General features: G+C 72.2%; 65 protein-coding genes (2 of these 65 only partly in view). 8 read left to right on the top strand and 57 right to left on the bottom strand.

Annotated elements, in window-relative coordinates:
- The 3 genes in view from moeA to ACI8AK_RS00900 are tightly spaced (each overlapping or abutting the next) and all read left to right on the top strand, a layout consistent with a single transcriptional unit that may run on beyond the window.
- Positions 1-911 carry the 3' portion of a molybdopterin molybdotransferase MoeA gene (gene moeA / locus ACI8AK_RS00910; RefSeq protein WP_456954863.1) on the top strand. The gene continues 283 nt to the left of window position 1, outside the view, so only the last 911 of its 1,194 coding nucleotides appear in the window; the start codon falls outside the window, past its left edge; it ends in the stop codon at positions 909-911.
- The gene (gene moaC / locus ACI8AK_RS00905; protein WP_387987701.1) at positions 908-1,375 is read left to right on the top strand and encodes a cyclic pyranopterin monophosphate synthase MoaC; all 468 of its coding nucleotides are present in this window, start codon (positions 908-910) and stop codon (positions 1,373-1,375) included. The genes moeA and moaC overlap by 4 nt, the downstream gene beginning before the upstream one ends.
- Complete coding sequence (locus tag ACI8AK_RS00900; RefSeq protein WP_456954862.1) at positions 1,372-1,875, top strand: MogA/MoaB family molybdenum cofactor biosynthesis protein; 504 nt, start codon at positions 1,372-1,374, stop codon at positions 1,873-1,875. Before moaC ends, ACI8AK_RS00900 begins: the two co-directional genes overlap by 4 nt.
- A 100-nt stretch (positions 1,876-1,975) precedes the next feature.
- On the opposite strand, the gene fdhD is transcribed toward ACI8AK_RS00900, so the two are convergent.
- The gene (fdhD, locus tag ACI8AK_RS00895; protein WP_456954861.1) at positions 1,976-2,806 is read right to left on the bottom strand and encodes a formate dehydrogenase accessory sulfurtransferase FdhD; all 831 of its coding nucleotides are present in this window, start codon (positions 2,804-2,806) and stop codon (positions 1,976-1,978) included.
- Between the two features lie 41 nt (positions 2,807-2,847).
- On the opposite strand from fdhD, the gene mobA reads away from it, so the two are divergent.
- Together mobA and ACI8AK_RS00885 are read left to right on the top strand one after the other, a co-directional pair.
- Complete coding sequence (gene mobA, locus ACI8AK_RS00890) at positions 2,848-3,438, top strand: molybdenum cofactor guanylyltransferase (RefSeq protein ID WP_387987707.1); 591 nt, start codon at positions 2,848-2,850, stop codon at positions 3,436-3,438.
- Positions 3,435-4,130 carry an NAD(P)H-binding protein gene (locus ACI8AK_RS00885; protein WP_456954860.1) on the top strand — a complete coding sequence of 232 codons (696 nt, stop codon included), beginning with the start codon at positions 3,435-3,437 and terminating at the stop codon, positions 4,128-4,130. Before mobA ends, ACI8AK_RS00885 begins: the two co-directional genes overlap by 4 nt.
- Here the strand turns inward: ACI8AK_RS00885 and truA are convergent.
- The 37 genes from truA to rpsL all read right to left on the bottom strand — a co-directional run bounded on the left by truA (position 4,127) and on the right by rpsL (position 27,293).
- Positions 4,127-4,909, bottom strand: a complete 783-nt coding sequence (truA, locus tag ACI8AK_RS00880) for a tRNA pseudouridine(38-40) synthase TruA (protein ID WP_456954951.1) — start codon at positions 4,907-4,909, stop codon at positions 4,127-4,129. The genes ACI8AK_RS00885 and truA overlap by 4 nt on opposite strands.
- Positions 4,910-4,982: 73 nt before the next feature.
- Positions 4,983-5,360 (bottom strand): hypothetical protein, encoded by a 378-nt coding sequence (locus ACI8AK_RS00875; protein ID WP_387987711.1) that lies wholly within the window; start codon positions 5,358-5,360, stop codon positions 4,983-4,985.
- Positions 5,357-5,980 (bottom strand): bL17 family ribosomal protein, encoded by a 624-nt coding sequence (gene rplQ, locus ACI8AK_RS00870; RefSeq protein ID WP_456954859.1) that lies wholly within the window; start codon positions 5,978-5,980, stop codon positions 5,357-5,359. The genes ACI8AK_RS00875 and rplQ overlap by 4 nt, the downstream gene beginning before the upstream one ends.
- Before the next feature lie 147 nt (positions 5,981-6,127).
- Positions 6,128-7,204 carry a DNA-directed RNA polymerase subunit alpha gene (locus ACI8AK_RS00865; RefSeq protein ID WP_387987713.1) on the bottom strand — a complete coding sequence of 359 codons (1,077 nt, stop codon included), beginning with the start codon at positions 7,202-7,204 and terminating at the stop codon, positions 6,128-6,130.
- 162 nt (positions 7,205-7,366) lie between these two features.
- Positions 7,367-7,993, bottom strand: a complete 627-nt coding sequence (gene rpsD, locus ACI8AK_RS00860) for a 30S ribosomal protein S4 (protein ID WP_089402122.1) — start codon at positions 7,991-7,993, stop codon at positions 7,367-7,369.
- A gap of 35 nt (positions 7,994-8,028) precedes the next feature.
- Positions 8,029-8,436, bottom strand: a complete 408-nt coding sequence (gene rpsK, locus ACI8AK_RS00855; protein WP_012950456.1) for a 30S ribosomal protein S11 — start codon at positions 8,434-8,436, stop codon at positions 8,029-8,031.
- Positions 8,437-8,531: 95 nt separating this feature from the next.
- Entirely contained in the window at positions 8,532-8,912 is a 381-nt protein-coding gene (gene rpsM / locus ACI8AK_RS00850; RefSeq protein WP_089402121.1) for a 30S ribosomal protein S13, read from the bottom strand.
- Between the two features lie 15 nt (positions 8,913-8,927).
- Positions 8,928-9,041, bottom strand: coding sequence for a 50S ribosomal protein L36 (gene rpmJ / locus ACI8AK_RS00845; RefSeq protein WP_012950458.1), 114 nt, complete (start codon positions 9,039-9,041; stop codon positions 8,928-8,930).
- A 73-nt stretch (positions 9,042-9,114) separates the two neighbouring features.
- Positions 9,115-9,336, bottom strand: a complete 222-nt coding sequence (infA, locus tag ACI8AK_RS00840) for a translation initiation factor IF-1 (RefSeq protein WP_012950459.1) — start codon at positions 9,334-9,336, stop codon at positions 9,115-9,117.
- 313 nt (positions 9,337-9,649) lie between these two features.
- Positions 9,650-10,453, bottom strand: a complete 804-nt coding sequence (gene map, locus ACI8AK_RS00835; protein ID WP_387987718.1) for a type I methionyl aminopeptidase — start codon at positions 10,451-10,453, stop codon at positions 9,650-9,652.
- Positions 10,454-10,523: 70 nt separating this feature from the next.
- On the bottom strand, positions 10,524-11,132 hold the full coding sequence (locus ACI8AK_RS00830) for an adenylate kinase (RefSeq protein WP_387987719.1): 609 nt from the start codon (positions 11,130-11,132) through the stop codon (positions 10,524-10,526).
- Positions 11,132-12,442 (bottom strand): preprotein translocase subunit SecY, encoded by a 1,311-nt coding sequence (secY, locus tag ACI8AK_RS00825; RefSeq protein ID WP_387987721.1) that lies wholly within the window; start codon positions 12,440-12,442, stop codon positions 11,132-11,134. The genes ACI8AK_RS00830 and secY overlap by 1 nt, the downstream gene beginning before the upstream one ends.
- 183 nt (positions 12,443-12,625) lie before the next feature.
- Positions 12,626-13,069 (bottom strand): 50S ribosomal protein L15, encoded by a 444-nt coding sequence (gene rplO, locus ACI8AK_RS00820; protein WP_387987723.1) that lies wholly within the window; start codon positions 13,067-13,069, stop codon positions 12,626-12,628.
- A gap of 13 nt (positions 13,070-13,082) precedes the next feature.
- Positions 13,083-13,262, bottom strand: coding sequence for a 50S ribosomal protein L30 (rpmD, locus tag ACI8AK_RS00815; protein ID WP_387987725.1), 180 nt, complete (start codon positions 13,260-13,262; stop codon positions 13,083-13,085).
- A 1-nt stretch (position 13,263) separates the two neighbouring features.
- On the bottom strand, positions 13,264-13,878 hold the full coding sequence (gene rpsE / locus ACI8AK_RS00810) for a 30S ribosomal protein S5 (RefSeq protein WP_387987727.1): 615 nt from the start codon (positions 13,876-13,878) through the stop codon (positions 13,264-13,266).
- 40 nt (positions 13,879-13,918) lie between these two features.
- A complete protein-coding gene (gene rplR / locus ACI8AK_RS00805) occupies positions 13,919-14,326 on the bottom strand; it encodes a 50S ribosomal protein L18 (RefSeq protein WP_387987729.1) in 408 nt (135 codons plus the stop codon).
- Complete coding sequence (gene rplF / locus ACI8AK_RS00800; protein ID WP_387987731.1) at positions 14,326-14,865, bottom strand: 50S ribosomal protein L6; 540 nt, start codon at positions 14,863-14,865, stop codon at positions 14,326-14,328. Before rplF ends, rplR begins: the two co-directional genes overlap by 1 nt.
- A gap of 14 nt (positions 14,866-14,879) precedes the next feature.
- The gene (gene rpsH, locus ACI8AK_RS00795) at positions 14,880-15,284 is read right to left on the bottom strand and encodes a 30S ribosomal protein S8 (RefSeq protein ID WP_456901390.1); all 405 of its coding nucleotides are present in this window, start codon (positions 15,282-15,284) and stop codon (positions 14,880-14,882) included.
- A 122-nt stretch (positions 15,285-15,406) separates the two neighbouring features.
- Complete coding sequence (locus ACI8AK_RS00790; protein WP_012950469.1) at positions 15,407-15,592, bottom strand: type Z 30S ribosomal protein S14; 186 nt, start codon at positions 15,590-15,592, stop codon at positions 15,407-15,409.
- Positions 15,593-15,614: 22 nt separating this feature from the next.
- Positions 15,615-16,199: a 50S ribosomal protein L5 gene (gene rplE / locus ACI8AK_RS00785; RefSeq protein WP_387987736.1), complete on the bottom strand. Its 585-nt coding sequence runs from the start codon at positions 16,197-16,199 to the stop codon at positions 15,615-15,617.
- A gap of 2 nt (positions 16,200-16,201) precedes the next feature.
- Positions 16,202-16,555, bottom strand: coding sequence for a 50S ribosomal protein L24 (gene rplX / locus ACI8AK_RS00780; protein WP_456901391.1), 354 nt, complete (start codon positions 16,553-16,555; stop codon positions 16,202-16,204).
- A 2-nt stretch (positions 16,556-16,557) separates the two neighbouring features.
- Positions 16,558-16,926, bottom strand: coding sequence for a 50S ribosomal protein L14 (gene rplN / locus ACI8AK_RS00775; RefSeq protein WP_387987738.1), 369 nt, complete (start codon positions 16,924-16,926; stop codon positions 16,558-16,560).
- 221 nt (positions 16,927-17,147) lie between these two features.
- Positions 17,148-17,447, bottom strand: a complete 300-nt coding sequence (gene rpsQ / locus ACI8AK_RS00770) for a 30S ribosomal protein S17 (RefSeq protein WP_387987740.1) — start codon at positions 17,445-17,447, stop codon at positions 17,148-17,150.
- Entirely contained in the window at positions 17,444-17,677 is a 234-nt protein-coding gene (rpmC, locus tag ACI8AK_RS00765) for a 50S ribosomal protein L29 (RefSeq protein WP_387987741.1), read from the bottom strand. Before rpmC ends, rpsQ begins: the two co-directional genes overlap by 4 nt.
- Entirely contained in the window at positions 17,677-18,093 is a 417-nt protein-coding gene (gene rplP / locus ACI8AK_RS00760; RefSeq protein WP_387987743.1) for a 50S ribosomal protein L16, read from the bottom strand. The genes rpmC and rplP overlap by 1 nt, the downstream gene beginning before the upstream one ends.
- 3 nt (positions 18,094-18,096) lie before the next feature.
- The gene (gene rpsC, locus ACI8AK_RS00755) at positions 18,097-19,002 is read right to left on the bottom strand and encodes a 30S ribosomal protein S3 (protein ID WP_387987745.1); all 906 of its coding nucleotides are present in this window, start codon (positions 19,000-19,002) and stop codon (positions 18,097-18,099) included.
- Entirely contained in the window at positions 19,002-19,481 is a 480-nt protein-coding gene (gene rplV / locus ACI8AK_RS00750; RefSeq protein WP_456901392.1) for a large ribosomal subunit protein uL22, read from the bottom strand. Before rplV ends, rpsC begins: the two co-directional genes overlap by 1 nt.
- 26 nt (positions 19,482-19,507) lie before the next feature.
- A complete protein-coding gene (gene rpsS / locus ACI8AK_RS00745) occupies positions 19,508-19,789 on the bottom strand; it encodes a 30S ribosomal protein S19 (protein ID WP_089402109.1) in 282 nt (93 codons plus the stop codon).
- Between the two features lie 24 nt (positions 19,790-19,813).
- The gene (rplB, locus tag ACI8AK_RS00740) at positions 19,814-20,647 is read right to left on the bottom strand and encodes a 50S ribosomal protein L2 (RefSeq protein WP_387987748.1); all 834 of its coding nucleotides are present in this window, start codon (positions 20,645-20,647) and stop codon (positions 19,814-19,816) included.
- A gap of 41 nt (positions 20,648-20,688) precedes the next feature.
- A complete protein-coding gene (gene rplW / locus ACI8AK_RS00735) occupies positions 20,689-20,991 on the bottom strand; it encodes a 50S ribosomal protein L23 (protein ID WP_100497379.1) in 303 nt (100 codons plus the stop codon).
- Positions 20,988-21,806, bottom strand: coding sequence for a 50S ribosomal protein L4 (gene rplD, locus ACI8AK_RS00730; protein WP_456901393.1), 819 nt, complete (start codon positions 21,804-21,806; stop codon positions 20,988-20,990). Before rplD ends, rplW begins: the two co-directional genes overlap by 4 nt.
- The gene (gene rplC / locus ACI8AK_RS00725; protein WP_387987752.1) at positions 21,803-22,468 is read right to left on the bottom strand and encodes a 50S ribosomal protein L3; all 666 of its coding nucleotides are present in this window, start codon (positions 22,466-22,468) and stop codon (positions 21,803-21,805) included. The genes rplD and rplC overlap by 4 nt, the downstream gene beginning before the upstream one ends.
- Before the next feature lie 16 nt (positions 22,469-22,484).
- The gene (rpsJ, locus tag ACI8AK_RS00720; protein ID WP_014742859.1) at positions 22,485-22,790 is read right to left on the bottom strand and encodes a 30S ribosomal protein S10; all 306 of its coding nucleotides are present in this window, start codon (positions 22,788-22,790) and stop codon (positions 22,485-22,487) included.
- Between the two features lie 166 nt (positions 22,791-22,956).
- Complete coding sequence (gene tuf / locus ACI8AK_RS00715; RefSeq protein WP_387987755.1) at positions 22,957-24,150, bottom strand: elongation factor Tu; 1,194 nt, start codon at positions 24,148-24,150, stop codon at positions 22,957-22,959.
- A gap of 93 nt (positions 24,151-24,243) precedes the next feature.
- The gene (gene fusA, locus ACI8AK_RS00710; protein ID WP_387987757.1) at positions 24,244-26,343 is read right to left on the bottom strand and encodes an elongation factor G; all 2,100 of its coding nucleotides are present in this window, start codon (positions 26,341-26,343) and stop codon (positions 24,244-24,246) included.
- Positions 26,344-26,446: 103 nt separating this feature from the next.
- Positions 26,447-26,917, bottom strand: coding sequence for a 30S ribosomal protein S7 (gene rpsG / locus ACI8AK_RS00705; protein WP_075013303.1), 471 nt, complete (start codon positions 26,915-26,917; stop codon positions 26,447-26,449).
- A gap of 1 nt (position 26,918) precedes the next feature.
- A complete protein-coding gene (gene rpsL / locus ACI8AK_RS00700) occupies positions 26,919-27,293 on the bottom strand; it encodes a 30S ribosomal protein S12 (protein ID WP_012950487.1) in 375 nt (124 codons plus the stop codon).
- Between the two features lie 625 nt (positions 27,294-27,918).
- Between rpsL and ACI8AK_RS00695 the strand changes: the two genes are divergently transcribed.
- From ACI8AK_RS00695 to ACI8AK_RS00685, 3 genes are all read left to right on the top strand, one after another.
- The gene (locus ACI8AK_RS00695; RefSeq protein ID WP_456954858.1) at positions 27,919-28,884 is read left to right on the top strand and encodes a hypothetical protein; all 966 of its coding nucleotides are present in this window, start codon (positions 27,919-27,921) and stop codon (positions 28,882-28,884) included.
- Positions 28,885-29,030: 146 nt separating this feature from the next.
- On the top strand, positions 29,031-29,261 hold the full coding sequence (locus ACI8AK_RS00690; protein ID WP_387987762.1) for a hypothetical protein: 231 nt from the start codon (positions 29,031-29,033) through the stop codon (positions 29,259-29,261).
- A 78-nt stretch (positions 29,262-29,339) separates the two neighbouring features.
- Complete coding sequence (locus ACI8AK_RS00685) at positions 29,340-30,383, top strand: LLM class F420-dependent oxidoreductase (protein ID WP_456954857.1); 1,044 nt, start codon at positions 29,340-29,342, stop codon at positions 30,381-30,383.
- A 158-nt stretch (positions 30,384-30,541) separates the two neighbouring features.
- Here the strand turns inward: ACI8AK_RS00685 and ACI8AK_RS00680 are convergent, their stop codons facing one another.
- The 19 genes from ACI8AK_RS00680 to secE all read right to left on the bottom strand — a co-directional run.
- Entirely contained in the window at positions 30,542-34,447 is a 3,906-nt protein-coding gene (locus tag ACI8AK_RS00680) for a DNA-directed RNA polymerase subunit beta' (RefSeq protein ID WP_387987766.1), read from the bottom strand.
- 96 nt (positions 34,448-34,543) lie between these two features.
- Positions 34,544-38,053: a DNA-directed RNA polymerase subunit beta gene (rpoB, locus tag ACI8AK_RS00675; RefSeq protein ID WP_456901394.1), complete on the bottom strand. Its 3,510-nt coding sequence runs from the start codon at positions 38,051-38,053 to the stop codon at positions 34,544-34,546.
- 382 nt (positions 38,054-38,435) lie between these two features.
- Positions 38,436-39,212, bottom strand: a complete 777-nt coding sequence (locus ACI8AK_RS00670) for a hypothetical protein (protein WP_387987768.1) — start codon at positions 39,210-39,212, stop codon at positions 38,436-38,438.
- 5 nt (positions 39,213-39,217) lie between these two features.
- A complete protein-coding gene (locus ACI8AK_RS00665) occupies positions 39,218-39,799 on the bottom strand; it encodes a hypothetical protein (RefSeq protein WP_387987770.1) in 582 nt (193 codons plus the stop codon).
- A 58-nt stretch (positions 39,800-39,857) separates the two neighbouring features.
- Positions 39,858-41,126 carry an MCE family protein gene (locus ACI8AK_RS00660; RefSeq protein ID WP_456954856.1) on the bottom strand — a complete coding sequence of 423 codons (1,269 nt, stop codon included), beginning with the start codon at positions 41,124-41,126 and terminating at the stop codon, positions 39,858-39,860.
- Positions 41,123-42,391, bottom strand: coding sequence for an MCE family protein (locus tag ACI8AK_RS00655; RefSeq protein WP_456954855.1), 1,269 nt, complete (start codon positions 42,389-42,391; stop codon positions 41,123-41,125). Before ACI8AK_RS00655 ends, ACI8AK_RS00660 begins: the two co-directional genes overlap by 4 nt.
- Positions 42,388-43,608 (bottom strand): MCE family protein, encoded by a 1,221-nt coding sequence (locus tag ACI8AK_RS00650; protein ID WP_456954854.1) that lies wholly within the window; start codon positions 43,606-43,608, stop codon positions 42,388-42,390. Before ACI8AK_RS00650 ends, ACI8AK_RS00655 begins: the two co-directional genes overlap by 4 nt.
- Complete coding sequence (locus ACI8AK_RS00645; RefSeq protein ID WP_387987779.1) at positions 43,605-44,639, bottom strand: MCE family protein; 1,035 nt, start codon at positions 44,637-44,639, stop codon at positions 43,605-43,607. Before ACI8AK_RS00645 ends, ACI8AK_RS00650 begins: the two co-directional genes overlap by 4 nt.
- Positions 44,639-45,676 (bottom strand): MCE family protein, encoded by a 1,038-nt coding sequence (locus ACI8AK_RS00640; RefSeq protein WP_387987781.1) that lies wholly within the window; start codon positions 45,674-45,676, stop codon positions 44,639-44,641. The genes ACI8AK_RS00645 and ACI8AK_RS00640 overlap by 1 nt, the downstream gene beginning before the upstream one ends.
- Positions 45,673-47,073, bottom strand: a complete 1,401-nt coding sequence (locus ACI8AK_RS00635) for an MCE family protein (RefSeq protein ID WP_456901401.1) — start codon at positions 47,071-47,073, stop codon at positions 45,673-45,675. Before ACI8AK_RS00635 ends, ACI8AK_RS00640 begins: the two co-directional genes overlap by 4 nt.
- A gap of 7 nt (positions 47,074-47,080) precedes the next feature.
- Positions 47,081-47,950, bottom strand: a complete 870-nt coding sequence (locus tag ACI8AK_RS00630) for an MlaE family ABC transporter permease (RefSeq protein WP_456949070.1) — start codon at positions 47,948-47,950, stop codon at positions 47,081-47,083.
- 4 nt (positions 47,951-47,954) lie between these two features.
- On the bottom strand, positions 47,955-48,770 hold the full coding sequence (locus tag ACI8AK_RS00625; RefSeq protein WP_456901403.1) for an MlaE family ABC transporter permease: 816 nt from the start codon (positions 48,768-48,770) through the stop codon (positions 47,955-47,957).
- Entirely contained in the window at positions 48,767-49,897 is a 1,131-nt protein-coding gene (locus tag ACI8AK_RS00620) for an ABC transporter ATP-binding protein (RefSeq protein ID WP_456954853.1), read from the bottom strand. Before ACI8AK_RS00620 ends, ACI8AK_RS00625 begins: the two co-directional genes overlap by 4 nt.
- 278 nt (positions 49,898-50,175) lie before the next feature.
- Positions 50,176-50,571: a 50S ribosomal protein L7/L12 gene (gene rplL, locus ACI8AK_RS00615; protein WP_387987787.1), complete on the bottom strand. Its 396-nt coding sequence runs from the start codon at positions 50,569-50,571 to the stop codon at positions 50,176-50,178.
- 16 nt (positions 50,572-50,587) lie between these two features.
- A complete protein-coding gene (rplJ, locus tag ACI8AK_RS00610) occupies positions 50,588-51,196 on the bottom strand; it encodes a 50S ribosomal protein L10 (RefSeq protein ID WP_387987788.1) in 609 nt (202 codons plus the stop codon).
- A gap of 401 nt (positions 51,197-51,597) precedes the next feature.
- Positions 51,598-52,317, bottom strand: a complete 720-nt coding sequence (gene rplA, locus ACI8AK_RS00605) for a 50S ribosomal protein L1 (RefSeq protein ID WP_387987790.1) — start codon at positions 52,315-52,317, stop codon at positions 51,598-51,600.
- A 131-nt stretch (positions 52,318-52,448) separates the two neighbouring features.
- A complete protein-coding gene (gene rplK, locus ACI8AK_RS00600; protein ID WP_387987792.1) occupies positions 52,449-52,880 on the bottom strand; it encodes a 50S ribosomal protein L11 in 432 nt (143 codons plus the stop codon).
- A gap of 55 nt (positions 52,881-52,935) precedes the next feature.
- Entirely contained in the window at positions 52,936-53,841 is a 906-nt protein-coding gene (gene nusG, locus ACI8AK_RS00595; RefSeq protein ID WP_456949071.1) for a transcription termination/antitermination protein NusG, read from the bottom strand.
- Between the two features lie 42 nt (positions 53,842-53,883).
- Positions 53,884-54,324: the 3' portion of a preprotein translocase subunit SecE gene (gene secE, locus ACI8AK_RS00590; RefSeq protein ID WP_456954851.1), read on the bottom strand. The gene runs 105 nt beyond the window's last position; only the last 441 of its 546 coding nucleotides appear in the window; its start codon lies off the right edge, out of view — the gene reads right to left on this strand; it ends in the stop codon at positions 53,884-53,886.

The following is a 54,324-nucleotide window of genomic DNA, read 5'->3' as shown; positions in this document are numbered from 1 at the left end:
GCGCGCTGCTGCCCCCGGGCGCCGACGTCGTCGTCCCCGTGGAGCTCACCGACGCGGCCACCGACGTCGTCGAGATCCGCGACGCCCCCGCCGCCGGGACCCACCTGCGCCGCGCCGGGGAGGACATCACCGCCGGCACCGTCGCGCTGGAGGCCGGCAGCCCGCTCGGCGCCGCGCAGCTCGGCCTGGCCGCCGCGGTCGGCGCCCGGACGCTGTGGGTGCGCCGCCGCCCGCGGGTGCTGGTGCTGTCCACCGGCAGCGAGCTCGTCGAGCCGGGCGAGCCGCTGCTGCCCGGTCAGGTCTACGAGTCCAACTCGCTGCTGCTGTGCGCGGCCGCCGAGGACGCCGGGGGCACCGCGCGGCGGCTGCACTTCGTGCCCGACGACGTCGGCCAGTTCCTCGCCACCGTCCGCGCCGAGCTGGCCGAGGCCGACCTGCTGGTCACCAGCGGCGGGGTCAGCGCGGGCGCCTACGAGGTGGTCAAGGACGCGTTCCGCACCCTCGGCACGGTCGAGTTCGTCAAGGTCGCGATGCAGCCGGGCGGCCCGCAGGGCTGCGGCACGGTCGACGGCGTCCCCGTGGTCACGCTGCCCGGCAACCCGGTGAGCTCGTTCGTGTCCTTCGAGGTGTTCGTCCGCCCGGCGCTGCGCCGGGCGCTCGGGCACTCCGCGCCCGGCCGGCTGCGCGCGCCCGCGGTGCTCACCGCGCCGCTGCGCTCCCCCGCCGGGCGGCGGCAGTTCCTCCGCGGCCGCTACGACGCCGGCTGCGTCTCCCAGGTCGGCGGACCTGGCTCGCACCTGGTCGCCCACCTGGCCCGGGCCAACTGCCTGGTCGTCGTGCCCGAGGACGTCACCGAGCTGCCCGCGGGCGCCGAGGTCGACGTCGTCCTGATCGAGGGAGCCCTGCAGTGAGCGAGCTGACGCACGTCGACGAGAAGGGCGCCGCCCGGATGGTCGACGTCTCCGCCAAGCCGGTGACCGCCCGCGAGGCCACCGCCGCCGGCCGGGTGCTGGTCAGCCCCGAGGTGGTGGCGCTGCTGCGCGGGGAGGGCGTGCCCAAGGGCGACGCCGTCGCTGTCGCGCGGATCGCCGGCATCGCCGGGGCCAAGCGGACGCCGGACCTCGTGCCGCTGTGCCACCCGATCGCGCTGCACGGCGTGACGGTCGACGTCGAGGTCACTGACGACGCCGTGGAGATCACCGCCACCGCCCGCACCGCCGACCGCACCGGCGTGGAGATGGAGGCGCTGACCTCGGTCGCCGTGGCGGGGCTGACGGTGATCGACATGGTCAAGGCCGTGGACCCGCGGGCCTCGATCACCGACGTGCGGCTGCTCGCGAAGTCCGGCGGCAAGAGCGGGGAGTGGCGGCGGTGAGCGAGCTCCCCGCGGACGCGCGGGCCGTCGTCGTCACCGCGTCCAACCGCGCCTCGGCCGGGGTCTACGAGGACCGCAGCGGGCAGGCGCTGGCCGAGGGGCTGCGGGCGCTCGGGTTCGTCGTCGAGGGGCCGCACGTGCGCCCCGACGATGTCGGCGCGCTGGCCGCCGTCCTCCGCGAGGCGGTGGCCTCCGGTGCCGACGTCGTCCTCACCACCGGCGGCACCGGGCTCTCCCCCACCGACGTCACGCCCGAGGCCACCCGCGCGGTGGTCGAGCGGGAGGCGCCCGGGCTGGCCGAGGCGGTGCGCCGCCACGGGGAGGGGAAGGTGCCGACCTCGGTGCTGTCCCGGGGCATCGCCGGCACCGCGGGGCGGACGCTGGTCGTGAACCTGCCCGGCTCCCCCGGCGGCGTGGGCGACGGGCTCGCCGTCCTCGGCCCGCTGCTCCCCCACGTGGTCAGCCAGCTCCGCGGCGGCGACCACCCCCGGGGTGGCTGATCGACCTCGACGTCGTCCCCTGACCGGCCGCGTCGACGAGCGTGTGCGTACGCGCGGTGTCCCTCGGCCCGAGAACCGGCGTGGGCGCACACGCTCGCCGTCAGTCGGGCAGGACGATGCGCTCCTGGCGGGTGTAGACGTTGCAGCCGTCGCCGCGGAGGAAGCCGACCAGCGTGATGCCGACGTCGGCGGCCAGCTCCACCGCCAGCGACGACGGCGCCGACACCGCGGCGAGCACCGGGATGCCGGCCATCGCCGCCTTCTGCGTCAGCTCGAAGCTGGCCCGGCCGCTGACCATGAGCACGTGCCCGGCCAGCGGCATCCGGCCGGCGCGCAGCGCGTCGCCGACCACCTTGTCCACCGCGTTGTGCCGGCCGACGTCCTCGCGCAGCGCCACCAGGTCGCCGTCGGCGGTGAACAGCCCCGCCGCGTGCAGGCCGCCGGTCTTGGTGAACACCTCCTGCGCCGCGCGCAGCCGGTCGGGCAGCGCCAGCAGCGTGGCCAGCTCCAGCCGGGTGCCGTCACCGACGACGTCGTACCGCGTGCGGGTGCGGATCGCGTCGATGCTCGCCTTGCCGCAGACGCCGCACGAGCTGGAGGTGAGGAAGTTGCGGTCCAGCGCGGTGTCCGGCGGCTCCACGCCCGGCGCCAGGTCGACGTCGACGACGTTGTAGGTGTTGCGGCCCTCGGCGTCCACCGAGTCGCAGTAGCGCAGCCCGGCGACGTCCTCGACGCCGCCGATGACGCCCTCGGTGGCCAGGAAGCCGTGCACCAGGTCGAAGTCCGCGCCCGGCGTGCGCATGGTAACCGCCAGGGGCGACCCGGCCAGCCGGATCTCCAGGGGTTCCTCGGCGGCCACCGTGTCGGGCCGGGTGGTGCGCACGGGGCCCCGGATGCGCAGCACGGGGGTGCGGCTGGTGACTCGTCCCACGAACGGCGACGGTACCCATGCGCGGCCCCTACGGTCGGACCGTGACCGCGCCGGACCCGCTCCAGCCCTACGCGGCGGTGGTCCTGGCCGGCGGCCGCGCGGCCCGGCTGGGCGGCCAGGCCAAGCCGCAGCTGGAGGTGGGCGGCCGCACGATGCTCGCCGCCGTCCTCGCCGCGGTCCCCGACGCCGCGTCGCGGGTCGTCGTCGGGCCGCCGCAGCCGGTCCCCGACGGCGTCCGCGTCGTCCGCGAGCGGCCGCCCGGCGGCGGGCCGGTGGCCGCGATGCGCGCGGGGCTCGCCGTCGTCGACACCGCGGTGGTCGCCGTCCTCGCCGGCGACCTGCCGTTCGTGACCCCCGGGCTGCTCCGCGACCTGCGGGCGCGGCTGACCGCCGACGGCGTCCTGGTCGTCGACGACGCCGGCCGCGACCAGTACCTGCTCGGCGTCTGGCGGACCGCGGCCCTCCGGGCGGCCGTGGCCGGCGCGGACGGCCCGGTGCCGGTCCGCCGGGTGGTCGGCCGGCTGACGGTCACCCGCTGGTCCCCCGCCCGGGAGCCGGGCACCCCGCCGCCGTGGACCGACTGCGACACCCCCGCCGACCTCGCCCGGGCCCGCAGGGACGCCGGCGGGTGACCGCCCCGGGCGCCGGGTACGGCCCGCGCATGCGCGTCGTCATCGCCGGTGCCCACGGTCAGGTCGCCCGCCGCCTCGGCCGGCTGCTCACCGGGCGCGGGGACACCGTCGTCGGCATCGTCCGCAACCCCGACCACACCGCCGACCTCGAGGCCGACGGCGTCACGCCCGCGGTGCTGGACCTCGAGTCCGCCTCGGTCGACGACGTCGCGGAGGTCGTCCGCGGCGCCGACGCCGTCGTGTTCGCCGCGGGCGCCGGCCCGGGCAGCGGCGCGGAGCGCAAGCACACCGTCGACCACGGCGCCGCGGTCCTGCTGGCCGACGCCGCCGAGCGCGCCGGCGTCCGCCCCTACCTGCTGGTGTCCTCGATGGGCGTCGAGCAGGCCCGGCAGGGGACGCCGAAGGGCATGGACCCGGTGTTCGCCGTCTACCTGCAGGCGAAGCTGCGCGCCGAGGACGTCATCCTGCCGCGCCCCGCGCTGGACACCGTGATCGTGCGGCCCGGGCGGCTGACCGACGAGCCCGGCACCGGCCGGGTCACCCTCGCCCACGGCGTCGAGTACGGCGAGGTCCCCCGCGACGACGTCGCCGCGGTCCTGCTGGCCTTCCTCGACTCCGGCAAGACGAACGAGGTGGTGGAGCTGGTGTCCGGCGACACCCCCGTCGCCGACGCCGTGGCCGCCCTCCCCTAGTCGCGCCGGGCGCGGGTGACCAGTGCGCGGGCGGCGAGGTCGGCGTCGGCCGGGTAGTCGACCCGTACCAGCGTGAGCCCCCCGGGCGGGGCGACGACGACCTCGCCCGCCCGCTCCCGGCGGTCGAGCAGGCCGGCCGGCCACTCCGGCGCCCGGCGCCCCTCCCCGACGGCGACCAGCGCGCCGACGAGGCTGCGCACCATCGAGTGGCAGAAGGCGTCCGCGGAGGCCCTGACGGTCACCAGGTCGCCGTCGCGGGCCGCGGCCAGCTCCAGCAGCGTGCGGACGGTCGTGGCGCCCTCGCGGCGGCGGCAGAAGGCGGCGAAGTCGTGCTCGCCGGTCACGAGGCGGGCGGCGGCGTCCATGGCGGCGGCGTCGAGCCGGCGGGGCCAGCCGACGGTGTCCGCCCGGCGCAGCGGCGGGGGCCCGGCGTCGCTGTCGGTGAGCCGGTAGACGTAGTGCCGCGCGAGGGCGCCGAAGCGGGCGTCGAACCCGGGCGGCGCCTCCGTCACGGCGGGCACCGCGACGTCCGGCGGCAGCAGGCCGCGCAGCCGGCGGACCAGGCGCTCGCGCTGCTCCTCCCAGGCGGCGCGCGGGACGTCGGCGTGCGCGACCTGTCCGGTGGCGTGCACGCCGGCGTCGGTGCGGCCGGCGACGGTCAGCTCGGTCGGCGCGCGCAGCACGGTGGCCAGCGCGGTCTCCAGCTCGCCCTGCACGGTGCGCCGACCGGGCTGGCGCGCCCAGCCGGAGAAGTCCGTCCCGTCGTAGGCGACGGACAGCCGGAGACGGACGAGCCCGCTCCCGGGATCGGGAGCGGGCTCGTCGCGGTGGTGCGCGGTGTTCAGCAGCGGGTCACTTCGGGTCGGGCGCGGACTCGCCGCCGGGGGCGTGGGTGCCCGCGGTCGCGGCGTCCCCGATCTCCGCGGCCTCGATCTCCGCGGCCGCCGCGGCGGCCACGTCCGGGGACAGCACCGGGTCCTCGACCACGGCCAGGTTCTCGGCCCTGGGCTCGGGGGTGACGTCGCCGTCGTCCTGGCGCTCGCCGTCCGGGTTGTAGAGGTCGGTCACGACCTCCTGCGCCTCGGCGTCGACCTCACCGGAGGTCACGGCCGGCGAGGTGTCGCCACCGGGACCGGTGGTCTCGCCCTCGAACGTCGCGCCCTGGTCGCCGCCGCCGGCGGAGACCCCGGCCGCGCCGGCGTCGCCGCCCTGGCCCGGCTGCTCGCTCACTTGGCGCCGTCCGCGTCCCCGGCCGGGGCCTCGGCGTCCGCGGCGACGGCGGTGTCGTCGGCGTCGCTCGCCTCGGCGTCGGTGACCTCGGCCTCGGCCTCGGTCGCGTCGGCGTCCGCGGCCTCGGTGGTGTCCTCGTCGGCCGCGGCGGTCTCGACGGCGTCCGCTGTGACCTCACCGGAGGCGGCGGCCGCGCCGGCGCCGGCGGCGAAGCGGGTGCCGCGGGCGCGCTCGGCCTCACCGACGGCCTGCTGGGCCACGGTCAGCGCCTCGACGAGCTCGATGACGGCCATGGGGGCGTTGTCGCCCTTGCGCGGGCCGACCTTGGTGATGCGGGTGTAGCCGCCGGGCCGGTTCTCGAAGCGCGGGCCGATCTCGGCGAACAGGTGGTGGACGACGTCCTTGTCCCGGATGACCGTCATCACCTGGCGGCGCGCGTGCAGGTCACCGCGCTTGGCGAAGGTGACCAGCTTCTCGGCGAACGGGCGCAGCCGCTTCGCCTTCGCCTCGGTGGTGGTGATCCGCCCGTGCTCGAACAGCGACGTGGCCAGGTTGGCCAGCATCAGCCGCTCGTGCGAGGGGGACCCGCCGAGACGGGGGCCCTTGGTGGGGGTGGGCATGTCGGTCCTTCCTCACGCGGCCGGGCGGGCGTCTGCCGGCTGCATCCGGGTGGTGCTGTCGCTTTCGTCAGTGTGGCGGGCCTGCGCACGGCGGGCCCACGCGGTCCGGCCGGGCGGCGGTCGTCCCGCCGCCCGGCCGGTGCAGCGTCAGAGCTGCTCGGTCTCCTGGTAGGAGCCGTCGTCGTACTGGACCTGCCCGTACTCGGTGCCGTACTCGCCGTGGCCCTGGTAGGCGTCGGTCTCGTAGCCCTCGTCGTAGCTCTCGACCGAGGTCGGGATGAACCCGGGCGGGCTGTCCTTGAGCGCCAGGCCCATGGCCGCCAGCTTCATCTTGACCTCGTCGATCGACTTGGCCCCGAAGTTGCGGATGTCGAGCAGGTCGGCCTCCGAGCGGGTGACCAGCTCGCCGACGGTGTGCACGCCCTCGCGCTTGAGGCAGTTGTAGGACCGGACGGTGAGGTCCATGTCCTCGATCGGCATCGAGAAGTTCGCGATGTCGGCGGCCTCGGCCGGGCTGGGCCCGACCTCGATGCCCTCGGCGTCGACGTTCAGCTCGCGCAGCAGGCCGAACAGCTCGACCAGCGTGGAGCCGGCGGAGGCGATGGCGTCGCGCGGCGCGATCGAGGGCTTGGTCTCGACGTCGACCACGAGGCGGTCGAAGTCGGTGCGCTGCTCGACGCGGGTGGCCTCGACGGCGTAGGTGACCTTGAGGACCGGCGAGTAGATCGAGTCGACCGGGATGCGGCCGATCTCCTGGCCGGGCTGCTTGTTCTGCGGCGCTGGGACGTACCCGCGGCCCCGCTCGACGACCAGCTCGATCTCGAGGCGGCCCTTGCCGTTGAGGGTGGCGATGTGCAGGTCGGGGTTGTGCACCTCGACACCGGCCGGGGGCGCGATGTCGGCGGCGGTGACCTCACCGGGGCCCTGCTTGCGCAGGTACATGGTCACCGGCTCGTCGGAGTCGGAGCTGACGACCAGGCCCTTGAGGTTGAGGATGATCTCGGTGACGTCCTCCTTGACCCCGGGCACGGTCGTGAACTCGTGCAGGGTGCCCTCGATCCGGATGCTGGTGACGGCAGCGCCGGGGATCGAGGACAGGAGGGTGCGGCGCAGCGAGTTGCCGAGGGTGTAGCCGAAGCCGGGCTCGAGCGGCTCGATGACGAACCGCGAGCGCTGCTCGGTGAGGGTCTCCTCGGTCAGCGTCGGACGCTGTGCGATGAGCATCGTGTGTTCTCCCTTGGGTCCTCCGGCGCCCGCCATATGACGCCGTGAGGGGGTGGTGCGGGCCCCGGCGGACATCGGTCCGCCCGCCGGGGCCGTCGGCCCCTCTGCAGGGTCCCGCCGCGAGCGTACGAGCGGTGGGACCCTGCAGAGGGGTCCTTCTGCTTACTTGGAGTAGAGCTCGACGATCAGCTGCTCCTGCACCGGGGTGTCGATCACCTGGCGGGCCGGGACGCTGTGCACGACGGCGCGCAGCTGGCCGCTGATGACCTCCAGCCACGGCGGCACGGGGCGCTCGCCGGCGCGGGCCTGGGCGATCTCGAAGGGCACCATCCGCCGCGACTTCTCGGCGACCTCGATGATGTCGTTCGCGCTGACCCGGTAGGACGGGATGTCGACCTTGCGGCCGTTCACCCGGATGTGGCCGTGCTTGACCAGCTGGCGGGCCATGTCGCGGCTCTCGCCCCAGCCGGCCCGGTACACGACGTTGTCCAGGCGGGACTCGAGGATCTGCAGCAGGACCTCACCGGTCTTGCCGGTCTTGCGGTTGGCCTCCTCGTAGTAGCCGCGGAACTGCTTCTCGAGGACGCCGTAGATGCGGCGGGCCTTCTGCTTCTCGCGCAGCTGCAGGAGGTACTCGCTGTCCTTGCTGCGGCCCCGGCCGTGCTCGCCCGGCGGGTAGGGCCGGATCTCGATCGGGCACTTCGGGGACTCGCACTTGCTGCCCTTGAGGAACAGCTTCATCTTCTCGCGCCGGCACATGCGGCAGTCGGCTCCGGCGTAACGGGCCACGTCAGGTACTCCTCGTTCTTCTCGTCAGTGGCCGGTCAGACCCGGCGGCGCTTCTTGGGGCGGCAGCCGTTGTGCGGCTGCGGCGTCACGTCCTGGATCTGCCCCACCTCGAGGCCGGTGGCCTGCAGCGAGCGGATCGCGGTCTCGCGGCCCGAGCCCGGGCCCTTCACGAAGACGTCGACCTTGCGCATGCCGTGCTCCTGGGCCTTGCGCGCGGCGTTCTCGGCGGCCATCTGGGCGGCGAACGGCGTCGACTTGCGCGAGCCCTTGAAGCCGACGTGGCCGGCCGAGGCCCAGCTGATCACGTTGCCGGTCGGGTCGGTGATCGACACGATCGTGTTGTTGAACGTGCTCTTGATGTGAGCGGCGCCGTGGGCGACGTTCTTCTTCTCCTTGCGGCGGACCTTCTTGGCACCGGCCGCGGCGCGAGCCCTGGGAGGCATGTCTCTCCGGATTCCTTCTGACGTATGGCCTGGAAACACACGCGCAGCCCGCCGCTCCCGCCCTCCCGGGTCGCCGCGACGGGCCGCTGCGCGGCTTACTTCTTGCCGGCCTTCTTCTTGCCGGCGATGGTCTTGCGCGGGCCCTTGCTCGAGCGCGCGTTGGTGCGGGTGCGCTGACCGTGCACCGGGAGGCCACGGCGGTGCCGCAGGCCCTGGTAGGCGCCGATCTCGATCTTGCGACGGATGTCCGCGGCCACCTCGCGGCGGAGGTCACCCTCGACGCGGAAGTGCTCGTCGATGTAGTCGCGCAGCTTCAGCAGGTCCTCGTCGCCGAGGTCCTTGACGCGCAGGTCCGGGCTGACGCCGGTCGCCGCCAGGGTCTCCTTGGCGTGCGCCTTGCCGATCCCGTAGATGTAGGTGAGCGCGATCTCCATCCGCTTCTCGCGGGGCAGGTCGACGCCGGCCAGTCGTGCCATGTCTCAGGTACTCCCTCAGCCCTGCCGCTGCTTGTGGCGGGCGTTGTCGCAGATGACCATGACCCGGCCGTGCCGGCGGATCACCTTGCACTTGTCGCAGATCTTCTTCACCGACGGCTGGACCTTCACCGGTGCCGCCCCTCATTCCTGTCGATCGATGGCCGCCCACGCGGCACCCGGAGGTGCCCCGCGCCGGCGGCGGTCACTTGTAGCGGTAGACGATGCGACCGCGGGTCAGGTCGTAGGGCGAGAGCTCCACGACGACGCGGTCCTCGGGCAGGATGCGGATGTAGTGCTGGCGCATCTTGCCGCTGATGTGGGCGAGCACCCGGTGCCCGTTCTGCAGCTCGACCCGGAACATCGCGTTGGGCAGCGGCTCGACGACGCGACCCTCGACCTCGATGGCCCCGTCCTTCTTCGCCATGCCCGACACGGCCTCCCTGACTCGGTGGTGCTGGTTGGTGTGGTGCTGGAGTCGCATGCGACCGCGCCGGATGCCGGTCGGGTCGAACGCGGTGGTTGCAGATCAGGTGGTGCAGGCGCTCCCGCGAGGGCGTCCCGGGTCGTGCGGCCACAGCACGACGACAGGACGGCGCGAACGCCGTCGTTCACTGTACCCCGCGCAGCGGGGCGCTCCAACCCGGCCTCTGTCACAACGGAACACCCCGGGTGGGCCGCCGGCCCCCCTCGGGGGAGTCCCGTCACGAGCCCGCGAGTGGTGGGGCGAGGAGGCCGGCTCAGGTGCGCGGGGTGATCCCGAAGGGGGCCAGTCCCGCGACGCCGCCGTCCTCCGCCGTCAGGACCCAGGGCCCCTCGGGGGTGATGGCGACGGTGTGCTCGAAGTGGGCGGCCCGGGAGCCGTCCTTGGTGACCACGGTCCAGCCGTCCTCGAGCTCGGCGGTGGCCGGGTCGCCCACGGTCACCATGGGCTCGATCGCCAGCGCCAGGCCGGGGACCAGCCGCGGGCCGCGACCGGGCCGGCCGTAGTTGAGGACGTGCGGGTCCTGGTGCATCTCGGTGCCGATGCCGTGCCCGCCGTAGTGGTCGACGATCCCGTACGGGTGCGCCTCGGCGGTGACGACCTGCTCGACCGCGGAGCTGATGTCGGTCAGCCGGCCGCCGGCCACGGCCCTCGCCAGCCCGGCCCACATCGACCGCTCGGTGACGTCGATGAGCGCGGCGTCCTCGGCCGACGGCGGACCGACGGTCACCGTGACCGCCGAGTCGCCGTGCCAGCCGTCGAGGATGGCGCCGCAGTCGATGGAGATGTTGTCGCCCTGGGCGAGGGTGCGCTCCGGGTCCGGGATGCCGTGCACGACCTCGTCGTTGATCGACGCGCAGATGCTGCCGGTGAAGCCGTGGTAGCCGAGGAACGACGGGATCGCCCCGGACGACCGGATGACGTCCTCGGCGATCGCGTCGAGCTCCCCGGTGGTCACGCCGGGGCGGACCGAGGCGCGGACGGCGGCGATCGCCTTGGCGACGACGAGGCCGGCGCCGCGCATCAGCTCGATCTCGTGCGGTGTCTTGATCTGGATCATGCGTCCACTCCACTTCGCCAGCAGCGGGAGGCGGGTCAGGATCCCGGCCGACATGGGCGGCGCCGTCCCCTCAGCCGTCGCTCGGCTGCCCGGGCTGGACGGGCCGGCCCAGGGCGGTCATCACCCGGGCGGTGACCTCCTCGATGGTGCCGATCGCGTCGATGCGCGACAGCAACCCCTCGCCGTCGTAGAACCCGGACAGCGGGGCGGTCTGTTCCCGGTAGACCTGGAGGCGGTGCCGCACGGTCTCGGGCCTGTCGTCGTCGCGCTGCACCCACTCGCCGTCGACGAGCATCCGGCGGCCGGAGAGCCGGCGCACCAGCTCCTCCTCCTCGACGACCAGCTCGACGACGCGGTCGAGTCCGTGCCCGAGCTCCTCGAGCGAGCCGCGCAGCTGCTCGGCCTGGGCGATCGTGCGGGGGAAGCCGTCGAGCAGGAACCCGGCCTTGGCGTCGGGCTCGGCGAGCCGGTCCTTGACCATCGCGACGGTGATCTCGTCCGGGACGAGGTCGCCGGCGTCCATGTAGACCTTGGCCTTGCGGCCGAGCTCGGTCTGCCCGCTGACGTTGGCGCGGAAGATGTCGCCCGTCGAGATGGCGGGCACCCCGAGCTGGCCGGCGATGATCTGGGCCTGGGTCCCCTTGCCGGCTCCCGGCGGGCCCAGCAGCACGATGCGCACTACTTCAGGAACCCTTCGTAGTTGCGCTGGTTGAGCTGCGTCTCGATCTGCTTCACGGTCTCCAAGCCCACTCCCACCATGATCAGCACTGCGGTCCCGCCGAACGGGAAGTTCTGGTTCGCCCCCTGCTGCGTGATCGACAGGAAGAAGTTCGGCAGCACCGCGACGATCCCCAGGTAGATCGACCCGGGCAGGGTGATCCGGGACAGCACGTACTGCAGGTACTCCGCCGTCGGCCGGCCCGGGCGGATGCCGGGGATGAAGCCGCCGTAGCGCTTCATGTCGTCGGCCCGCTCCTCCGGGTTGAACGTGATCGACACGTAGAAGTACGTGAAGAACACGATCAGGCCGAAGTACAGCGCGACGTGCACCGGGCTGCTCTGGTCGATGACGTAGTTCTCGAAGAACTGCCGGACCGGGCCGGTCTCGTCACCCTGGAGCTGGGTGATCAGCTGCGGGAGGTACAGCAGCGACGAGGCGAAGATGACCGGGATGACGCCGGCCTGGTTCACCTTGAGCGGGAGGTAGGTCGAGGTGCCGCCGTACATGCGGCGGCCGACCATGCGCTTGGCGTACTGGACCGGGATGCGCCGTTGCGCCTGTTCGACGTAGACGACGGCCCCGATGATCAGCAGGGCGAAGGCGCAGACGACGGCGAAGACGACGCCGCCGCGGGTCTGCAGGATCGAGCCGCCCTCGGCGGGGATGCGGGCCGCGATCGAGGTGAAGATCAGCACGGACATGCCGTTACCGATCCCCTTCTCGGTGAGCAGCTCGCCGAGCCACATGATCACCGCGGTGCCGGCGGTCAGGGCGACCACGAGGACGACCGTCGTCCAGATGCTGTCCGACGGGATGATGTCCTGCTGGCAGCCGGGGAACAGCTGGCCGCTGCGGGCCAGGGCGATGATCCCGGTGCTCTGCAGGATCGCCAGGGCGATCGTCAGGTAGCGGGTGTACTGGGTCAGCTTCTGCTGGCCCGACTGCCCTTCCTTCTTCAGCTGCTCGAACCGCGGGATCACCACGACCAGCAGCTGCACGATGATGCTGGCGGTGATGTACGGCATGATCCCCAGCGCGAAGATCGACAGCCGGAGCAGCGCCCCGCCGGAGAACAGGTTCACCAGCGAGTAGACGTCGCGCTGGCTGCCCGCCTGCGCCTGCTCGAGACAGCTGTTGATGGCCTCGACGGAGACCCCCGGGCCGGGCACCGAGGCGCCCAGCCGGTACACGGCGATGATCGCCAGGGAGAACAGCAACTTGCGCCGGAGGTCTGGCGTCCGGAACGCCGCGGCGAACGCCTGCAGCACGTGCCCTCCCCTGCTCGGTCGGATGAGGTTAGCAACGACGGGGGTCGCGCCGGTCACACCCTCCCTCACCGGTGGCACACCGGCGGGCGGGGCGGGCGACTCCCCGGGGCCCGGACGCGGGGGCGCGCGGGCCGGACAGCAGACGACCCCCGGGGCGATGGGGCACCCGGGGGTCGTCGGCGGTCAGATGCGGGTGGTGCTGCCCCCGGCCGCGGCGATCTTCTCGGCGGCGGAGGCCGAGAAGGCGTGCGCGTGCACGGTGACCTGGACGCCGCCCAGCTCACCGGTGCCGAGGACCTTCACCGGCTGGCCGCGGCGGACCGCGCCGGCGTCGGCGAGCGTGTCGGGGTCGACGTGCCCGCCCTGCGGGAACAGGGACGCGATCCGGTCGAGGTTGACGACCTGGAAGACGACCTTGTTCGGGTTCTTGAAGCCGGACATCTTGGGCAGCCGCATGTGCAGCGGCGTCTGGCCGCCCTCGAAGCGCGCGGAGGTGTTGCCGCGCGCCCCGGTGCCCTTGGTGCCGCGACCGGCGGTCTTGCCCTTGGAGCCCTCACCCCGGCCGACGCGCGTCTTGGGGGTGTGGGCGCCCGGGGCCGGACGCAGGTGGTGGACCTTGAGAGTCATGACGAGTCCCTGCTCAGATCTCTTCGACGGCGACGAGGTGCGTCACCGTGGCGACCATCCCGCGGATCTCGGGACGGTCCTCCTGCACGACCGTGTCGTTGATCCGCTTGAGGCCCAGGGACCGCAGCGTCTGCCGCTGGTTGGGCTTCGTGCCGATCGCCGACCGGACCTGGGTCACCTTCAGCTGCGCCATGTCAGACCCCCTGGCCCGCACGCGCCCGCAGCATGGCGGCCGGGGCGACGTCCTCGAGGGGCAGCCCGCGGCGGGCGGCGATCTCCTCGGGCCGGACGAGCTCCTTCAGCGCCTGCATGGTGGCGTGCACGATGTTGATCGGGTTCGACGAGCCGAGGCTCTTCGAGAGCACGTCGTGGATGCCGGCGCACTCGAGGACGGCGCGCACCGGGCCACCGGCGATGACACCGGTACCAGGGCTGGCCGGCTTGAGCAGCACGACACCGGCAGCGGCCTCACCCTGCACCGGGTGCGGGATGGTGCTGGCGATGCGCGGCACCTTGTAGAAGTGCTTCTTGGCCTCCTCGACGCCCTTGGCGATCGCCGCGGGCACCTCCTTGGCCTTCCCGTAGCCGACGCCCACGGTGCCGTCACCGTCGCCGACGATCACCAGGGCGGTGAAGCTGAAGCGCCGACCACCCTTGACGACCTTCGACACGCGGTTGATGGCCACCACGCGCTCGATGTAGTTGCTCTTCTCGGCAGGCGCGCCGCCGGGCCCCCGCCCGCCGTCACGACGGTCGCGGCGGTCGTTGCCGCCGCCGGCGCCGCCGCCGCGTCGCTGTGGTCCTGGCATCAGACGTCCCTCTCGATCTGCTGGTTGGCGGTGCTGCTCATCAGAAGTCCAGCCCGCCCTCACGCGCGCCGTCGGCCAGCGCGGCGATGCGGCCCTGGTAGCGGTTGCCCCCGCGGTCGAAGACGACCTTGGTGATGCCGGCGGCCTGGGCGCGCTCGGCGACCAGTGCGCCCACCCGGCGGGCCAGGGCGGACTTGTCGCCCTCGGCGCCGCGCAGGCTGGCGTCGAGCGTCGAGGCGCTCACCAGCGTACGGCCGGCGGTGTCGTCCACCACCTGCACGTGGATGTGCCGCGTGCTGCGGTTGACCACCATGCGCGGGCGGTCCGGCGTGCCGGAGACCCGCTTGCGGAGCCGGTTGTGGCGGCGCAGCCGCGAGACGCGGCGCGCGGTGCTGATGTCGGTGCCGACGGGCGTGTGCACCCGAGCGGCCTTCTCGGTCTGTGCCATCACTTACCCGTCTTCCCGACCTTGCGCTTGACGACCTCGCCCTGGTAGCGGACGCCCTTGCCCTTGTACGGGTCGGGCTTGCGGAGGCCGCGGATGTTGGCGGCCACCTGGCCGACCTGCTGCTTGTCGATGCCGGTCACCCGCAGGCGGGTGGGCGACTCGACGGTGAAGGTGATGCCCTCCGGGGCACGCACCGGCACCGGGTGGCTGTAGCCGAGCGCGAACTCCAGGTCCGAGCCGCGGGCCTGGACGCGGTAGCCGACGCCGACGATCTCGAGGGTCTTGGTGTAGCCCTCGGTGACGCCGGTGATCATGTTGGCGATCAGGGTGCGGGACAGGCCGTGCAGCGCCCGGCTCTCGCGCTCGTCGTCGGGCCGCTGGACGCTCAGCGTGCCGTCCTCGCCCCGGGCGACCGTGATGGGCGCCGCGACGGTGTGGGACAGGGTGCCCTTGGGGCCCTTCACGCTGACCGTCTGGCCGTCGATGGTGACGTCCACGCCACCGGGCACGGGAACCGGCAGTCGTCCGATCCGTGACATCTCGCTCGCTCCTCTTACCAGACGTAGGCGAGGACTTCCCCGCCCACGCCCTTCTTGGTCGCCTGCCGGTCGGTCAGCAGCCCGGTCGAGGTGGAGATGATGGCCACCCCCAGGCCGCCCAGGACCTTCGGCAGGGCGTTCGACTTCGCGTAGACCCGCAGGCCCGGCTTGGACACCCGGCGCACCCCGGCGATGCTGCGCTCGCGGTTGGGGCCGAACTTGAGGTCGATCACCAGCTCCTTGCGGGTGGCGCCGTCCTTCTCGACGTCCTCGACGCGCCAGCCGGCGATGTAGCCCTCCTGCTGGAGGATCTCGGCGATGTGCGTCTTGAGCTTCGACGACGGCATGCGCGTCGAGTCGTGGTAGGCCGTGTTCGCGTTGCGCAGCCGCGTGAGCATGTCCGCGATCGGGTCGGTCATCGTCATGGGTGTCGTGCCTCTCTCGCCGCGGTTCCTCACGCGTCCCTCGCGTGGGCCTCTCGGCGAACGGTGGAGCTGGGGGCCCGCCCCGCGCGGTCAGCGCGCGGGGCGGGTGGTGCGGACTACCAGCTGGACTTGCTCACGCCCGGCAGCTCGCCGGCGTGCGCCATCTCCCGCAGGCAGATCCGGCACAGGCCGAACTTGCGGAAGACCGAGTGCGGACGACCGCACCGCTGGCAGCGGGTGTAGCCGCGGACCGCGAACTTGGGCTTGCGGGCCGCCTTGTTGATCAGCGCCTTCTTGGCCATCTGTCTGTCTCCTCGGCCCGGCTCAGCGGATGGTGGTGACGACGGGCTGGCCGGCGAACGGGAAGCCCAGGAGGCGGAGCAGCTCGCGACCCTCCTCGTCGTTCGTGGCGGTGGTGACCAGCGTGATGTCCATGCCGCGCGGACGGTCGATCTTGTCGACGTCGATCTCGCGGAACATCGACTGCTCGGTCAGCCCGAACGTGTAGTTGCCGTGCCCGTCGAACTGCTTGGCGTTCAGGCCGCGGAAGTCGCGGATGCGGGGCAGGGCCAGCGCCAGGAGCCGGTCGAGGAACTCCCACATGCGGTCGCCGCGGAGGGTGACCTTGGCGCCGATGGGCATGCCCTCGCGCAGCTTGAACTGGGCGATGGACTTGCGGGCCCGGACGACGGCCGGGCGCTGGCCGGTGATGGCGGTGAGGTCGCGGACCGCGCCGTCCATCAGCTTCGCGTCGCGGGTCGCCTCGCCGACGCCCATGTTGACGACGATCTTCGTCAGCCGCGGGATCTGCATGACGTTCTCGAAGCCGAACTCCTCCTGGAGGGCCGGCACGATCGACTCGCGGTAGTGCGCCAGCAGGCGCGGGAGCTCACGGGTGGGTGCAGTCATCGTCAGAGGTCCTTACCGGTCCGCCGCGACACCCGGATGTTGCGGCCTTCCTCGTCCTGGCGGTAACCGACCCGGGTCGGCGTCCCCTCGGAGTCGATCACCATCACGTTGCTGACGTGGATGGGAGCCTCCTGGGTGACGATGCCGCCCTGCTGCGCGCCCCGCTGGTTCGAGCTGATGCGGGTGTGCTTCTTGACGCGGCCGACGCCCTCGACGAGGACCTTCTGCAGCTTGGGGTAGGCGGCGATCACGCGACCCCGGGCGCCCTTGTCCTTGCCGGACAGGACCACCACGGTGTCGCCCTTCTTCACCTTCATGCCCGGCGTCTTGGCCGGCGGGGTCTTCTTGGCAGCCATGGTCAGAGCACCTCCGGGGCGAGCGAGATGATCCGCATGAAGCGCTTGTCGCGCAGCTCGCGGCCGACGGGACCGAAGATGCGCGTGCCGCGCGGGTCGCCGCTGTCGCGGATGATCACCGCGGCGTTCTCGTCGAAGCGGATGTAGGAGCCGTCGGGACGACGACGCTCCTTCCGCGTGCGGACGACGACGGCCTTGACGACGTCGCCGCGCTTGACGCCGGCACCGGGCAGCGCGTCCTTGACGGTCGCCACGATGACGTCGCCGATGCCGGCGTAGCGCCGCCCGGACCCGCCGAGCACCCGGATGCAGAGGATCTCCTTCGCACCGGTGTTGTCGGCGACCCGGAGCCGCGACTCCTGCTGGATCACGTCCTACTCCCAAATCTCAGTGGTGACAGCCGGGCCGGAACGGTGAACCGGCTGTCCGGTACCCACGCGCGGACGCACCGGCGACTGATGCCGCCGGTGCGTCCGACACGGGTACCGGGATGTGGCGCTCACCCGGAGGGGCGCCAGTCGTCCAGGGTACCCGGTCCCGCGACCCGCCCCGCAGGGCGTGGGTCACAGGGCCCGCGGACCCCCGACGGGTGTTACTTGGCCTTCTCGAGGACCTCGACCAGCCGCCACCGCTTGGTGGCCGACAGCGGTCGGGTCTCCATGATCTGCACGCGGTCACCGATGCCGGCGACGCCCTGCTCGTCGTGGGCCTTCAGCTTGCTGGTGCGACGGATGACCTTGCCGTAGAGGCCGTGCTTCACGCGGTCCTCGACCTCGACGACGATGGTCTTGTCCATCTTGTCGCTGACCACGAGGCCCTCGCGGACCTTGCGGTAGCCGCGGCCGGCCAGGCCGGGGCCGCTGGCGACAGCGGTGTTCTGGGGCTCGCTCATGCCACACCCTCGTTCGGGGCGACCGAGAGACCCAGCTCGCGCTCGCGCATGATCGTGTAGATCCGGGCGATGTCGCGGCGGACGGTCTGCAGTCGCCGGTTGTTGTCCAGCTGGCCGGTGGCCACCTGGAAGCGCAGGTTGAACAGCTCTTCCTTGTGCTCACGCAGCCGCGTGGCGAGCTCCTCGGCCGAGAGCTCGCGCAGCTCCGGGGCGGTCAGACCGGCGGCCATCACACCTCTCCTTCACGCGTGATGAAGCGAGCCTTCATGGGCAGCTTGTGGATGGCGCGGCGCATGGCCTCGCGGGCCACCGACTCCGGGACACCCGACAGCTCGAACATGACGCGGCCCGGCTTGACGTTGGCGACCCACCACTCCGGGGAGCCCTTGCCGGAACCCATGCGGGTCTCGGCCGGCTTCTTGGTGAGCGGGCGGTCCGGGTAGATCGTGATCCAGACCTTGCCGCCACGGCGGATGTGCCGGGTCATGGCGATACGGGCGGACTCGATCTGCCGGTTGGTCACGTACGCCGGCTCGAGGGCCTGGATGGCGTACTCACCGAAGTTGATCGCCGTGCCGCCCTTGGCCCGGCCGGAGCGGTCCGGGTGGTGCTGCTTGCGGTGCTTGACGCGCCGGGGGATCAGCACGTGTCAGCCCTCCGTGTTCTCGGTCGCGGTCGTCTCGGCCGCGGCGGTCGCCTCGGGGCCGGCGGCCTCGGCGACGGTCTGCTCGGGCGCGACCTCACCCGAGGTCACGGCCACGGTGCTGTCGCCGGTCTCCGGACCGGTCGACGTCTCGGCGGCGGCGCGGCCGGCCTCGGTGCCACCGGCGGTGGTGCCGCTGGAGCCCGACCGGCGGGGGCGCTGCGGGCGCTCCCGGCGCTGCTGCCGGGCGGCGAGGGCCTCGAGGGCCTCGCGCTCGGCACGCGAGCCGCTGACGTCGCCCTTGTAGATCCACACCTTCACGCCGATGCGGCCGAAGGTGGTGCGGGCCTCGTACAGGCCGTAGTCGATGTTCGCCCGGAGGGTGTGCAGCGGCACGCGACCCTCGCGGTAGAACTCCGACCGGCTCATCTCGGTGCCGCCCAGGCGCCCGGAGCACTGCACCCGGATGCCCTTGACCTGCGGGCTGCGCTGGGCCGACTGCATGGCCTTGCGCATGGCGCGGCGGAAGCTGACGCGGCTGGACAGCTGCTCGGCCACGGCCTGGGCCACGAGCTGGGCGTCGGCCTCGGGGTTCTTGACCTCGAGGATGTTCAGCTGCACCTGCTTGCCGGTGAGCTTCTCCAGCTCGCCGCGGATGCGGTCGGCCTCGGCGCCGCGGCGGCCGATGACGATGCCCGGCCGGGCGGTGTGGATGTCGACCCGGACCCGGTCACGGGTGCGCTCGATCTCCACCTTCGAGATGCCGGCGCGCTCCATGCCCTTGGTCATGAGCTTGCGGATGGCCACGTCTTCCTTGACGTAGTCCTTGTACAGCTTGTCGGCGTACCACCGGGACTTGTAGTCGGTGGTGATGCCGAGGCGGAACCCGTGCGGGTTGACCTTCTGACCCACTAGCGGGTCCCTCCCCTCGTGTTGGAGCGCTGCTGCGTGCCCTGCTGCTGCGTCGCCGGGCCGGACTGGCCGGTGCGCCGGCGGGCGGTGCGGGACTTGCCGGCGAGGTCGGCGCTGGAGCCGACCTCGCTCACCTCGACGGTGATGTGGCTGGTCCGCTTGTTGATTCGGTAGGCGCGGCCCTGGGCGCGCGGCCGGATCCGCTTCATGGTCGGGCCCTCGTCGACGTAGGCGGCGCTGACGACGAGCGCGGCCGGGTCCAGCCGCAGGTTGTGCTCGGCGTTGGCGACGGCGCTGGCGACGACCTTGGCCACCGGCTCGCTGGCCGACTGCGGGGCGAACCGCAGGAGGGCCAGGGCCTCGTCGGTGGGCAGGTAGCGGATGAGGTCCACCACCCGGCGTGCCTTCATGGGGGTGACGCGGACGCCGCGGGCGACGGCCCGGGCGACCTGCGTCTCCTCTCCCAGCTGGGAAGTCATCTCAAGTCTCTCTCTCGGGACCGGGCTCAGCCGCGCCGCGACCGGCGGTCGTCCTTGACGTGACCGCGGAAGGTCCGGGTCGGAGCGAACTCGCCGAGCTTGTGCCCGACCATCGCCTCGGTCACGAAGACCGGGACGTGCTTGCGACCGTCGTGCACGGCGATGGTGTGGCCGAGCATGTCCGGGATGATCGTCGAGCGGCGGGACCAGGTCCGGATGACCGTCTTGGTGCCCTTCTCGTTCTGCGCGTCCACCTTCTTGAGCAGGTGGTCGTCGACGAACGGGCCCTTCTTCAGGCTGCGTGGCATGTCTGTCGGACTCCTCTAACCCGCTCAGCGCTTCTTGTTGGTGCGCCGGCGGCGCACGATCAGGGCGTCACTGGCCTTGCGCTTGCGCGTGCGGCCCTCCGGCTTGCCCTTCGGGTTCACCGGGTGGCGACCACCGGAGGTCTTGCCCTCACCACCACCGTGCGGGTGGTCCACCGGGTTCATGGCGACACCGCGGACGGTCGGGCGCTTGCCCTTCCACCGCATGCGGCCGGCCTTGCCCCAGTTGATGTTCGACTGCTCGGCGTTGCCCACCTCGCCGACGGTGGCGCGGCAGCGCACGTCGACGTTGCGGATCTCGCCCGAGGGCATGCGCAGCTGGGCGAAGCGGCCCTCGCGGGCGACCAGCTGGACGCTGGTGCCGGCGGAGCGGGCGATCTTCGCGCCGCCACCCGGCCGCAGCTCGATCGCGTGCACGACCGTGCCGACGGGGATGTTGCGCAGCGGCAGGTTGTTGCCCGGCTTGATGTCGGCCGAGGGGCCGCACTCCACCGTGTCGCCCTGCTTCAGGCGGGCCGGCGCGATGATGTAGCGCTTCTCGCCGTCGGCGAAGTGCAGCAGCGCGATGCGGGAGGTGCGGTTCGGGTCGTACTCGATGTGCGCGACCTTCGCCGGCACGCCGTCCTTGTCCGCCCGACGGAAGTCGATGACGCGGTAGGCGCGCTTGTGGCCGCCGCCCTGGTGGCGAGCGGTGACCTTCCCGTGGACGTTGCGCCCGCCGCGACCGTGCAGCGGCCGGACCAGCGACTTCTCGGGGTGGTCGCGGGTGACCTCGGCGAAGTCGGCGACGCTGGAGCCACGGCGGCCCGGCGTCGTCGGCTTGTACTTGCGGATAGCCATTGCTGACTCGGTTCCTCTGTCTCTGGTCCGGCAGTCCGGGCTCAGGCGCCCGGGCCCCCGAAGATCTCGATCCGGTCGCCGGGCGCCAGCGAGACGATGGCCCGCTTGGTGTCCTTGCGCTTGCCGAGCTTGTTACCCCGGCTGCGCTTGCGCTTGCCCTGGCGGTTGATGGTGTTCACGCCGAGGACCTTCACGTTGAAGACCTGCTCGACCGCGATCTTGATCTGTGTCTTGTTGGCCTCGGGCAGCACCACGAACGTGTACTGGTTCTCGTCCAGCAGCCCGTAGCTCTTCTCCGAGATGACCGGCGACAGCAGGACGTCCCGGGGGTCGCGGACGCTCACGCCTTCTCCTCGGTGGTGTCGGTGGCCTCGTTCTGCTCGAGGTCCAGGTCGGTCGTGCCCTCGGCCGGCTGGATGGACGGGATGGCGCCGGGGATGTCCGGCGTCGTCAGGTCCGGCTTGGTCAGCGAGGTGCCGCCCTTGCCGCCGCTGCCGCTGTGCGGGCCGGCGACGAACTCGGCCAGCGCGGTCTCGGTGAAGACCACCTCGTCGCTGACCAGGACGTCGTAGGTGTTGAGCTGGCCGGCCTCGATCAGGTGCACGCGCGGCTCGTTGCGCAGGCTCACCCAGTTGAGGACGTCGTCGCGGTCGAGGACCACGAGCACCCGCTTGGCACCCGTCACGGCGTCGAGCGTGGCGATGGCCGCCTTGGTCTTCGGGGCGTCGCCGTCGACGAAGGTGGTGACGACGTGCACGCGGCCGGCGCGCGCCCGGTCGGAGAGGGCGCCGCGCAGGGCGGCGGCCTTCATCTTCTTGGGCGTGCGCTGCGAGTAGTCGCGCGGCTGGGGGCCGTGGACCGTGCCACCGCCGGCGAACTGCGGCGCGCGGATCGAGCCCTGCCGGGCACGGCCGGTGCCCTTCTGGCGGTACGGCTTGACGCCACCGCCGCTGACGGCGCCGCGCGTCTTGGTCGCGTGCGTGCCCTGGCGGGCCGCGGCCAGCTGGGCGACGACGACCTGGTGCATGAGCGCGACGTTCGCGTTCGCGTCGAACAGGTCACCGGGCAGCGTGACGCTGCCGGAGGTCTCCCCCGCCGGCGTGCGGACGTCGACCTGGCGGTCGGCGCGCGCCGCCTCGGTCGCGGTCGACTGGGTCACTGGTTGTCACTCCCCACGGGGCCACCCTTGACGGCCGAGCGGACGAGCACGAGGCCGCCCTTCGGGCCGGGGATGGCGCCCTTGATCAGAAGCAGGCCGCGCTCGGTGTCCACCTTGTGGACGGTGAGCGAGAGCGTCGTGGTCTTGACCGCACCCATGCGGCCGGCCATCTTCAGGCCCTTGAACACGCGGCCGGGGGTGGAGGCACCGCCGATGGAGCCGGGGTGCCGGTGCTTGCGCTGGGTGCCGTGGGCGGCACCGAGGCCACGGAAGCCGTGCCGCTTCATGACACCCGCGGTGCCCTTGCCCTTGCTGGTCCCGATGACGTCGACCTTGGCCACGCCGTCGAACACGTCGACGGTGAGCTCCTGGCCGGTCGTGTACTGACCGGCGTCCTCGGTGCGCAGCTCGACCACGTGGCGGCGCGGCGTCACGCCGGCCTTGGCGAAGTGGCCACCCTCGGGCTTGTTCACCTTGCGGGGGTCGATCTCGCCGAAGCCGAGCTGGACGGCCGAGTAGCCGTCGACCTCGGGGGTGCGCACCTGCGTCACCACGTTCGGGCCCGCCTTGACGACGGTCACCGGCACGATGCGGTTGTTCTCGTCGAAGACCTGGGTCATCCCCAGCTTCTCGCCGAGGAGCCCGCGGAACGTACTCGCCATGACTGGACTCGGTTCCTTACTGGATGTTCACGTCGACCGAGGCCGGCAGGTCGATGCGCATGAGCGCGTCGACCGTCTTCGGCGTCGGGTCGAGGATGTCGATGAGCCGCTTGTGCGTGCGCATCTCGAAGTGCTCGCGCGAGTCCTTGTACTTGTGCGGCGAGCGGATGACGCAGTACACGTTCTTCTCCGTCGGCAGCGGCACCGGGCCGACGACGCGCGCACCGGTCTTGGTCACCGTGTCGACGATGCGCCGCGCAGAGGCGTCGATCGCCTCGTGGTCGTAGGCCTTCAGCCTGATGCGGATCTTCTGTCCCGCCATCGCTGTCTCTCGCTCCTGCCGATCGCTGTTCTGCTAGCTGGGGAACGCCGGGTGCGTCCGGACGTCATCCGGTCCGGCCCCAGCGGGGAGGGTGGCGGTGCACACATGCAGCACGCACACCCGGGGACGGGCGGCGGCGCAGGGGTGCGCCGCCGCCCGTCGGGTGTTACTTGAGGATCTTGGTGACGCGACCGGCGCCGACGGTGCGGCCACCCTCACGGATGGCGAACCGCAGGCCCTCCTCCATGGCGATCGGCTGGATGAGCTCGACCGTCATCTCGGTGTTGTCGCCCGGCATGACCATCTCGGTGCCGGCCGGCAGGGTCACGACGCCGGTGACGTCGGTCGTCCGGAAGTAGAACTGCGGACGGTAGTTGTTGAAGAACGGCGTGTGACGGCCACCCTCGTCCTTCGAGAGGATGTAGACCGAACCCTCGAAGTTGGTGTGCGGGGTGATCGAGCCGGGCTTCACGACGACCTGGCCGCGCTCCACGTCCTCGCGCTTGATGCCGCGCAGCAGCAGACCGACGTTGTCGCCGGCCTGGCCCTGGTCGAGCAGCTTGCGGAACATCTCGACGCCGGTGACGGTGGTCTTGGTCGACGACGGGCGGATGCCGACGATCTCGACCTCCTCCGACACCTTGACGATGCCGCGCTCCACGCGACCGGTGACGACGGTGCCGCGACCGGTGATGGTGAAGACGTCCTCGACGGGCATGAGGAACGGCTTGTCGATCTCACGCTGCGGCTCGGGGATCGCCGTGTCGACGGCGTCCATGAGCTCCATGAGCTTGTCGCCCCACTCGGCGTCGCCCTCGAGGGCCTTCAGCGCCGAGACGCGGACCACGGGGACGTCGTCGCCCGGGAACTCGTACTCGGACAGCAGCTCGCGGACCTCCAGCTCGACGAGCTCGAGGATCTCCTCGTCGTCGACCATGTCGGCCTTGTTCAGCGCCACGACGATGTAGGGGACGCCGACCTGGCGGGCCAGGAGGACGTGCTCCTTGGTCTGCGGCATCGGGCCGTCGGTCGCGGCGACCACCAGGATGGCGCCGTCCATCTGCGCCGCACCGGTGATCATGTTCTTGATGTAGTCGGCGTGCCCGGGGCAGTCGACGTGCGCGTAGTGACGGTTCTCCGTCTGGTACTCGACGTGGGCGATCGAGATCGTGATGCCGCGGGCCTTCTCCTCGGGCGCCTTGTCGATCTGGTCGAAGGCCGACGCCTCGTTGAGGTCCGGGTACTTGTCGTGCAGCACCTTGGTGATCGCCGCGGTCAGCGTGGTCTTGCCGTGGTCGATGTGCCCGATGGTGCCGATGTTGACGTGCGGCTTGGTCCGCTCGAACTTGGCCTTGGCCACTGGGTTCCTCTCCTCGTGGTCTCGCGTCGTGCGCGGGAACTCTGGGGTGGGCTTGCTGGGGGTGCCGGGCGGGGACGTACCCCGCCCGGCGGGTCACTCGCCGGTGGCCTTGGCGATGATCTCCTTGGCCACGTTCTGCGGGACCTCGGCGTACGAGTCGAACACCATGGTGTAGCTCGCCCGCCCCTGGGTGCGGCTGCGCAGGTCGCCCACGTAGCCGAACATCTCCGAGAGCGGGACCAGGGCCCGGACGACGCGGGCGCCGGAGCGCTCCTCCATCGCCTGGATCATCCCGCGCCGGGAGTTCAGGTCGCCGATGACGTCGCCCATGTAGTCCTCGGGCGTGACGACCTCGACGGCCATCATCGGCTCAAGCAGGGCCGGGCTGGCCTTGCGGGCGGCCTCCTTGAAGACCATCGAGCCGGCGATCTTGAAGGCCATCTCCGAGGAGTCGACCTCGTGGTACTGGCCGTCGACGAGGGTCGCCTTGACGCCGACCATCGGGTAGCCGGCGAGGATGCCGTACTGCATGGCGTCCTGCATGCCCTGGTCGACCGAGGGGATGTACTCCTTCGGGATGCGACCACCGGTCACGGCGTTGACGAACTCGTAGGTCGGGCCGTCGCCGCTGACCTCGAGCGGCTCGATGCTGACCTGCACCTTGGCGAACTGGCCGGACCCACCCGTCTGCTTCTTGTGGGTGTAGTCGACCTTCTCGACCGCCTTGCGGATGGTCTCGCGGTAGGCGACCTGCGGCTTGCCGACGTTGGCCTCGACGCGGAACTCGCGCCGCATGCGGTCGACCAGGATCTCCAGGTGGAGCTCGCCCATGCCGGAGATGACCGTCTGACCGGTCTCCTCGTCGAGGCGGACCTGGAAGGTCGGGTCCTCCTCGGCCAGCTTCTGGATGGCGGTGCCGAGCTTCTCCTGGTCGCCCTTGGTCTTGGGCTCGATCGCGACCGAGATGACCGGGGCCGGGAAGGTCATCGACTCGAGGATCACCGGGTTCTGCGGGTCGCAGAGGGTGTCACCCGTGGTCGTCTGCTTCAGGCCGACGACGGCGACGATCTGGCCGGCGCCCACGCCCTCGCGCTCCTCGCGCTTGTTGGCGTGCATCTGGTAGATCTTGCCGATCCGCTCCTTGCGGTCCTTGGTGCTGTTGAGCACCGGGGACCCGGAGTTGAGCCGGCCCGAGTAGACGCGGACGTAGGTCAGCTTGCCGAGGTGCTGGTCGGTCTGGATCTTGAAGGCCAGCGCCGAGAACGGCTCGTCCTCGTCGGCGTGCCGCAGGACCTCGGTCTCGCCGTCGAGGGCGGTGCCCACGATGGCCTCGATGTCCAGCGGGCTGGGCAGGTAGTCCACGACGGCGTCGAGCAGGGGCTGCACGCCCTTGTTCTTGAACGCCGTGCCGGTGAGCACCGGGTTGATCTGCGCGGCGATGGTCGCCTTGCGGATGGCGGCCTTGAGCTGGTCGACGGGGATGTCCTCGCCGCCCAGGTAGGCCTCCATGATCGCGTCGTCGGTCTCGGCGATCGTCTCGAGCAGCTTGTCGCGGTACTCGGCGGCCTGGTCGGCGAGCTCGGCGGGGATCTCCTCGATGGCGTAGTCCTCGCCCATCTTGGTCTCCCCGCGCCAGGTGAGCGCGCGCATCTGCACCAGGTCGACGACGCCGATGAAGTCGGCCTCGGCGCCGATGGGGAGCTGCAGCACGGCCGGGTTGGCGCCGAGCCGCTCGACCATCATGTCGACGCAGCGGAAGAAGTTCGCGCCGGTCCGGTCGAGCTTGTTGACGAAGCACATGCGCGGGACGCCGTACTTCTCCGCCTGCCGCCAGACCTGCTCGGTCTGCGGCTCCACGCCGGCGACACCGTCGTAGACGGCCACCGCACCGTCGAGCACGCGCAGGGACCGCTCCACCTCGACGGTGAAGTCGACGTGCCCCGGGGTGTCGATGATGTTGATGTCGTGGCCGTTCCAGGAGCACTTCGTCGCGGCGGACGTGATGGTGATGCCGCGCTCCTGCTCCTGCTCCATCCAGTCCATCGTGGCCGCGCCGTCGTGGACCTCACCGATCTTGTAGTTGATGCCGGTGTAGAAGAGGATGCGCTCGGTCGTCGTGGTCTTGCCGGCGTCGATGTGCGCCATGATCCCGATGTTGCGGGTCTTGGCGAGCTGGGCCTCGTTGCTGGCCATGTCTCACTCCTCTTTGTCTCTGGTCCGCGTGCGGTGGTCCGGGGGTGGCCCGGCGTCCCCGCCGGCGGGTGCTGGTGGACGGGTGTCACCAGCGGGGGTGCGACTACCAGCGGTAGTGCGCGAAGGCCTTGTTCGACTCGGCCATCTTGTGGGTGTCCTCGCGGCGCTTGACCGCGGCACCGAGGCCGTTGCTGGCGTCGAGCAGCTCGTTCATGAGGCGCTCGGTCATCGTCTTCTCGCGGCGCGCCCGGCTGTACTGGATCAGCCAGCGCAGGCCGAGGGTGGTGCTGCGGGAGGCGCGGACCTCGACCGGGACCTGGTAGGTCGCGCCACCGACGCGGCGGCTGCGGACCTCGAGGGCCGGCTTGACGTTGTCCAGCGCGCGCTTGAGCGTGACCACCGGGTCGGTGTCGGTCTTGGCGCGGCAGCCCTCGAGGGCGCCGTAGACGATCGACTCGGCGACCGAGCGCTTACCGTCGACGAGGACCTTGTTCACCAGCTGGGTGACCAGCGGCGACTGGTAGACCGGGTCGTTGACCAGCGGACGGCGCGGCGCGGGGCCCTTGCGCGGCATGTCAGCTCTTCTCCTTCTTCGCGCCGTACCGGCTGCGAGCCTGCTTGCGGTTGCGGACACCCTGGGTGTCGAGCGAGCCACGGATGATCTTGTAACGCACACCCGGGAGGTCCTTCACGCGGCCGCCGCGCACGAGCACCATCGAGTGCTCCTGCAGGTTGTGGCCGACGCCCGGGATGTAGGCGGTCACCTCGATGCCACTGGTGAGGCGGACGCGAGCGACCTTGCGGAGCGCCGAGTTCGGCTTCTTCGGCGTCGTGGTGTACACGCGGGTGCACACGCCTCGACGCTGAGGGGAGCCCTTCAACGCCGGGGTCTTGGTCTTCTCGACCTTGTCCTCGCGGCCCTTGCGGACCAGCTGGTTGATCGTGGGCATGGGTGGCCTGGATCTCCTACCTGCGCTGGGTCGTGCTGTGGACGGTGCTGCTGTCGTGTCGCCGGTGCCGGTCCTGCCGGGGTCGTCCGCCCGGGTCACGAGCCACTCACCGGTCCCCGCGGTCGGGCGTGTCGCCTTCCCCAGGACCGGCCGGCGGTCGAACCGGACTGGTCGCCCCCCGCGACTCGGCGCCGCCACCTCCGGACACCGTCCTCCGTGGACGGCCCACCGGGGCGGACCCGCGGCCAGGAGGCGGACCTCCGGACACCCAGGCGCACCGCGAACGGGAGCAGGCCCAGGGCACCCTGGGCACGGCTGACCACGATACCCGCGTGCTGGGAGGCGGTCAAAGCCGGGTCCCGGGAGCCGAGCGGGCAGGGTCTGCCTGCCACCCGGGCCCGTTCGACGGGGACAACGACGCGGCGCTGCCGGCCATTCCCGGCCGCCGCGGGGACCGTGCCGCACGGCCCCGGGGGAGGTCGCACCATACCGCGGCCGGGGCCGCGCGCCAGGGGACGTCGCCCGGGAGCGCGACCGCGCCTCCGTTCCCCGGTGGGCGCGCGACTGTCGGACCCTGCCCCTACCGTCGGTCCCAACGAGACCACTCACCGCTACGGAGGTCCTGGTGCTGATCGACACGGCGCGCGAGCTCAAGGCGCGGCTGTCCGCGCGCCTGGCCGAGGGCTTCCCCCCGGTCCGGGCCAGCGACCTCGGCGGCCGCGTGTGGACGCGGCCGGCCATCGGGCTGGCACCCGTCGCCCCCGGGCGGGTGCACCTCGCGATCCGCGTGGCGGCCGAGGACGACGCCCGGGTGCTGCTCACCGACCTCGACGACGTGGTGCGAGCCGAGATCGACGTCCGGGTGACCGGGCCGATAGTGCCGCTGTCCTCCCCCACCCCGGCGGAGCTGCAGCGGCGCACGCGCCCGCTGCACCCGGGACTGTCGGTGGCCCACCCGGCCGTCACGGCGGGGACGCTGGGCGGCTTCGTCCGGGTGGAGGGGCGGCTGGCGATCCTGTCCAACAACCACGTCCTCGCCGCCAGCGACGCCGGCGCGGTGGGGGACGCGGTGCTGCAGCCGGGGCCGGCCGACGGCGGCGTCCCGGCCGACCGGGTGGCCACGCTGACCGCCTTCGAGCGCTTCACCGAGGGGCGCAACAAGGTCGACGCCGCCGTCGCCGTCCTGGACGCGGGCGTCGAGGCCGAGCCCGGCCGGCTCCCCGGCGGCCCGCTGGCCGGCACCGTGGCCGACGGGCTGGAGGTGGAGCCGGACGAGGAGGTCGAGAAGGTCGGCCGCACCACCGGGCACACCCGCGGGCGGGTCACCGCGGTGGAGGTCGACGGGGTCGCCGTCCAGTACGACGACGGCGTGCACGTCTTCGACGACCAGATCGAGATCGAGGGCCTGTCGGGGCCGTTCTCCGCGGGCGGGGACAGCGGCTCGGTCATCTGGCGCAGTGCCGACCGCGTCCCGCTGGGCCTGCTGTTCGCCGGCAGCGACCAGGGCGGCAGCAACGGCGCCGGGCTGACCTTCGCCAACCCCCTGTCGACCGTGCTGGCCACCCTGGGGGCGGAGTGGGTCGCCTCCTGACCTCCTCCTGAGGTCGTCCCCCAGGTCAGGGGGATGTCGCTCCGGGCGGGAACGAGGCACCATGGGGAGGTGACCGAGCCCGCACGGCCGTCCGGGACCTCCCTCGTCCCGGGCACCCGGCGCGCGGGCGTCAGCGAGGAGACCTCGTGACCGACCGTGCCGCCGCCCGCGCCGCCAAGGGCGTCCTCGCCGACCAGCTCTCCGCCCAGCCGGGGGTCGTTGGCATCGGCCTGGCCCGGCGGGACAGCGGCTACGTCGTCAAGGTCGACGTCGCCGACGCCGACGCGGCCGGCCTGGTCCCCCGCGACGTCGACGGCGTCCGGGTCGTCACCGAGGTCGTCGGCGTCATCCGCCCGCTGCGCAGCCGCACCGCCTGAGCCCCCGGGCCCGCCCGCGCGCACCCGCTACGGTCGCCGGAGGCGCCGACGCGGGCGCCGCCGACCAGAGGAGTGCAGGTGCGCATCGGCATCCAGGCCAGTTACGCGGGGGGTTTCCAGGAGACGGCGGCGGAGATCGTCGACCTCGAGGCCGCCGGGCTCGACCTCGCGATGTGCGCGGAGGTCTACACCTTCGACGCCGTTAGCCAGCTCGGTTACCTGGCCGCCGTCACGCAGCGGGTCGAGCTGATGAGCGCGATCCTGCCGATCTACAGCCGGACGCCGGCCCTGACGGCCATGACCGCGGCCGGCCTGGACTTCGTCTCCGGTGGGCGGTTCACCCTGGGCCTGGGCGCCTCCGGCCCGCAGGTCATCGAGGGCTGGCACGGCGTCCCCTACGACGCCCCGCTGCAGCGCACCCGCGAGGTCGTGGAGATCTGCCGGCAGGTGTGGCGCCGCGAGCGGCTCGTGCACGAGGGGCCGAAGTACACGGTGCCGCTGCCGGCCGAGCAGGGCACGGGCCTCGGCAAGCCGCTGAAGCTGATCAACACCCCGGTGCGCGAGCGCATCCCGGTGATGCTCGCCGCGCTCGGCCCCAAGAACGTGGAGCTCGCCGCCGAGATCGCCGAGGTCTGGGAGCCGATCTGGTTCATGCCCGAGCGCGCCGACGACGTCTGGGGCGACTCGCTGCGCGCCGGGAAGTCCAAGCGCGACCCCGCGCTCGGGGACCTGCAGGTCATCTGCGGCGTCCCGGTGGCGATCGGTGAGGACGTCGACCACCTGCACGACCTGGTGCGGCCGCAGCTGGCCCTCTACGTCGGCGGCATGGGCGCCCGGGGGAAGAACTTCTACAACGACCTCGCCCGCCGCTACGGCTACGAGGAGGCCGCCGGGACCGTCCAGGACCTCTACCTGGACGGGAAGAAGGACGAGGCGGCCGCGGCGCTGCCCGAGGAGTTCGTCCGCAGGGTGTCGCTGATCGGGCCGGAGTCCTACGTGGCCGAGCGGGTGGCCGCCTACGCGGAGGCCGGCGTCACCACCATCGCGCTGCAGCCCCTGGACGACAGCCGTGAGGGCCGGCTGCGGACGGTGGAGACCATGCGGAAGCTGGCCGACCGCTAGGCCGGTGTTGCGTCACGTGACGCAGCCGCTCCCCTGACACGCGGAAGGGCCCCGCAGATCTCGCGATCTGCGGGGCCCTTCTCACGTGAGGTGGTGGAACGGCCTCCCTCAGGGGCCCGCCGTGAGCGTGCGAACGGTGGGGAGAGGGAGGTCCTTCGTCAGCCCCGCCAGTCGTACTCCTCGAGGCGCACGGCCTCACCGGAGCCCGACCCGAAGACGTCCGGGCTGTAGTACTGCCCGTCGTCGTACCCGGCCATCGTGTAGACGGCGGCGCGGGCCTCCTCGGTCGGCTCGACCGTGATGTTCCGGTAGCGGCTGATGCCCGTACCCGCCGGGATCAGCTTGCCGATGATCACGTTCTCCTTGAGGCCGAGGAGCGAGTCGCTCTTGCCCTGGATGGCGGCGTCGGTGAGCACCTTGGTCGTCTCCTGGAAGGAGGCGGCCGACAGCCACGACTCGGTGGCGAGCGAGGCCTTGGTGATGCCCATGAGCACCGGGCGGGCCGAGGCCGGCTCGCCGCCCTCGGCGACGACGCGGCGGTTCTCGGTCTCGAACAGCGTCCGCTCGACCAGCGCGCCGGGGAGGAACTCCGTGGCGCCCGAGTCGATGATGGTCACCCGCTTCAGCATCTGGCGGATGATCACCTCGATGTGCTTGTCGTGGATCGACACGCCCTGGCTGCGGTAGACCTCCTGGACCTCGCGGACCAGGTGCAGCTGCACCTCGCGCGGGCCCATGATCCGCAGCACCTCGTGCGGGTCCACCGCACCCTCGGTGAGCTGCTCGCCGACCTCGACGTGGGCGCCGTCCTCGACCCGCAGCCGCGACCGGCGCGACAGCTTGTCGTAGACGACCTCGTCGGAGCCGTCGTCCGGGGTGATGGTCAGCTTGCGGAACTGCTCGCCGTCCTCGATCCGGACGGAGCCGGCCAGCTCGGCGATCGGGGCCTTGCCCTTGGGGACGCGGGCCTCGAAGAGCTCCACGACACGCGGCAGACCGTGGGTGATGTCCTCACCCGCGACACCACCGGTGTGGAAGGTGCGCATCGTCAGCTGGGTGCCGGGCTCACCGATCGACTGGGCGGCGATGATGCCGACCGCCTCGCCGACGTCGACGAGCTTGCCGGTGGCCAGCGACCGGCCGTAGCAGGTCGCGCAGGTGCCCAGCAGGGACTCGCAGGTCAGGACGCAGCGGACCTTGACCTCGGCGACGCCGGCGTCGACCAGCTGGCCGATCAGCACGTCACCCAGGTCCTGGCCGGCCTGCGCGATCAGCGTGCCGTCCTCGGCCACCACGTCGGCGGCCAGGGAGCGGGCGTAGACGCTGGTCTCGACGTGCGCGTCCCGGGTCAGGACACCGTCGACGACGGTCGCGATCGGCATGACCACGCCGCGCTCGGTGCCGCAGTCCTCCTCGCGGATGATGACGTCCTGCGAGACGTCGACCAGCCGGCGGGTGAGGTAGCCGGAGTCCGCGGTCCGCAGCGCGGTGTCGGCCAGACCCTTGCGCGCACCGTGCGTGGAGATGAAGTACTCCAGCACGGACAGACCCTCCCGGAAGTTGGCCTTGATCGGCCGCGGGATGATCTCGCCCTTCGGGTTGGCCACCAGGCCGCGCATGCCGGCGATCTGGCTGATCTGCATCATGTTGCCTCGGGCACCCGAGTTGACCATGACCCAGACCGGGTTGGTGGTCGGGAAGTTGTCCACCATCGCCTGGGAGACCTCGGCCCGCGCGCGGGTCCAGATCTCGATCAGCTCGCCGCGGCGCTCGGCGTCGGTGATGACACCGCGCTCGTACTGCCGCTCGATGCCCCGCGCCTCGGCCTCGTGCCGGTCGAGGATCTCCTGCTTGGCCGGCGGGGTGACGACGTCGTCGATGGCGATCGTGACGCCCGAGCGGGTCGCCCAGCGGAAGCCGGCCGACTTGAGGGCGTCCAGCGTCGCCGCGACCTGCACCTTGGGGTAGCGCTCGGCGAGGTCGTTGACGATCGCCCCGAGCTCCTTCTTCGGCACCTGGTAGTTGACGAAGCGGTAGTCCTCGGGCAGGGCCTCGTTGAACAGCACGCGGCCCAGGCTGGTCTCGACCAGCGCCGGGGCACCCGGGGTCCAGTCGGCGGGCTGCTCCCACGCGGGGTTGACCTTGCCGTTGTCGACGCCGAACACCTCGTCGAGGCGGATCAGCGCCCGCTCCTGCAGGCCCAGGGCGCCCTTGTCGAACGCCATGATCGCCTCGGCGGTCGACCCGAAGGCCGCCGGCCGGCCACCGTCGGCCTCGTGCCGGCTCGGCACCAGGGTGGTCAGGTGGTACAGGCCCAGCACCATGTCCTGGGTCGGCGCGGTGATCGGGCGACCGTCGGCCGGGCTCAGGATGTTGTTGCTGGACAGCATGAGGATGCGGGCCTCGGCCTGCGCCTCCGCCGACAGCGGCAGGTGGACCGCCATCTGGTCACCGTCGAAGTCGGCGTTGAAGGCCGTGCAGACCAGCGGGTGGATCTGGATGGCCTTGCCCTCGACCAGCTGCGGCTCGAAGGCCTGGATGCCCAGGCGGTGCAGCGTCGGCGCCCGGTTCAGCAGCACCGGGTGCTCGGTGATGACCTCCTCGAGCACGTCCCACACGACGGGACGGGCGCGCTCGACCATGCGCTTGGCGGACTTGATGTTCTGCGCGTGGTTGAGGTCGACCAGCCGCTTCATGACGAAGGGCTTGAACAGCTCCAGCGCCATCTGCTTGGGCAGGCCGCACTGGTGCAGCTTCAGCTGCGGGCCGACGACGATGACCGACCGGCCGGAGTAGTCGACGCGCTTGCCGAGCAGGTTCTGGCGGAACCGGCCCTGCTTGCCCTTGAGCAGGTCGCTCAGGGACTTCAGCGGGCGGTTGCCCGGGCCGGTGACCGGACGGCCGCGGCGGCCGTTGTCGAACAGCGCGTCCACGGACTCCTGGAGCATCCGCTTCTCGTTGTTCACGATGATCTCGGGCGCACCGAGGTCGAGCAGCCGCTTGAGCCGGTTGTTCCGGTTGATGACCCGGCGGTACAGGTCGTTCATGTCGCTGGTGGCGAAGCGGCCACCGTCGAGCTGCACCATCGGGCGCAGGTCCGGCGGGATGACCGGGACGCAGTCCAGCACCATGCCCATGGGCGAGTTGCGGGTCTGCTGGAACGCCGCGACGACCTTCAGCCGCTTGAGGGCCCGCAGCTTGCGCTGGCCCTTGCCGTTGCGGATGGTCTCGCGCAGCGAGGCGGCCTCGGCGTCGAGGTCGAAGTCGGCCAGCAGCTTCTGCAGGGCAGCGGCACCCATGCCGCCCTCGAAGTACTCGCCGAACCGGTCGCGCAGCTCCCGGTACAGGCCCTCGTCGGCGATGAGCTGCTTGACCTCGAGCTTGCGGAAGGTGTCGAGCACCTCCTCGAGGCGGTCGATCTCCCGCTGGGCGCGGTCGCGCAGCTGGCGCATCTCGCGCTCGCCGCCCTCGCGCACCTTGCGGCGGACGTCGGACTTGGCGCCCTCCGCCTCGAGCTCGGCCAGGTCGGCCTCGAGCTTCTGCTGGCGGGCCTCGACGTCGGCGTCGCGCCGGCTCTCGAGGTTGTGCTTCTCCGCGCTGATCTCGGCCTCGATGGTCGGGAGGTCGCGGTGGCGCGCCTCGTCGTCGACCGAGGTGATCAGGTAGGCGGCGAAGTAGATGATCTTCTCGAGGTCCTTGGGCGCCAGGTCGAGCAGGTAGCCCAGGCGCGAGGGGACGCCCTTGAAGAACCAGATGTGGGTGACCGGCGCGGCCAGCTCGATGTGCCCCATCCGCTCGCGGCGGACCTTGGCCCGGGTCACCTCGACGCCGCAGCGTTCACAGATGATGCCCTTGAAGCGGACGCGCTTGTACTTGCCGCAGTAGCACTCCCAGTCCCGCGTGGGACCGAAGATCTTCTCGCAGAAGAGACCGTCCTTCTCCGGGCGCAGCGTCCGGTAGTTGATGGTCTCGGGCTTCTTCACCTCACCGTGCGACCACTGGCGGATGTCGTCGCCGGTGGCCAGACCGATGCGGAGCTCGTCGAAGAAGTTGACGTCGAGCACTGAGTGGACCCCTTTCCCGGGGCTCGTTACTGCACTTCTAGTCGTTGGCTGGGGACGCCGGCCGGCCCGTCACGAGGAGGGCCGGCCGGCGGCCGATCACACGTCCTCGACGCTGGAGGGCTCGCGGCGGGACAGGTCGATGCCCAGCTCCTCCGCGGCCCGGAACACCTCGTCGTCGGTGTCGCGCAGCTCGATCGCCTGCCCGTCGCCGGAGAGGACCTCGACGTTGAGGCAGAGCGACTGCAGCTCCTTGAGCAACACCTTGAACGACTCGGGGATGCCCGGCTCGGGGATGTTCTCGCCCTTGACGATGGCCTCGTAGACCTTGACGCGGCCCAGGATGTCGTCGGACTTGATGGTCAGCAGCTCCTGCAGCGCGTAGGCCGCGCCGTAGGCCTGCATCGCCCAGCACTCCATCTCACCGAAGCGCTGGCCACCGAACTGCGCCTTACCACCCAGCGGCTGCTGCGTGATCATCGAGTAGGGGCCGGTCGACCGGGCGTGGATCTTGTCGTCGACCAGGTGCAGCAGCTTCAGGATGTAGACGTAGCCCACCGAGATGGCCTCGGGGAAGGGCTCGCCGGAGCGGCCGTCGAACAGCCGCGCCTTGCCGGTCTCCTGCACCATCCGGTTGCCGTCGCGGTTGGGGATCGTCGAGCCCAGCAGGCCGATGATCTCCTCCTCGCGGGCGCCGTCGAACACCGGCGTCGCGGTCCGGGTGCCCGGCTCCGCCTGGCGCGCCTGCTCGGGCAGGTTGGCCGCCCACTCGGGCGTGCCCTCGACCTGCCAGCCGGACTTGGCGATCCACCCGAGGTGGGTCTCCAGGACCTGGCCGACGTTCATCCGGCCCGGGACGCCGAGCGGGTTGAGGACGATGTCCACCGGGGTGCCGTCCTCGAGGAACGGCATGTCCTCCTGCGGCAGGATCTTCGCGATGACGCCCTTGTTGCCGTGGCGCCCGGCGAGCTTGTCGCCGTCGGAGATCTTGCGCATCTGGGCGACGTAGACCCGGATCAGCTCGTTGACGCCGGCGGGCAGCTCGTCGCCGTCCTCGCGCGAGAACACGCGGACGCCGATGACCTTGCCGGACTCACCGTGCTTGACCTTCAGCGACGTGTCGCGGACCTCGCGGGCCTTCTCACCGAAGATCGCCCGGAGCAGCCGCTCCTCGGGGGTCAGCTCGGTCTCGCCCTTGGGCGTGACCTTGCCGACGAGGATGTCGCCGGGGACGACCTCGGCACCGATGCGGATGATGCCGCGCTCGTCGAGGTCGGCGAGGACCTCCTCGGAGACGTTCGGGATGTCCCGGGTGATCTCCTCGGCACCGAGCTTGGTGTCGCGGGCGTCGACCTCGAACTCCTCGATGTGGATCGAGGACAGGACGTCGTCCTGCACGAGGCGCTGCGACAGGATGATCGCGTCCTCGTAGTTGTGGCCCTCCCACGGCATGAAGGCGACGAGCAGGTTCTTGCCCAGCGCCATCTCGCCCTGGTCGGTGCACGGCCCGTCGGCGATGACCTGGCCGACCTCGACCCGCTGACCCTCCTCGACGATCGGGGTCTGGTTGATCGAGGTGCCCTGGTTCGAGCGGCGGAACTTCAGCAGCCGGTAGGTCTGCCGGGTGCCGTCGTCGGCCATGACGGTGACGTAGTCGGCGGTCGAGTCCTCGACCACACCGGCCTTCTCGGCCACCACGACGTCGCCGGCGTCGACGGCGGCCCGCAGCTCCATGCCGGTGCCGACCAGCGGCGCCTCGCTGCGCAGCAGCGGGACGGCCTGGCGCTGCATGTTGGCGCCCATGAGCGCGCGGTTGGCGTCGTCGTGCTCGAGGAACGGGATCATCGCCGTCGCGACCGAGGTCATCTGCCGCGGCGAGACGTCCATGTAGTCGACCTGCTCGGGCGACAGGTAGTCGACCTCACCGCCCTTGGTGCGGACCAGGACGCGGTCCTCGGCGAACCGGCCCTGGGCGTCCAGCGGCGAGTTGGCCTGGGCGACGACGAAGCGGTCCTCCTCGTCGGCGGTCAGGTAGTCGATCTGGTCGGTGACGACGCCGCTCTCGACCCGCCGGTAGGGGGTCTCGATGAAGCCGAAGGCGTTGACCCGGCCGTAGGCCGACAGCGAGCCGATCAGGCCGATGTTCGGGCCCTCAGGGGTCTCGATCGGGCACATCCGGCCGTAGTGGCTCGGGTGCACGTCGCGGACCTCCATGCCGGCCCGCTCACGCGACAGACCACCCGGGCCCAGCGCCGACAGGCGGCGCTTGTGGGTCAGGCCCGCGAGCGGGTTGGTCTGGTCCATGAACTGCGAGAGCTGGCTGGTGCCGAAGAACTCCTTGATGGAGGCGACGACCGGCCGGATGTTGATCAGGGTCTGCGGCGTGATCGCCTCGACGTCCTGGGTCGTCATCCGCTCGCGGACGACGCGCTCCATGCGGGAGAGGCCGACCCGGATCTGGTTCTGGATCAGCTCGCCGACGGTGCGCAGGCGGCGGTTGCCGAAGTGGTCGATGTCGTCGACGCCGTGGTCGGGCTCGCCGGCGTGCAGCCGCACGACGTACTCGATGGTGGCGACGATGTCGTCCTCGGTCAGCGTCAGGGTGCCCTGCGGGACCTCGACGCCGAGCTTCTTGTTCACCTTGTAGCGGCCGACCTTCGCCAGGTCGTAGCGCTTCGGGTTGAAGAAGAGGTTCTCCAGCAGCGCCTGGGCGCTCTCCCGCGTCGGCGGCTCGCCCGGCCGCAGCTTGCGGTAGATGTCGAGCAGGGCCTCGTCCTGCCCGGCGATGTGGTCCTTCTCCAGGGTGGCGAGGACGGTCGGCGACCACTGGAAGTGCTCGCGGATGCGGTCCTCGGTCCAGCCCAGCGCCTTGAGCAGCACGGTGACCGGCTGGCGGCGCTTGCGGTCGATGCGGACGCCGACGGTGTCGCGCTTGTCGACGTCGAACTCCAGCCACGCACCACGGCTGGGGATGACCTTGGCGCTGAAGACGTCCTTGTCGGAGGTCTTGTCCAGGGTCTTGTCGAAGTAGACGCCGGGGCTGCGCACGAGCTGCGAGACGACAACGCGCTCGGTCCCGTTGATGACGAACGTGCCCTTGTTCGTCATGATCGGGAAGTCGCCCATGAACACCGTCTGGCTCTTGATCTCGCCGGTGGTGTTGTTCATGAACTCGGCGGTGACGAACAGCGGCGCCGCGTAGGTCATGTCCTTGTCCTTGCACTCCTCGAGGGACGCCTTGACGTCCTCGAAGCGCGGGTTGGAGAAGGACAGCGACATCGAGCCGCTGAAGTCCTCGATCGGGGAGATCTCCTCGAGGATCTCGGCCAGGCCGCCGACGGCGGTCGCCTGCTCCTCGGGCGAGAGGGTGGCGCGCCACTCGGGGCTGCCGACCAGCCAGTCGAAGGACGCGGTCTGCAGGGCGAGCAGATCCGGCACCTCGAGGGGCTCGGAGATCTTCGCGAACGAGACGCGCAGCGGCGCGCCGGGGATCTTCTGCTGGTCGGCCTCTCCGGTGCGGGGGCCGGCCTGGGGAGTCTGGTTCTGCTGGCCGAAGCCGCCGGACTCGGTCGTGCTGGGGGAGATGCTGGTGGGGCGAGAGCCTGCCAAGATGCGTCCTTCCAAGGACCTCACGACGTGCGGGCGGTGGGTGCGGGTTCGTCCTGGGTCGTCGTCGGTGATGGCGGGGCTGTCCGCGGCGTCCGGCCCGCTGGGGAACGGGGTGTCGCCCAGGTGCCGGGAGGGGATCCCGGGCAGCCCAGGTGACCCGTCTCGGCGGGCAGGCAGTCAGGGGGCAGCGCAACAGAGAACCCTACCCCTGCTCGCGCACGCTGTCCACGTCGGGGTGGGGGGCGAGCCCCGCCACACTCCGGGAAGGACGGCGTCCGGCAGACCGGGCGGCGTTCCGCGCGGCCATGATGCCAGTCCGGGGGCCCCGCTGTCTCCGCCACGCCGCGCGGAGCGCGAGCCGGCCCGGCCCGCGGCCCCCGGATCAGCCGGTCGTGAGCAGGGTCAGGTCGCTGATCCTCCAGTCGCCGTCGACCCTCGCCAGCTGCACCTGGACGGTCTGGGTGCACGACTGCGCCCCCTCGGGGGTGACCGTGCACTCCGACCCCTCGGGGGCGGGCTGGGTCCCGCTGTTCACCGACTCGACGACGTACTGGCCGAAGACGACGACGGTCGCGCTGTCCTGGTCGTCGGAGACCTGCTGCAGGCCGACGTCGAGCACCTCGTACCGCGTGGTGGCCGACACCTGCTCGTAGGTGTCGACGATCCCGCCCTGGGACAGGTCCTGCTCGTACTGGTCCCGCAGGTCGCCGGTCAGGACGTCGAGCTTGCGCTGCACGCTGCCCTCGGAGTCCCGGTAGTCGTAGGCGTAGAGGGCCTGCACGTCCTCGCGCGCCGCGGCGAACACCGACGGCGAGACGTGCGCGGGGTCCAGCCGCTGCCAGGCCAGGAGGCCGACGAGACCGGCGGCGAGCACGCACAGCACCGTGAGGACCGCCACCAGCGGCAGCCGGCGAGGACGCCGCGACGACGGCTCGGGGACCGTGCGGGTCCGGGCCGGGCGCTCGGCGCGGGCGCGGCGGGCGCCGTGCCGGGCGGGCGCCTCGGCCGGCACCTCGGTGACGGATGCCTCCGGCGCCTGGGCGCGGGCCTCCTCCCGGTCCCGGCGGCTGCCGGCCACCCGGGGGCGCGGGGACGGGCGGGGCCGGTCCGCGCGCGGGCGCGGCGTGGGGCGGGGGCGCTCCCCCGGGGTCTCGCTCACGCCGGTCACCTCCCCGAGATCCCGGACAGCAGCCAGCGGCCGTCCTCGCGCACGAGCTCCACCTGGATGCGGTAGCGCAGCACCTGGGCCTGCGGGCTGGCGGTGCTCTGCTGCGTCGACCGGATGACCAGCAGCACGGTGCCGGAGTCCTCGTCGGCGCTGACCACGCCCGCGCCGACGACCTCGGTCTGCACGACCGCCTGGGCGTCGACCAGCTCCTGCCGGCGGTCCTGCAGCTGGGCCAGGGACTCGTCGCGCAGGTCGCCGGTGGCGACGCGGCGTACCTGCTCGATGTCGTCGTCGATGGTGACCGCGTCGAAGGAGGTCAGGTCGACGATCCCCGAGCGGGCCGCCTGCAGCACCTGCACGTAGCTGTCGGTGCGCACCGGTGACTCGTCCTCGCGGGTCAGCCACAGCCACCCGGCCGCGGCGAGCAGCAGCACGAGCAGCGCCGCGAGCACGGGCACCAGCGGGACCGACAGCCGGCGGCGGGCGCGCGGCGCGTCGTCGGCGGCGGAGGAGTCGGCGGAGGGGTCGGCGGGGACCTCGTCGGGGGTCGTCGCGGTGTCCTGCCCGGCGCGCGTCACCGCGTCCTCCTCTCGTCCCGTGTCGTGTCGAGTGCTCTGGGTGATGAGCATGACGTACTCAGCCCGCCGTCCGTGCGAAGGGGAGGGCACCGAGCAGGCCGCCGAGGACGTCGTCGGCCACCGAGGCCACCGGCGCGCCGACACCGGCCCGGCCCTGCGGCCCGGGCGAGCCGACGCCGCCGTCGCGGCCGATGTTCTGCTCGCCGCGGATGTTCGAGCCCGACTCGTCCACGCCGTCGCCCGGGGTCGGGTCCGCGCCGTCCACGACGTCGCAGCCGACGGAGTCGACGTCCAGCCCGGCCACCGACCCCGGGCTGGGCAGCTGCCCGGTGGAGACGTAGCCGCTGGTGCAGGCCCGCGGGTCGTCGCTGTTGAGCACGAGGCCGAAGTGCGCGCGCATCGTGCCGCCGTCGTCGCGGACGACGCTGAACCCGCCGCTGACCGCGTCGGGGTAGGTGACGAGCATCTGCTCGACGCCGTCGAGGCGCGGGATGGTGACGCCGTTGAGGACGTCGAGGTGGCGCACCAGGGAGCCGAGGCCGGGCCCCGCGTCGTCCACCAGGTCCTGCAGCGCCGCCCCGGCGTCGGGCGCGTTGACGACCAGGCCGCGCAGGTCGGGGTCGATCTCCACCAGCGTGTCGCTGACCGCGCGCAGGTCGGCGGCCCACTGCTCGATCGCCGAGCGGCTCTCGGCCTGGGTCTGCAGCACGGTCCGCCCGTCGGTGATCAGCCGCAGCGTCTGCGGCAGCGACTCCTCGGCGCGGGCCAGCAGCAGGTCGCCGTTGTCGATGAGCCGGGTCAGGTCGTCGCCGGCGCCGGCGAAGGCGCGGCCGAGCTCGTCGACGACGACGCGCAGGTCCTCCGGGTCGATCGAGGTGACCAGCTGGTCGACGTGGAGCAGCAGCTGCTCGACCGGGATCGGGATGGCCGTGCGCGACTGCGGGATGACCGCGCCGTCGGCCAGGTACGGCCCGTCGGCGGTGGCCGGGCGCAGGTCGACGTACTGCTCGCCGACGGCGCTGCGGGTGGCCACGACGGCGTCGGTGTCGGCCGGGATGGGGTCGGCGTCGGGGTCGATGGTCAGCGTGACCCGGACGCCGTCGTCGGTGAGCTGCATGTCGCTGACCCGGCCCACGGCGACGCCCCGGTGGGTGACCTCGGCGTTGACGAAGATGCCACCGGAGTCGGCGAAGTCGGCGTCGACGTCGTAGCCGCTGCCGAGCAGCACCCGGTCGAGGCCGACGTAGGTGAAGCCGACGTAGGAGATGCCCAGCAGCGCGACCGCGGTGAACGCGAGCAGCTGCAGCCTGACCTTGCGGGTGATCACGGCGTGCCTCCCGTCGGGATGCCGGGCAGCCCGGGCAGGCCGGCCGGCGCGCCGCCGGTGCCGCCGCCGAGGACGGTGCCGGCCAGCCCGCCCAGCCCCGGCGCGAGCGACTGCGCCGGCGACGACGAGCCGGTGCCGGCGCCTCCGGAGTCGGCCGGCGGGGTGCCGGCGCTGCCGCAGGTGTCGCCGGCCAGGTCCTGCGGGTCGAGGGTCTCCAGGCCGCCGGTGACCGGGTCGACGACGTAGCGGCACAGCAGCTCGCGCAGGTCGAGGTCCAGGTTGGCCGTCATGTTGGTGAACAGGCCGTAGCCGCCGGTCCGCGCGTCGGGCCGGTACTGCAGCGCCGACAGCGAGCTGGCCGGGAACGGGTAGGTGAGCAGCAGGTCCAGCGACTCGGCGAGGTCGGGCCCCGCGGCGGCCAGCTGGGTGAGGATCGGCTGCAGCAGCTGCAGGTCGGCCACGGTGTCCGCGCCGGCCTGCTGGATGACCCGGGTGCCGACGTCGCCGAGGCGGGACAGGCTGTCGAGCATCGAGACGAGCAGGTCGCGCTGCTCGGTGACGACGTCGAGTCCCGGCCCGATGGTGTCCAGCGCCGTCTCGATGGTCCCGGTGCGGGCGGCGAGGGACTCGGCCAGCGCGTCCACGCTGTCCAGCGCCCGGCCGATCTCGTCGCGCTGCTGGTCGAGGCCGGCGATGAACGTGTCGAGCTGGGTGAGGGTGGCGCGGACGGCGTCCTCGCGGCCCTCGAGGGCGTCACCCAGCTCCCGGCTGATCGTCTGCAGCTGGGCCAGCCCCCCGCCGTTGAGCACCAGCGACAGCGCGCCGAGGAGCTCCTCGACCTCGACGTTGCGGTTGGTGCGGTCCAGGCCGATGAGCGCGCCGTCGGTGAGCTCGCCGGTGGGCGTCTCGGTGCCCGGGGCGGCCAGCTCCACGTACTTCTCCCCCAGCAGCGAGGACTGCTGGATCATCGCGACCGCGTTGGCCGGCAGGTCGACGTCGCCGTTGATCTCGACGGTGACCAGGGCGGTCCAGTCCTCCCCCAGCGAGACGTCCTGCACCCGGCCGACCGGGACGTCGGCGACGCGGACACCGGCCTGCGGGACGAGGTCCAGGACGTCGAGGAACTGGATCTGCACCGTGTACGGGTCGTCGCCGACGTCCGCGCCGCCGGGGAGGTCGAGGGAGTAGGCGCCGCGGAAGCCGCAGCCGGACAGCAGCAGCACCCCGGCACCCAGCGCGACCGCCCGCCGGCCCAGCGCGCTCACCGCTGCGCCCCCGGCACCGGCGGCAGGCCGACCAGCGGGGTGCCGCGGCCGAACAGGGTGCCGAGCAGCTCCTGCAGGTCGGGCACGCCGTCGCCGTTGAGGTCGTCGAGCTGCCCGTCGTTGCCGGGGTCGCCCGAGAGCAGCCGCAGGCAGACCTGCTCGGTCGGCGGCAGCTGCAGGAACGCGGTCAGGTCGGTGGGGTCCACGCCCGCGATCCGCAGCCGGCCGGCCTGGGCCAGCAGCTGGCAGACCACGACCTCCGGGTTGGCCGAGCCCAGCGAGTTGTCGCGGGTGTCGAGCGTGCCGTAGTCGGGGTTGTAGGCGTGCGCGACGTTGCCCAGCGCGGCGGGGGCGACGTCGAGCACCTCGGCCAGCGCCTGCCGCTGCTGGACCAGGGTGAGGGTGACGTCGGCCAGCCGGTCGACGTTCGTCGTCAGCAGCGCGGTGTTGGTCTGCACGAACGTGGCGATCTCGCCCAGCGCCTGCGACAGCAGCTGCACCGCGGCGGCGAGGTCCTCCCGCTCGCCCTCGAGCTGGGCGGCGACCGCGGCCATGTTGTCGTTGAACTGGCCGACCTGGGTGTCGATCGTGGCCAGCGCCGAGGTGAACGCCTGCAGGTCCTCCACCGACCCGAACAGGTCGTCGCGGTTCTCCGCCAGGGTCTGCACCGCGGTCGAGAACCCGGTCAGCGTCCGGTTGAGCGCGTCGCCGTTGCCCTCGAGGTTGTCCGCGCCGGTGGCCAGCAGGTCCTGCAGCGCGCCGTCGGCGTTGGCGCCGGTCGGGCCGAGGGCGGCCGAGAGCTCGTCGAGGGCGCCGTACACCGCGTCCAGCTCGACCGGCGTGGCCGTGCGCGACAGGTCCAGCTCGGCGCCGTCCTCCAGCGTCGGGCCGCCGTCGTAGACCGGGGAGAACTGCACGTACCGGTCGCTGACCAGTGACGGCGCGAGGACGACCGCGTCGGCGTCGGCCGGGATGTCGTACTCGTCGTCGACGAGCATGTCGACGCGCACCCGGTCGCCCATCGGGACGACGTCGGTGATCTCGCCGACGTCGATGCCGAGGACCCGCACGTCGCCGCCCGGGTACACGCCCACGGCCTGGCCGAAGTACGCGGTGACCCGGATCTGGCCGGCCGGCCGCAGGACGGTCCAGCCGACCGCGCCGACCAGCACGACCGCGGCGACCAGGGCGACACCGCGCTGCAGGGACCCGGTCACCGGCCCTCCTCGCAGGAGACGAGACCCCCGGGCACCTGGCCGGCGCCCCCGCAGAGCACCGACCCGACGGCGCCGGGCAGCAGGTTCTCCACGAAGCTGTCGAACCAGCGGCCGTTGCCCAGGGTGTTGGTGAAGACCCGGACGAAGGGCGCCAGGTCGGCGACGGTCTGCCCGAGGGCCTGGCGGTTGCGCGACAGGATGTCGGTGACGGCCGACAGCTGCTGCAGCGCCGGGGTGAGGGCCTCGCGGTTGTCCGCGACCAGCCCGGTCAGCTGCTGGGCCAGCGTCTGGGTGTTGGTGAGGATCGAGTCGATGAGCGCCCGGCGCTCCTGCACCTCGGTGAGCAGGGTGTTGGAGTCCAGGACGAGCTGGGTGAACTCGCCGTTGCGGTCGGCCAGGACCTGGGTCACGTCCCGGGTGGCCGACAGCAGCTCGCGCAGCTGGGCGTCCCGCGAGGCGATGGTGTCCGAGAGTCGGGCCAGCCCGTCCAGGGAGGTGCGGACCTCGTCGGGGGTGTCCGCGAAGGTCTCCGACAGCACCTCAAAGGAGCTCGCCAGCTGGGCGGTGTCGATGTCGTCGACGGTGGTGGACAGGTCCGCGAAGGCCTCGACGACGTCGTAGGGCGAGGCGGTGCGCTGCAGCGGGATGCGCTGCTCGGGGTCCAGCGGCGTCGCGCCGCGCGGGACCAGCGCCAGGTACTTCGCGCCGAGCACCGTCTCGATCTTGATGGCCGCCTCGGACCGGTCGCCGACGAACGCGTCGCGGACGCGGAACTCGACGGTGACCGCGCCGTCCTCCAGCGCCAGGCTCTCGACCTGGCCGACCTTGACGCCGGCGACGCGCACCGGGTCGTCGGGCCGGAGGCCCGCGGCCTCGGAGAACTGGGCGCGGTAGACGGTGCCCCCGCCGATGAGCGGCAGCGACCGGGCGTTGAAGGCGAGCAGCACCAGCAGCGCGATCAGCGAGAGGCTGACCGCCCCGATGACGACCGGGTTGCGGTCGCGGAACGGCTTGGCCGGACGGCGGGCCATCAGCACCCCCTCGCGCCGGAGGACAGCCCGCCCGCGGGGATGGTGCTCGGCTCGCTCGCGCCGGGCAGGGTGACCGTGCCGGACGCCCCGCACAGGTAGAAGTTGAACCAGCTGCCGTTGACGGCGGTCCGCGTGATCAGGTCGATCTTGGTCGGTGCGAGCTGCAGGAAGTCCTCCAGGACGTCGCCGGTGTCGGCGAGGTTGCCGGCCAGGTCGCCGAGGCCCTCGACGTCCGCGGCCAGCGGCGCCCGGGCGTCCTCGAGCAGCCCGGCGGTGCTCACCGCGAGGCCGTCGATGGTCTGCAGCGAGTCGAAGATCGCGTCGCGGTCCTCGCTCAGCCCGGAGACGAACTGCTGCAGCGAGACGACCAGCGACGACAGCTGCTCGTCCCGGGCGGCGACCGTGCCCATCACCGAGGTCAGGTTGTCGATGACGCTGCCGATGACGGCGTCCTTGTCCGCGAGCGACGAGGTGAGCGAGCCGACGTGGCCGAGCAGGCTCTCCACCGTGCCGCCCTCGCCCTGGAACACCTGGACGATCTCGAAGGACAGCCGGTTGACGTCCTGCGGCGACAGGGCCTGGAACAGCGGCTGGAACCCGCCGAACAGCGTGGTGAGGTCCAGCGCCGGCTCCGTCTGGGCCAGCGGGATGGTGTCGCCCTCCTCGAGGGTGCGCCCGGCCGCCCCCTCCCCCTCGGTCAGCGCGACGTACCGCTGGCCGACGAGGTTGCGGTAGCGGATGGTCGCCAGCACCGAGGTGGGCAGCGGGACGTCGGAGTCGACCGCGACGGTCACCTCGGCCACCGGCCGGTCGGTCTGCTCGGACAGGCCGATGGCGGTCACCTGGCCCACCCGGACGCCGGCGATGCGCACCTCGTCGCCCTCCACCAGGCCGGCGACGTCGGTGAACTGCGCCCGGTACTCCAGCGGCTCGCCGTGGCCGGCGTTGGTGATGGTGCTGACCAGGACGTAGCTGGCGAGCACGGTCACCAGGGCGAACACGGCCAGCTTGGTCAGCGGCGCGGCGAGGCCCCTCATCGCAGCGCCACCTGGGTCCCCCGCAGCAGCGGCGCCATCGTCGAGGCGGCCAGGTCGGAGACCTCGCCGGGCTCCACGCCGGTCTGGTAGCCGAGGATGCTGCGCACGAAGTCCAGCTCCGCCGTCGACCCGGCCAGCCGGCCCGGCACCGAGTTCCCGAAGGCGGACAGGTCGGTGGTCACGTTGCCGTCGGGCTCCCCGGCGCCGGCGGGGACGTCCTCGGGTCCCCGGCCGCCCAGGCAGTTCGGGTTGCCGCTGTACGGGTTGTCCACCGAGTCGACGCCGTCCACCGGCGGCACCGGGCAGTAGTACTCGCCCCGGTCGGCGGCCGCGATGATCGCGTCGATGTCGTCCAGGCCCTGGCAGTCGGGGCCCGACCGGTCGAGGTACGCCGGCTGGTCGCCGGGCTGGTAGGGGTTGCGCGGCGGCAGCGTCACGGTGATGTCCAGGTTCAGCGCGGGGTCGCCGTCGCCGCCGAATGCCTCGGTGATCATCGGCTTGAACCGGGCCAGGCCGTCGAGCAGGCACGGGTACTCCGGTGAGTACTCGGCGAACAGCCCGAGCACCGGCCGCGAGGTGGCGGCCAGCGAGATCAGGCTCTGCTCGTTGGTCTCCAGGAAGCCGGCCGCGGTCGCCGACGAGGCGCCGACGACGGTGAACGTGCGCCGCAGCTGCTCGGACTGGTCGACCAGCGTCTGCGAGGTCACCGCCAGGTCGTCGAGCACGGCCAGCAGGTCGTCGGCGGCCGAGTCGTAGGTGTCGGCGACGTCGGCCAGCCCGCTGATGTCGGCCTGCAGCTCGGGCAGCACGGTGTTGAGCTCGCCGACGTAGCGGCCGATCGAGGCGAGGTTCTCCCCCAGCCGGTCACCGCGCCCGCGCAGCGCCGAGGCGACGGCGCCGAGCGTGGAGCTGAGGTCCTGCGGCTGCACCGCCCGCAGCAGCGGCAGCAGGTCGTCGATGACCCGCTGCAGCTCGACGGCGTTCTCGGTGCGGTCCTGGCCGATCTCGTCGCCGTCGGCCAGCCGCTCCCCCGAGGGCCGCTCGGGCACCACGAGGGACACGTAGCGCTCGCCGAACAGCGTCTTGGGCAGCAGCCGGGCGGTGACGTCGGCGGGGATGCGGTCCAGGTGCTCGGGCCGGATGGCCAGCTCGATCGTCGCGCCCCCGGCGGAGGCCTCGACCGAGCGCACCTCGCCGACGATCACCCCGCGCACCTTGACGTCGGAGGCCTCCTGCAGCTGGTTGCCCACGGTGTCGGCGTGCAGCACCACGCGGGCGGTGTCGGTGAAGGCCTTGGTGTAGAGCGCCACGGTCAGCGCGAGCAGCACCACCAGGACGACGAGGAACGCCACGCCCTGCAGCCGACGGCGCACCACCGCGCCCCTGCCCCCGCTCATCTCCCGCTCACCCCGCGATCCGGACGGTCGTCGTCGAACCCCAGATGGCCAGCGACAGGAACAGGTCGATGACCATGACCGCCACGATCGAGAAGCGCACCGCCCGGCCCACGGCGAGGCCGACGCCGGCCGGGCCGCCGCCGGCCCGGTAGCCGTAGTAGCAGTGGCTCAGGATGATCACGACGGCGAAGACGAGCACCTTGGCGAACGACCACAGCACGTCCTGCGGCGGCAGGAAGAGGTTGAAGTAGTGGTCGTAGGTGCCGGCCGACTGCCCGTACGCCTCGGTGGTGATGGTCCGGGTGGCGAAGTAGCTGCTCAGCAGGCCGATGACGTAGAGCGGGACGACCGCGACGAACCCGGCGACGATGCGGGTGGTCACCAGGAACGGCAGCGAGGGGACGCCCATGACCTCGAGGGCGTCGATCTCCTCGTTGATCCGCATGGCGCCGATCTGGGCGGTGAAGCCGCAGCCGACGGTGGCCGACAGCGCCAGGCCGGCGACCAGCGGGGCGATCTCCCGGGTGTTGAAGTACGCCGAGAGGAAGCCGGTGAACGCCGAGGTGCCGAGCTGGTCGAGGGCGGCGTAGCCCTGCAGGCCGACCTCGGTGCCGGTGAAGAAGGACAGGAACGCGATGACGCCGACGGTGCCGCCGACGACCGCCAGCGCGCCGGTGCCGAAGGTGACCTCGGCCAGCAGCCGGAACGTCTCGCGCTTGTAGCGGCGCAGCGTGCGCGGCGTCCAGCCCAGGGCGCGGCCGTAGAAGGACAGCTGGTCGCCGAGGTCCTCGAGGGTGTCCATCGGTCGGCCGTAGACGCGGCGGACCAGCCGGCGCACGCCGACGCGGACCCGGTCGACCGGGGAGAGCAGCGCCACCGGGTCACTGCCCCTTGGGCGGGACGAGCTGGAAGTAGATCGCCGTCATCACGAAGTTCACCGCGAACAGCAGCAGGAAGGTGATGACCACCGACTGGTTCACCGCGTCGCCGACCCCCTTGGGCCCGCCGCCGGCGCGCAGGCCCTTGTAGGAGGCGACGATCCCGGCGATCAGCCCGAACACGAGGGCCTTGATCTCGCCGGACCAGAAGTCCTCGACCTGCGCGAGCGCGCCGAAGGACGCCAGGTAGGCGCCCGGCGTGCCGCCCTGCAGGACGACGTTGAAGAAGTAGCCGCCCGCCACGCCGACGACGCTGACCAGGCCGTTGAGCAGGGTGGCGACGAGCATCGCGGCCAGCACCCGGGGGACGACGAGGCGCTGGATCGGGTTGATCCCGAGCACCTCCATGGCGTCGATCTCGTCGCGGATCTTGCGGGCGCCGAGGTCGGCGCAGATGGCCGAGCCGCCGGCGCCGGCGATGAGCAGCGCGGTGACGATCGGGCTGGCCTCGCGCAGCACGGCCAGCACCGACGCCGAACCGGTGAAGGACTGGGCGCCGAGCTGGCGGGTCAGGGAACCCAGCTGCAGGGCGATGACCGCGCCGAAGGGGATCGCGACCAGCGCCGTCGGCAGGATGGTCACGCTGGCGACGAACCAGGTCTGCTGGACGAACTCGCGCAGCTGGAAGGGCCGCCTGGGCAGCGCCCGGAAGGTGTCGAGCGCGAAGGCGAACAGCGTGCCGCTGGCGCGCAGCGGCCGGGCCGGGGAGAGCTTCCCGTCGAGCAGGCCCGGCGCCTCCGGCTTCCCGGTGGCCGTCACCGGCCGCTCCGCGGGCCGGGCAGGGAGCCGCCGGCCGCCGTCGCGCCGACCGCCTGCGTGGTGTCCCGGTGCCGGCCGGCGGCGTCCGTCGTCGGCGTGAACACGCCGGCGTCGACCTGGGCGAGCAGGTCCTCGGGCAGGGAGTCGCGGATCGCCGTGGCGGTGGCCGGGTCGAACTCGTGCAGCATGCGGGCCACGCGCTCCTGCCGGCGGCGCTGGGCGCGCCGCTCGGGCAGGCCCGGGGACGGGTCGAGCTGCGGCGGGACGGCGTCGCCGCCGACGGCGCCCTTGGGCCCGACGCCGTTGTGCCGGTCGCCGCCGCGGGCCTGCAGGGCGGCCATCTCGGCCTCGACCTGCGCGACGTCCTTCTCCTCGCTCATGCCGATCGGGCCCTCGCGGCGGCCGTTGAGGAACTGCTGGACGACCGGCTCCTGCGAGGTGAGCAGCTGCTCGCGCGGGCCGAACATGGCCAGGTGCTTGCGGTAGAGCAGGCCGAGGTTGTCGGGCACGGTGCGGGCGGTGCCGATGTCGTGCGTGACGATGAGGAAGGTGGCGTCGATCTGCGCGTTGAGGTCGACGATCAGCTGGTTGAGGTAGGCGACGCGGACCGGGTCCAGGCCGGAGTCCGGCTCGTCGAACAGGATGACCTCGGGGTCGAGCACCAGCGCGCGGGCGAGGCCGGCGCGCTTGCGCATGCCGCCGGAGATCTCGCCGGGCAGCTTCCCCTCGGCGCCCTGCAGGCCGACCATGTCCATCTTCTCGAGGACGATGCGGCGGACCTCGGACTCGCTCTTCCTCGTGTGCTCGCGCAGCGGGAAGGCGATGTTGTCGAAGAGGTTCATCGAGCCGAACAGCGCGCCGTCCTGGAACAGGACACCGAACAGCTTGCGGACCTCGTAGAGCCGCGCCTCGCCGCACCGGACGATGTCGGTGTCGGTGATGACGATCGAGCCGCGCTCGGGCTTGAGCAGCCCCACCAGCGACTTGAGGAAGACCGACTTGCCGGTGCCCGAGGGGCCCAGCAGCACGGAGATCTCCCCGGGCGGCAGCGTGAGGGTGACGTCGCTCCAGATGTTCTGGCTGCCGAAGGACTTGGTCAGCCCCTCGACCTGGACCGCGACGCCCACCGTCGACCTCCCTCGCCCTGATCCGGGGTCCGCGCGGCGGGGCCCCGGGACCGCGTCCCGGCGCGGGTCCCCGTGCGCCGGGGACACCGCTCCTCGTACTCACGGGTAACGAGGACCGGAGGGGGAGGTTACGTGCGTCACTCGTCCGACGTGACACGGCTCGCTGTCACGCCACCCCACCGAGGGGGGCGGACGCGACAGGGGCCGCCCTCCCGGAGGAGAGCGGCCCCTGTGGCGTGCTGGGTGGTGCTGGTCCCCGGCTCAGGCCGGGGACGGCGTCACTTGACGGTGACGGTGGCGCCGGCGCCCTCGAGGGCGGCCTTGGCCTTCTCGGCGGCGTCCTTGGCGACCTTCTCCAGGACCGGCTTCGGCGCGCCGTCGACCAGGTCCTTGGCCTCCTTGAGGCCGAGCGAGGTCAGGCCGCGCACCTCCTTGATGACCTGGATCTTCTTGTCACCGGCGGCCTCGAGGATGACGTCGAACTCGTCCTGCTCCTCGGCGGCGGGGGCACCGCCGTCACCGGCACCACCGGCGGCCGGGGCGGCCGCGACGGCGACGGGGGCAGCCGCGGTGACCTCGAAGGTCTCCTCGAACTGCTTCACGAAGTCGGACAGCTCGAGCAGCGTCATCTCCTTGAACGCGTCGAGCAGCTCCTGGCTGGACAGCTTGGCCATGATCTCTCCTAGGGGGTCAGTCGGTGCTGGCCGCGGTGTCCGCGGCGTCAGCGGAGTCGGTGGTGGTGTCGGCAGCAGCGGTGTCGGCGGCGGGAGCGGCGGAGCCCTCGGTGGACTCCTTCTTCTCCTGCAGCGCCGCGGCCAGGCGGGCGACCTGCGACAGCGGGGCCTGGAACAGGCCGGCGGCCTTGGTCAGGTTGCCCTTCATCGCGCCGGCCAGCTTGGCCAGCAGCACCTCGCGCGGCTCGACGTCGGCGAGGGCGGTGACCTCGGCGGGGCTGACGGTGCGGCCCTCGACGACGCCGCCCTTGACGACGAGCAGCGGGTTGGCGCGCGCGAAGTCGCGGATGGCCTTGGCGGCCTCGACGACGTCGCCCTCGATGAACGCGATCGCGGTCGGGCCGTTGAGCAGCGGGGCCAGGTCGGTGTGGCCGACCGAGTCCGCCGCCCGCTTCGTCAGGGTGTTCTTGACGACGGCGTAGCTGCTGCCCGCACCGAGGGAACGCCGCAGCTGGGTCAGCTGCGACACGGTCAGCCCGCGGTACTCGGTGAGCACGGCCGCGCTGGACTTCTGGAACCGCTCGGTGATCTCGTCGATCACCGCGGCCTTCGCCTGCGTGGGCATGGGCCTCCTCTCGTCGGACGGGTGACCACCCGTGCGCCGCACGGGAGCGGACGATCGGGGCCCGGAGACGAGGAACGCCCCGGCGCAGGGCGCACGGGGCGAGGGACGCGGGCACGGGGCGCCGCGGCGATCGAACCGTCCTCCTGCGCGGGCCGCCCGGGGATCCGGGACCTTCGATCGCACGCGGACGTGCGACGACCAGCGGTCGTGGGGGGAACGCCGCCCAGCGTACACGGTGCCGCGCGGACGCCGCTGTCGCCGTCCTCACCCGCGGGCGGGCCCGGACGCGCCAGGGCCCCGCAGCGCGCGTGCGCTGCGGGGCCCCGTGGTGACGTACTGGAACGGCCTCGTCCCGGGGCCCGCCCTGAGCTCGCGAAGGGTGGGGAGGACGAGGTCCTTCGTCAGGCGGTGGGCTCGTCCACCGTCAGGTTGCGGGTGCGGTTCGGGTCGACCGGGATGCCCGGGCCCATCGTGGTGGAGATGGTGACCTTCTTCAGGTACCGGCCCTTGGCCGCGGCCGGCTTGGCGCGCAGCACCTCGTCGAGGGCGGCGGCGTAGTTCTCGACGAGCTTGGTCTCGTCGAAGGAGGTCTTGCCGATCACCAGGTGCAGGTTGGCCTGCTTGTCGACGCGGAAGTTGATCTTCCCGCCCTTGATGTCCGCGACGGCCTTGGTGACGTCGGGCGTCACGGTGCCGGTCTTGGGGTTCGGCATCAGGCCGCGGGGGCCCAGGATGCGGGCGATCCGGCCGACCTTGGCCATCTGGTCGGGCGTGGCGATCGCGGCGTCGAAGTCCAGGAAGCCCTCCTGGATGCGCGCGATCAGGTCGTCCGAGCCGACGACGTCGGCGCCGGCGGCCTCGGCCTCGGCGGCCTTGTCACCGGTCGCGAAGACGATGACGCGGGCGGTCTTGCCGGTGCCGTGGGGCAGGTTGACCGTGCCGCGGACCATCTGGTCGGCCTTGCGCGGGTCGACGCCCAGCCGCATGGCCACCTCGACGGTGGCGTCGTAGGTGGTCGGCGAGGTCTCCTTCGCCAGCCCCGCCGCCTGCAGCGGGCTGTACAGGCTCTGGCGGTCGACCTTGGAGGCCGCCTCGAGGTACTTCTTGCCGTGCTTCGCCATGGTGGTTCCTCTCCCCCGCCGCGGGTGCGGGGATCGCGTGGTGTGCGGGCCTGGCGCAGGCCCTCCCACAGGTGCGCGGGGCTCGGGCGAGCCCCGGGTGGTGCGACGCCGCCGGTTCCCGGCGGCTTCCGTCAGCCGGTGACGGTGATGCCCATCGACCGGGCGGTGCCGGCGATGATCCGCTCGGCCTCGTCCAGCGAGTTGGCGTTGAGGTCGGGCATCTTGGTCTGCGCGATCTCGCGGACCTGGTCGCGGGTGACCGTGGCGACCTTGGTCTTGTGCGGCTCGCCCGAGCCCTTCTCGACACCCGCGGCCTTGAGCAGCATGCGGGCGGCCGGCGGGGTCTTGGTGACGAAGGTGAACGAGCGGTCCTCGTACACCGAGATCTCGACCGGGACCACGTTGCCGCGCTGCGACTCCGTGGCGGCGTTGTACGCCTTGCAGAACTCCATGATGTTGACGCCGTGCTGGCCGAGCGCCGGACCCACGGGCGGCGCGGGGGTGGCCGCACCGGCGTTGATCTGGAGCTTGATGACCGCGGTCAACCGCTTCCTGGGGGGCATGACTTCCTTCTCGTGTGACTCAGGCTCGAACGGCCGGGGTGGTGCTCGGGCGCACTCAGATCTTGGCGACCTGGGTGAACGACAGCTCGACCGGCGTCTCCCGGCCGAAGATGGAGACCAGCACCTGCAGCTTCTGCTGCTCGGCGTTGATCTCGTTGATGGTCGCCGGGAGGGTGGCGAACGGGCCGTCCATGACGGTCACCGACTCGCCGATCTCGAAGTCGACGACGGCGGTCGGCGCGGACGCCGCCGCGGGCGAGGCCGCCTCGGTCGCCTTGGCCGCCTGCGGCGGGGCGTCGGGCACCAGCAGGTTGACGACCTCGTCGATCGACAGCGGCGAGGGCCGCGAGGTGGCACCGACGAAGCCGGTGACGCCGGGGGTGTTGCGGACCGCGCCCCAGGACTCGTCGTTGAGGTCCATCCGGACGAGCAGGTAGCCGGGCAGCTTCTTCCGGTTGACCTGGGTGCGCTTGCCGTTCTTGATCTCGGTGACCTCCTCGGTGGGCACCTCGATCTGGAAGATGTAGTCCTCCATGTCCAGCGACTGGATGCGGGACTCGAGGTTGGTCTTCACCTTGTTCTCGTAGCCCGCGTAGGAGTGGATGACGTACCAGTCGCCGAACTGCGTGCGCAGGGTCCGCTTGAGCGTCTCGCGCGGGTCCTCGTCCGCGGCCTCCGCCTCGGCCAGGGCCTCGGTCACGACCGGGTCGTGGTCGGGGGCCGGCGCGGCCAGCGGGTCGCCGACCAGGCTGTCGCGGCCGCCGCCCTCGACCGCGGGGGTCACGTCGGCGACACCGGTGGCGGTGTCCTGGTCGGCCGTGTCGGCCGACCCCTCGGCGGAGCCGGCCTGGTCCGCGCCGGTCTCGAGGTCGACGCTGCCGCGGACGTCCATCCGCTCGTCGTCGAGGTCGATGGCCTCGACGTCGCTGTCGGTGTCGAAGGGCTCGCGGGGGTCGGTCACGGGGTCTCTTCCTTGTCGGGTGCGGTCAGGCGCAGGGGGCGGTCAGCCGAAGACGGCGAGCACGCCCTGCGCGAAGAGGACGTCGAGGCCCGCGACGAGCGCCACCATGAACGCCACGAAGAGGATGACGACGGTCGTGTAGGTGATCAGCTCCCGGCGGCCGGGCCAGATGACCTTGCGGAGCTCGGCGACGACCTCGCGCAGGAACCGGCGCAGGTTGCGCCTCTGCCGGACCTCCTCGTTCCGCGCCCGCTGCGCGGCGGCCCGGGACCGGGTGCCCGAGCCCTCGGTGGCGCGGCCGGTGGGACGGCCGCCGGCGGTCCCCTCGCGGGCGGGGCGGCGGGTGCGCGGGGCGGCGGGCTCGTCGTCCTCGTCGTCGCCGGCGGTGATCCGGCCGCCGCGGCGGCGGGCCGGCGTGCTGACGACCTTGTCCTCCTCGGACTCCGCCTCGGCGGCGACCTCGTCCTCGGCGGCCTCCAGCTC

Source organism: Geodermatophilus sp. SYSU D00867 (assembly GCF_054050315.1).
Note: the sequence above shows the minus strand (reverse complement) of the source record. Positions and strands in the feature narration are given on the sequence as shown.

Excerpts from the sequence above, each read along its gene's own strand:
- rplQ (WP_456954859.1), bottom strand. The coding sequence starts at position 5,980 with ATGCCCACCCCCACCAAGGGCCCCCGTCTCGGCGGGTCCCCCTCGCAC.
- ACI8AK_RS00865 (WP_387987713.1), bottom strand. The coding sequence starts at position 7,204 with ATGCTCATCGCACAGCGTCCGACGCTGACCGAGGAGACCCTCACCGAG.
- rpsK (WP_012950456.1), bottom strand. The coding sequence starts at position 8,436 with ATGCCTCCCAGGGCTCGCGCCGCGGCCGGTGCCAAGAAGGTCCGCCGC.
- rpsM (WP_089402121.1), bottom strand. The coding sequence starts at position 8,912 with ATGGCACGACTGGCCGGCGTCGACCTGCCCCGCGAGAAGCGGATGGAG.
- infA (WP_012950459.1), bottom strand. The coding sequence starts at position 9,336 with ATGGCGAAGAAGGACGGGGCCATCGAGGTCGAGGGTCGCGTCGTCGAG.
- map (WP_387987718.1), bottom strand. The coding sequence starts at position 10,453 with ATGATCCAGATCAAGACACCGCACGAGATCGAGCTGATGCGCGGCGCC.
- rplO (WP_387987723.1), bottom strand. The coding sequence starts at position 13,069 with ATGACTCTCAAGGTCCACCACCTGCGTCCGGCCCCGGGCGCCCACACC.
- rpmD (WP_387987725.1), bottom strand. The coding sequence starts at position 13,262 with ATGGCGCAGCTGAAGGTGACCCAGGTCCGGTCGGCGATCGGCACGAAG.
- rpsE (WP_387987727.1), bottom strand. The coding sequence starts at position 13,878 with ATGCCAGGACCACAGCGACGCGGCGGCGGCGCCGGCGGCGGCAACGAC.
- rplR (WP_387987729.1), bottom strand. The coding sequence starts at position 14,326 with ATGGCACAGACCGAGAAGGCCGCTCGGGTGCACACGCCCGTCGGCACC.
- rplF (WP_387987731.1), bottom strand. The coding sequence starts at position 14,865 with ATGTCACGGATCGGACGACTGCCGGTTCCCGTGCCCGGTGGCGTGGAC.
- rpsH (WP_456901390.1), bottom strand. The coding sequence starts at position 15,284 with ATGACCGACCCGATCGCGGACATGCTCACGCGGCTGCGCAACGCGAAC.
- ACI8AK_RS00790 (WP_012950469.1), bottom strand. The coding sequence starts at position 15,592 with ATGGCCAAGAAGGCGCTGATCAACAAGGCGGCCCGCAAGCCCAAGTTC.
- rplE (WP_387987736.1), bottom strand. The coding sequence starts at position 16,199 with ATGACTGCACCCACCCGTGAGCTCCCGCGCCTGCTGGCGCACTACCGC.
- rplX (WP_456901391.1), bottom strand. The coding sequence starts at position 16,555 with ATGGCTGCCAAGAAGACCCCGCCGGCCAAGACGCCGGGCATGAAGGTG.
- rpsQ (WP_387987740.1), bottom strand. The coding sequence starts at position 17,447 with ATGAGCGAGCCCCAGAACACCGCTGTCGCCAGCGGCCCCGGCCTGGCC.
- rpmC (WP_387987741.1), bottom strand. The coding sequence starts at position 17,677 with ATGGCCGCCGGTCTGACCGCCCCGGAGCTGCGCGAGCTCTCGGCCGAG.
- rplV (WP_456901392.1), bottom strand. The coding sequence starts at position 19,481 with ATGACTTCCCAGCTGGGAGAGGAGACGCAGGTCGCCCGGGCCGTCGCC.
- rpsS (WP_089402109.1), bottom strand. The coding sequence starts at position 19,789 with ATGCCACGCAGCCTGAAGAAGGGCCCGTTCGTCGACGACCACCTGCTC.
- rplB (WP_387987748.1), bottom strand. The coding sequence starts at position 20,647 with ATGGCTATCCGCAAGTACAAGCCGACGACGCCGGGCCGCCGTGGCTCC.
- rplC (WP_387987752.1), bottom strand. The coding sequence starts at position 22,468 with ATGGCGAGTACGTTCCGCGGGCTCCTCGGCGAGAAGCTGGGGATGACC.
- rpsJ (WP_014742859.1), bottom strand. The coding sequence starts at position 22,790 with ATGGCGGGACAGAAGATCCGCATCAGGCTGAAGGCCTACGACCACGAG.
- fusA (WP_387987757.1), bottom strand. The coding sequence starts at position 26,343 with ATGGCCAGCAACGAGGCCCAGCTCGCCAAGACCCGCAACATCGGGATC.
- rpsG (WP_075013303.1), bottom strand. The coding sequence starts at position 26,917 with ATGCCGCGCAAGGGCCCCGCGCCGCGCCGTCCGCTGGTCAACGACCCG.
- rpsL (WP_012950487.1), bottom strand. The coding sequence starts at position 27,293 with ATGCCCACGATCAACCAGCTGGTCCGCAAGGGCCGCGAGGACAAGGTC.
- ACI8AK_RS00645 (WP_387987779.1), bottom strand. The coding sequence starts at position 44,639 with ATGGCCCGCCGTCCGGCCAAGCCGTTCCGCGACCGCAACCCGGTCGTC.
- ACI8AK_RS00640 (WP_387987781.1), bottom strand. The coding sequence starts at position 45,676 with ATGAGGGGCCTCGCCGCGCCGCTGACCAAGCTGGCCGTGTTCGCCCTG.
- ACI8AK_RS00635 (WP_456901401.1), bottom strand. The coding sequence starts at position 47,073 with ATGAGCGGGGGCAGGGGCGCGGTGGTGCGCCGTCGGCTGCAGGGCGTG.
- rplL (WP_387987787.1), bottom strand. The coding sequence starts at position 50,571 with ATGGCCAAGCTGTCCAGCCAGGAGCTGCTCGACGCGTTCAAGGAGATG.
- rplJ (WP_387987788.1), bottom strand. The coding sequence starts at position 51,196 with ATGCCCACGCAGGCGAAGGCCGCGGTGATCGACGAGATCACCGAGCGG.
- rplA (WP_387987790.1), bottom strand. The coding sequence starts at position 52,317 with ATGGCGAAGCACGGCAAGAAGTACCTCGAGGCGGCCTCCAAGGTCGAC.
- rplK (WP_387987792.1), bottom strand. The coding sequence starts at position 52,880 with ATGCCCCCCAGGAAGCGGTTGACCGCGGTCATCAAGCTCCAGATCAAC.